This window comes from Shewanella xiamenensis, from assembly GCF_014647135.1.
In the GTDB taxonomy this organism is placed as follows: domain Bacteria; phylum Pseudomonadota; class Gammaproteobacteria; order Enterobacterales; family Shewanellaceae; genus Shewanella; species Shewanella xiamenensis.
Genome location: NZ_BMOP01000003.1, coordinates 230,685 through 287,539, shown reverse-complemented (window position 1 = coordinate 287,539; position 56,855 = coordinate 230,685). Strand labels below are relative to the sequence as shown.

Sequence of the window (56,855 nt, the reverse complement as noted above, 5' to 3'; positions counted from 1 at the left end):
TTTTTTATGATGCTTAATTATTTATATTTAATTTAATGTTGTAATTACATGTTTAGTTGCTTAACAATTAATTTTAAATTAATTAGGTGAATTTATTTCCCATTCTTCTTTGCGCGTTTGATATCTCTTACCCATAGCACTGAGCCGTGGGTTTTACGCATTTCGAAGAGATCGATTGCGGCAAAGAGGTCGCTGAGTTTTTTAAATCCGTAGTTTCGCTGATCGAACGAGCTGTGATTTGAGATATGTGAGCCTATTGGGCCGAGTTGTGCCCAGCCATCTTCCTCTTCGGTTGCTTCTATGGCTTGGCGCAAAAGGTTGATCAGTTTGGTGTCACTTTTTAAATTGCATTTTTGTGGTGTCGCGGTTTTGGGCTGAGCTTGCTCGGTTTTACTAACTGAGTCTGGTGTAGTTGGTGGCGGCTGAGTGACTTCTGATATCACTTCAATTTCTTCTGCGACAACTACAGGTTCTGCGTCGAGGTAGAGGAAGCGAGAGCAGCTATTTACGAAAGCGGCTGGTGCTTTACGTTCACCGAAACCAAAAACGGTTTTACCATCGGCTAAGGCTCTGGTCACAAGGGGAGTAAAGTCGCAATCCGAAGAGATTAAGCAAATGATGTCTATATCCTTTGTGTAAAGAATGTCCATAGCATCAATCACTAAAGCGATATCGCTGGCATTTTTACCCTTAGTTAAATCGAATTGTTGAATAGGCTGAATGGCATATTCATGCAGGATATCTTCCCATGGCTTTAGGTTCGGGCTTTTCCAATTCCCATAGGCCTTTCGAATACTGATGAGACCGTGTTTTGCAAGCTCAGCGAGTACCACATCAAACTTTCTGGCTGGCGCATTATCGGCATCAATAAACACCGCAATTTTTTCTTTATTCTGCATGTGGGTTCCAACGAATGTGGTTGTTTTACTCATTCATAAGCACGCTACCGCCCATGGCACTTGCTACCAGAAAGCACATAGATGATAAATTTTAATAAAAACAATAATAAAGCTATCAGCTTGTGGTTGGTGAAACCTTAAACTGAATCACAATTGGTACTGAGGGGGAGCATCTTTAAGGAGAGGTGTAGAGTGCTTGTCCTTGCCTTGTTCGCTTTGTCGAGCGGATCTTCCCTGACTCATTTTATCGCCATTTTAATCAACGAATTTATCGTTAACACTAAATAGGCATTGATTAAGTAACAGCTTAAGCATTGTTTATTAATCAAAATTTAACTTAGCGTACAGCATATTATGAACAGCGGCAATAGTGACCTGTTGCCAAGGAAAAGTTATCTCTTGGATTTTAAACGAGCCCCGATTGTTAATTTTCTAAAGATATAGAAGGAATCACTCTGCTAGTTTTGCATTAGCCCAAAATGGAACATTCATTTGTTTTTCAGTAAATCGCAGACAACACCAAAGTGACAGAAGTTCACGAGTGTCTGACGCGATAGCATAAGAACGCTTACTCCGTTAGGGGCGTCTTGGAGCATCCAAGGGCGAAGGCCAACGGCCGTTTTGAGCGCGAGATAGGGATATCGAGCTGGTAGTTTAACATGGACGTTTTTGATAGGACGAGCAGTCCTCCTTGGTCGACTCTTGATTAAAAAATCAGGGGGTGAAGCCCCACGACTTTAACTCCCCTTGGCCATAAGGCCATAAACTATCTTCTTTATCTAATCAATGGCTTGAAATTTTACTACTTACTAATACAAGTCACTTCTCTTGAGCTTTTGACTCAATTGTATTGAATGTGAACCTCGATAAGCATTGATGTAACTTAATGTTATCTGAATGGCTACGTTCAATGACAGTCGTCGTGATGAACACTAACTGAAGAGAATAATGGATGTTGCTGCGAGTGATTTATTCGGCGGGTGTGCTGATGCTTTTGTTGCCGGTGGTCACCCACGCCGATGAGAGCAATAAATTATTGAATATGTGCAAGGCCTGCCATGGCAAGTCTGGCATGAGTCGTTTTGAACATATTCCGAATATTGGATGGCAAAACTCGGATTATCTGTTGAAGCAGCTTCGAGCCTTTAAGGCTGGCACGCGCCAAGACCCCACTATGACTAAAGTCGCTCAGTTGTTGAGTGAGGCGGATATGCAGCAGATGGCGGAATACTTTTACCTCGGAAAGGATAAATAACATGGATCTTAATCGTCGAGTTTTTATAAAAGGTGCGGTAGCGACGTCGGTGTTATCCGCGCTGCCGGTTAAGTGGGTATTTGCCGATAAGCTTCCTGCTGGGGTGAGTGCTTTGGATATTTCGGCATTAACGTGGACTAAGGCTGAGGACTTACCGAGTTACTTCAAAGTATTAAACACTAATCCGCTGAATGCCTATCCGCCAGAGCATATGCTAGCGCCAGCGGTGACGCCTGCCGATGTTTCGTTTATCCGCTGGAATGGCATAGTGCCTGACTTTAAAACGCTGGATGCTAAAACCTGGACTTTTACAGTGGATGGCGAGTCGGTTATCACCCCTAAAACCTACACCATTGATGAGTTAAAACGCCGCTTTAAACATCACACCTTACAGCTATTGATTGAATGTGGCGGCAATAGTCGCGCGGGCTTTTTCCCGAGCACTAAGGGCAATCAGTGGAATAACTCAGCGGTATTTTGTTCAGAGTGGACAGGGGTGTTGGTGAGCGATGTGCTTAAGGATTGTGGTGTTAAAGCCGATGCGGTTTACACCGGCCACCATGGGGCTGATGTGCATTTGAGCGGAAAAGGTGAGGCCATTTCCCGCGGTGTTCCTATCAAGGCGGCGCTCGAAGAGCTTGGGCTAATCGCATGGTCGATGAATGGTGAGGATATTCCTTACCTGCATGGTTATCCCCTACGTATCGTATTTGGTGGCCGGCCGGGATCGGTTTCGCAAAAAGCGGCAACGGGGATCAGTGTGCGTAATAAAGTCCACGACGGGCATAAAATGGAAGCGCCAGCGTATCAAGTGCCTAAATATCCGATTGCACCGGGCGAGACGGTTGCTGAAAAAGACTATCGAATAATTGAAGAAATGATCGTGAAGTCTTTGATTACTCAACCACAATCTGGCACTGAACTGGCTCAAGGGCAAAAACTGACGGTTGCGGGCCATGCGTGGGCGGGCGTGCGCGAAGTGGTGAAGGTGGAAGTGAGTTACGATTATGGCACCCGTTGGTTTGTCGCGGAGCTACAAAAACCGAAAAACGCCACCGCATGGCAGCAATGGAGCATTGAGTTGCAGCTGCCAACACAGGGCTATTACGAAATCTGGGCCAAAGCGACCGATAGCGAAGGTGATAGCCAACCGGTTGTACAGCCACAATGGAACCCTAAGGGATATATGTTTAATGGTTGCCACCGTATTGCCGTTAGGGTGGTGTGATGAGAGCGCATGTCAATAAGCTGATCATGTGTGGGCTGCTTTTCACTGGGGCGTCGTTCGCCGCCGAGTATCCCGTGGACCCTCAGTCGGGCCTCATTATGGCACCCGGTTGGGAGTTGGTTAATTATCAATGCAATGCCTGTCACACCAGTATGATTGTTACCCAAAATCGCGGTGATAAAGCCTTTTGGAAAGAAACCTTGCAGTGGATGGTGGATACCCAAGGCTTATGGGATTTGTCGGATACGTGGGAGCCGACGTTGAGCTACCTCAGTACCTATTATGGTCAAGCTGAAATGGATATGACCCTCTTTAGGCGTTTGCCCCTTGACGCAAGCCAGTTACCACCGCCAGCTAAACCTGCCGCTAAGGGATCTCAATGAAAACGTTTATCGTCAGTTTGCTTGTCCTGTGCGGCTTATCCACAGCGGTTTATGCCGAAGGTTATCAAGCCGATATCGATCGGGGTAAGGCGCTGGCCACGGCCCAATGTGAGTCATGCCATGGGCTGGCGATGATCGCCATGGCCAAGCAATTCCCCAATTTAAGGGGGCAAAAACCGGCTTACCTTAATAAGCAGTTAGTCGATTTCAAAGCGGGCTTACGCCTCGATCCGTTAATGCAATCACAGGTCAGTGCGTTGACTGCCGAGCAATTACAGGATGTGGCGCTGTTTTATAGTCAGCAAGAGATCCCCAACCTCAGTGCAAATTAGTGCGGCTAGCCGTTTGCTTGCTGACAAGAGTAAGTTAAGCGGTTAGCATCAAGGCCATCGGCTTATGGCGACGACACGGCTGGAAATGGCGTTGATAGGAATGGCTTTGATAAATCGCAGAAAAATAGCATCTCTTATTGGCGTGCTGGTGTTATTGCCAGCATGGGGATATGCCCAGCAAGCTGAGGTGAGCGAAGCTAATCACTGTCAGCCTGTCAGCGGCTCTGAACAACACTCAGATCAGTGTGAGCATAACGCGGATAATACCGCCTACGATAAATTTGATGGCGTGGTATACCGTGGCGTCATCAATACCAAGCCCGTCACGCTGGAAATTATTGGTCAAGGCAACCGCTATCGAATGACCGTTGATGGCTTGGCAACATTTGGGGAGTTGAATACCGAGCGCGGCTTTGAGCAGGATGAAAACGCTTCGCTCTTTATCCTTAACTGGCAACAGCCTGAAGCAGAACAGATAAAGTTTGTTAAATTATCCAAAGACCATTCAGTACTGGTGCGGGTTGATGCCAATGGCCTGCTCGATAACACCGCAATCCTGCATACGCGATAAAAGCATCCACTGAATCATTGTTGTTGCGAGCGCTTGATTACAAATCAGGGGATGAAACCGCGATTTTGATTGAGTGTATGACTCAGAGAGATTGCTAAACATTCCCCGGTAAACACCGGGGAATGTTTAGCAAGTACAACAGCTTAAATTAAAACTGATAATTCACGCTCAGGTTGAAATAACGCCCAGGTTGGGTGAAATCATCCTTTTGCAAGTTCATGGTGCTATTGAGTAAGAACACGGATTGGCCAGCCACATCGGCGTAGTCAACATATTCCTTATCAAACAGGTTATACACCCCTGCACGCAGATGCAGATTGTCGGTAACGTGCAGGCCCATGGTTAAGTCAAACACGGCGTAACCGGCGGTGTTGTAGACTTCGTTAAAGCTTTCTTTAGGAATACATTGGCCCATCACGCAAATATCATCAATGGTCAGGTTGATATCGTGGGTGCGATCCATCTGATCGGCCCAGCGGACCACTGCGCCAATGTCGGTTTCCATTCCACCGATATCGCTATACCAATTTACCCCTAGGTTGCCTTTTAGCGGGCTAACGCTGTTAAGGTATTGACCGTTTTCATCGGTTCCATGGGTATAGGAGATATTGCCCCATAGCTCGATAGAATCTGTCAGCCAATGGTTGGCTTGGGCTTCAGCGCCGTAGAGTGTCACTTGATCGCGGTTGAAGTACTGGTATTTGAACTCCATGGGCTGCATCACCGGACCAAACACTGGCGGTTTAAAGCTGACATATTGCCAGTCAATAAAGTCGACCGCGTGGGTGTAGAAGGTGGTGAGTTCATATTGAGTATCTGCATGATTGCCACGGATACCCAGTTCCCAGGTGTGGGATTGCTCAGACTTTAAGTCATAGTTGGCTTGAATGATCACATCGGTCATCGAGCCGCCATCGACTTCTAACTCACCCCATTTTTGATCGGGCGTAGGCATTTTATAGCCATAGGCATATTGAGTGTAGGCACTCACTTTGTCGGTAAGTTTATAAACGAGGCCTAGTTTAGGCGACCAAAAGGTGTCGCTCATTACCGCAAAGTCGGCGGGATCTTTACCTGCTTCCATCGCTTGTTGTTGGTCGGGGCTGTTACGGAAATAGTCATAACGTAGGCCGCCAATCAGGTTTAAATCACCATTTAGCAAGGTGATATCGTCCTGCAGAAATAGCCCTAAACGGTTGCTATCGGTATCGGCAAAGGTAAAAGGAGTTTCGGTTTGCCAATCACCGCCGCTGCTGGCGATATTGTTGTTGCGATGACGCATCATTTGGGACCATTCATAGTCCATACCGTAGGTGAGCTGATGGCCGTATCCCTCTGCGCCTATGTATTTGCTGAAGGTGCTGGTTAGGCCCAGTCGCTGATCTTTAAATTCATAGTCGCGATATTCGGTAAGTGGGCGCGCTGTGGTACGCAAATCAAAATAATCGCGGTGTTCGAGTTGCTCCGTTTGGCCAAAATAGGCGGTAACGGTCAAATCATCGTGTAAGTAAGTGGCTTTATCGGAGCGCAGTTGCAGGGCGCCGTTGATCACTTGGGTATCGCGATCGGTATCAATCCGCTCCTGCGGTACTTGGGCACGATTGAGCTTATCTTCCCAGCGTTCTAGCGTTTGCTCTAGATAGTCGAGGGTGAGCTGCACTGTGGTGTGCTCATTAAAGCGGTATTTGCTCTTGAATAGCAGGCTGTCCTGCACGAGATCGCTTTCAGGCTGAGTATCAAAGTAGTTAGGTAACTCTTCGCCTTTGCGGTGCTGGTAGGTGAGCAAATTCTCAAAATCGCTATAGGCCGCGGCGCTGGTAAAACCGCCGGAGTACTCGTTATTGATGCCTGAATAGCCCGCATTGAGCGACACATAATAATCTTCGCCCCGCAGATAGTCGCTGGCATCTTTGGTGCGCATCACGACTACGCCACCGAGAGCATCGGAGCCGTACATAGTGGATGCAGCGGCTTTAACTACTTCAATTTGCTTAAGACTTTGCACTTCGGTTAAACCACGGCCTGTGCCTTCAGCACCTGGGCCTAACGGCGAGGCATACTGGTTATTTACCCGTACGCCGTCTTTCACCATCATCACTCGGTTGCCGCCAATCCCGCGAATAGTCACTGAGGTCGGTTTGCCCGCGCCGCCCTTGATATCGACAGCCGATTCGTTACGGAACAGGCTACCAAAATCATTGCTCATATTGCGTTCGATAGCTTGTTCATCTATCACCAAAATAGATCCAGCCACCTGCTCAATGTTTTGTTCCATACGGGAGCCTGAGACCACAATTACTTCTTGAATAAGTGGTTTAGATTGTTCGTCTGCCCAAGCGGGCAATGCACTTGCGACGGCAAGGGCACATAGACTGAGCGGCAATGGTTTCATCAATCACCTTTTTATAAATGAGAATTGTTCTTACCTTGAATATGCGCGATAGCTTATATGGAATTTACCTTGAGGTCAGGTTTTAATTGCCATAATGTGATCGATGCAAAGCCTGTGAATGATGTTTTTAAAGGGAATTATCTATTGAGCCAGTTAACCTTGTCAGAGTGTAGAGTAAAAGGATTGTCAGATGAACGAAGAGCAATATGAAAAAGGGCTTAAGGTGCGCCGCGCTGTGATGGGTGACAGTTTTGTTGATAAGGCCCTTAGCAGCGCAACGGATTTTACCCAGCCATTACAGGCGTTAGTGACTGCCAATTGTTGGGGTGAAGTGTGGTCCCGCGAGGGATTACCGCTGCAAACGCGCAGTTTAATCACCATCGCAACCTTAGCGGCACTAAAAGCGCCAGCTGAGTTAAAAGGTCATGTTCGCGGTGCCTTGCGCAATGGTTGCACAGTTGCAGAAATACAAGAAGTACTCTTACATTCAACCGTTTATTGCGGTATGCCGTCGGGCATTGAAGCCTTTAGAGCGGCAAAGGAAGTGATTGAAGAGTGGCAAGCTGAGCAGGCCAAGATGTCGGAGCAGTCTTAATGTTAGACCCGTGTGGCATGTATCTTTTGAGCCATCGGATGTGGCACCATCACCTGATGTGTGCGTACTTAGGATACCTTGCCTGAACGAGGGGATGCTACTCGCTCGATGTTCGATGTTCAATAAGTGTGGCCTGAGTTTTTGCCTGTAGCTTGCGGCTCACACTCAGGCCAAGGCTTGTTAGAGTCGTGGATCGGCCGATTGGCTCTCGACTTGGCCGATGACAGTGATATCACTCAAGTTTGATAGTTTGCCCCACTGCTGAATCGTCATCATGCCGGTGATTTCCTGGGCGCTGAAACTTAAGCGTATGCCGTCTTTGCGGTATTCCTGCGGCAGATTTTTAGGCAATATTTTTTGGCCGGTGTCGGCGATAATTCCCCAAAAACCCCCTTCTAAATTGAGATATCTTACAGTGCCTTGCAGCATCATACCTTCTCCTTTAGGTGAAATACTTGGCTTGTTAACACCTTGTTTAGCCGCTTGCTGTTGCTGACTTTCGCGCTTATCCATATTGAGCGGATTGATCTCTGCTGTGCTTGCTTGAGGCGTGCTTGTTTGTGAACTCGTTTGCTCGGCGGGTTTGTCCATACCTTGTGCATGTTGCGCTTGAGTTTGCTTTTGACAACCCAACAACAATAGGGGCAAGAGAAGTGCAAATAGACGAATAGGTGGGCGCATCTTGATTCCTTTCAATCACTTTTGGTTATGATGGCGTGTTGCAACACTCTAGCAAATATTGTCCGCGAGAGGCGATAAGGTTTTTATATCTTTATGTAGCAGTGTGAAAGGGTAGAGATAACAATTTGAATAAAAAGGCAAAGCCAATGCTGCTTTGCCTTTATAAGCCGATTGGCTGGGATAAATTACTTTTGTAGCTGCGCTTTAGCGGCTTCAACCTTGGCGAAATCTAAACCCAGCTCGAGTACCGCTTCTTTAATCACGGCAGGGTTTTGCATTACCAGAGCCATCAGTTGTTGCAGTTTTTCAGGTGGAATACCGAGCTGGCCAATAATGCCCATCGCCATCAGGGGATTATCGGTTAATGCTTGAAAAAGCTCGTTAATTTTTGCATCAGTGACATTGTGTTCTTTTAAGATGGCAATAATCGGATTCATTGCAATACCTTATCAACGTTAACGGAAAACGGCCGCTATGCTATCACAGATAGCTAAACCTTTTGGATGAACAATTTTATACCATAGTCATTCCCTATAAGTTGACTACTAATACAGTATGGATTTCGGTAAGCGGCAACTTTCTTAATGCTTTCATAAATTAACCATCGTTAATCTATTTTCGCGATTCCATTCATCGGTATTAATCGTTTCAATTACTTAGAAGCCTGTCATTAGACTGCAATCTCGGTTGTGTTAACGGCATATGACAATTTTGCCTTGGAGTAACACAACGATAAGGATTGCTGTATGCCGTCAAACAGCAAGCGGATGGCTCATTGTTAATACAAATCAATGGGCCGAACAGGACGAAACTAGGTAACTATCATGAAAATAAACACCCTTCCTACGCTATCGGCGTTAACTTTGGCTATGTCTCTCGCATTGGGGGCGGGAACGGCCACAGCGCAAGAGCAAGTCACAGGTAATCAATTTTGGTGGCCTGAAAAATTAAATCTCAGTCCATTACGTCAAAATGCGATTGAATCCAATCCCTATGGCAGTGATTATCACTATGCCGAAGCCTTTAAAACCTTAGATCTCGATGCGGTAAAAAAAGATATCAAAGCCTTGATGACAGAGTCTCAGGACTGGTGGCCCGCCGATTATGGTCACTATGGGCCTTTCTTTATCCGTATGGCGTGGCATAGCGCGGGCGTATACCGGATTTTTGATGGCCGCGGTGGTGCTGCGGGTGGCCAACAACGTTTTGAACCCTTAAATAGCTGGCCGGATAACGTGAGTTTAGATAAGGCGCGCCGTCTGTTGTGGCCCATCAAGCAAAAATACGGCAGCAAGCTGTCTTGGGGCGACTTGATGGTGCTAACGGGTAACGTGGCATTAGAGTCGATGGGCTTTAAAACCTTTGGTTTTGCGGGTGGTCGTGAAGACGACTGGGAAGCCGAAATGGTCAATTGGGGCTCAGAAAAAGCGTGGCTCGATAGTAAAAGACGCAACGAAAAGGGCGAATTGGCTAAACCTATGGGCGCGACCCAAATGGGCTTAATTTACGTTAACCCAGAAGGCCCGAACGGGGTGCCTGATCCTTTAGCATCGGCAAAGGAAATCCGCGATACCTTTGGCCGTATGGCGATGAATGACGAAGAAACCGTTGCCTTAATCGCCGGTGGTCACACCTTTGGTAAGGCGCATGGCGCGCACGATCCTGCAAAATGCGTGGGGGCCGATCCGGCCGCAGCAGGCATTGAAGAGCAAGGTCTAGGCTGGAAAAACAAATGTGGTAAAGGCCACTCTGAAGACACTGTTACCAGTGGTCTGGAAGGGGCTTGGTCATCCAACCCAACGAAATGGACTATGGAATATTTAACCTGGTTGTATACCTTTGACTGGGTACAAACCAAGAGTCCAGCGGGCCATATCCAATGGACGCCAGCCGATGATAAGGCGGCAAATCTGGTACCTGATGCCCATTTACCGGATAAGCGCCACGCGCCGATTATGTTCACTAGTGATATCGCGTTGAAGGAAGATCCTATTTATCGCGAAATCACCACGCGTTTCCTGAAAAATCCTAAAGAGTTTGAGCTAGCCTTCGCTAAGGCGTGGTTTAAGTTAACTCACCGCGATATGGGGCCAAAAGCGAGATATTTAGGTGCCGATGTGCCAGCAGAAACGCTGATTTGGCAAGATCCTATTCCTGCCCTTGACCATCCGCTTATCGATAACGCCGATATTAAAGCCTTAGGCAATAAGATCTTAGCATCTGGGTTAACAGTTCCTGAGTTGGTGAGAACCGCATGGGCGTCGGCCAGTAGCTTCCGTGATACCGATATGCGTGGCGGGGCAAATGGCGCGCGCATTCGTTTAGAGCCTATGATGAACTGGCAGGCCAACAATCCAAAAGAGTTAGCTAAAGTATTGGCTAAGCTTGAGAAAGTCCAAAAAGACTTTAATGGTTCGCTCAAGGGCGGCAAAAAAGTCTCCTTAGCGGATGTGATTGTGCTGGGTGGTAGCGTCGCGGTTGAGAAAGCCGCGAAAGAGGCGGGAGTGACGGTTTCGGTGCCATTTACCCCAGGGCGAATGGACGCCACACAAGCACAAACCGATGTGAACTCATTTGCTGTGCTTGAACCTGCGGCCGATGGTTTCCGTAACTATTACTCAAAAGACAGCAGTCTTTCTCCCGCTGAGATGCTGATTGAGCGCGCCAATATGCTTAATCTGACCGTGCCCGAAATGACGGTGCTGGTGGGTGGTTTGCGTGCGTTGGATGCCAATAGTGCTGGCGTTAAACACGGTGTATTTACCGATAAGCCTGGCGTGCTGAGCAATGACTTCTTCGTTAACTTACTCGATATGTCGACTAAGTGGAGCAAGTCAGCCAAACAAGAGGGCATTTACGAGGGACAAGACCGTAAGAGCGGTAAGCTTAAGTGGACAGCAACCCCAGTCGATCTTATCTTCGGCTCTCACTCTGAACTGCGCGCCGTGGCTGAAGTGTATGGTGCACAAGATGGCCAAGACAGATTCGTGCAAGACTTTGTGAAAGCGTGGAATAAAGTCATGAACGCTGATCGCTTCGACATCTAAAGTGAGTGGTTAACCTCAAGCCCATCCGCGCGTTTTCGTCGGGGTGGGCTTTTTTATTTTTATGGATAATCAGTGTTTGAGCGATTGCTGACTGGCATTCCATTCTGCTTATTTACTCAGTAGTATCAATGCCATGATAGATTTTACGCATATTCAGTCGAGTCAATGTTAATCGGGTTGAATACCTAAGGAAGTGGGATGGGGAATAGTGCTACGTACTGGGATAAAACGCTTGTTGTAAAAGGGTTGCGCTACGGTCGTGGTAATGAGCAGCTAGTCGTTGAAGATTGGCAGTTAATGCCGATGCAGCATTGGGCCATTTTTGCGACCGATAGCTATAGCGGCTCACTCCTTGGGCGAATATTAGCGGGTGATATACAGCCTGATGAAGGCGAGATATCTGGATTACCGTCGCGAATTGGTTGGGTGTCACTCGGTTTACAGCAGGCATTACTTGAACGTGAGCTAGCAAAGGATGAACTCGACTATGGTTCAACGGTTGAATCCTTAGTGCTGGAATCTTGTCTGCATACTGAACGTTTGAGCGCCTTTTTACAAAAAGTGGAACTCGAACACTTAGCGCAAAGAGGATTTAGACAGTTATCGACTGGTGAGACTCGGCGGGTGATGTTAGTGAGGGCACTGGCAACTGAACCTGAATTATTGATTTTAGATGACCCCTTCGCTGGGTTAGATAGCGAGCATCAACTTAGCCTATCACAGTTGTTAGTTGAAATTGCCGAATATACTCAGTTGCTTATCATCACCTCCCGCCAAGAAGAATTACCGCCGTGCATTAGCCATGTGGCACTGTTTAATAGCGATATGCTCAAATCGGGTCAGCATGTGCATCAACTCAGCGCACCCATGTCGATTGAGCAGTGGCATAGTCACCCTGTGATGGCACACTTAAATGCACTTTCCGCCAGCCGCAGTGCCGAGTTATTGGCGTTAATGGAACGCCAACGCCACAATGCCGAAGCCTTTGATCCCTTAGTTGAGATTAAAAATGGCAAGGTGGAATATGTTAGCGGCTTGATTTTTAAAGATGTGAATTGGCGGATTAGTGCGGGACAACACTGGCAAGTGCGCGGGCCAAATGGTTGCGGTAAGAGTACCTTACTCGGGCTGATTTTGGGCGATCATCCCCAATGCTACAGTAACGATATCACCCTCTTTGGGCGTCCACGAGGCAGTGGTGAGAGTATTTGGCAAATAAAACAACGGATTGGCATAGTATCATCGGCCTTGCATTTGCAATACCGAGTGAGTTGTTCGGCGCTCGATGTCTTGTTATCGGGTTTTTACGATTCTATCGGTCTGTACCATAAACCCACTAAACCTCAGGTCGATTTGGCGAAGGAATGGCTAGCGATACTGCATATGAGTGAGTTTGCCAGCACGGGCTTTAAACAACTGGATTACGGCCAGCAGCGGCTATTGCTTATAGGCAGGGCATTGATTAAACAGCCGTTATTGTTGATTTTGGATGAACCCTACCAAGGGCTCGACTTTATCAATCGCACTTTGGTGATGCGGGCGCTGAATATGATTGCCGAGCACCATCTTAGCCAATTGCTTTATGTCTCCCACCATAGAGAAGATGCCTTGCCAGCCATTAAAAACTTTGTCGATTTTATCAAGCAGGAAGAAGGTTATTCGGTTGAGATTAGTGAGGGTGCCGATGTGTAACTCGACTTAGCTATCGAGCCTAACCTTATCATCATGGTGAGTAAAACTGTGATAACAGCCTCGGTTTAAAAGTGGTAAATGACCATAATAGTTTTTGGCGTACGCCAAAAACTATTCAAAGGGAGCATCAATGCTCGATTGCTTTCTAACATTTGCCCTTGAGGTACCATCATAGATGCCAAGACCCAAAAAATGCCGTCAATTATCGAGTTGTGTGCCCTGTAGCCTGTTTAAACCTAATGGCATACCAGCGGCCAACTTATCCCAGATCCTTTTAGCTGCCGACGAGTTTGAAGCCTTAGAGCTTGGTGATGTGCAGCGCTTAAGCCAGCTTGAGGCCGCAGCGCAAATGGGGATCTCGCGGCAAACCTTTGGTTATCTCCTCGCCAGTGCTCGCCAAAAAGTGGCGACCGCTATTACTCAAGGGTTAGTGCTGAAATTACCGACTCGAAACGATAAGGACCCAATATGATTATCGCCCTGCCTATTAGCCGTGGACGGCTTGCCAGTCATTTTACTAAGGCGCAGCAAGTCCATTTTTATGATGAAAATCATCAACTTTTACTTTCTATCCCGAACCCCGCCCTTGGCGGCAATTGCCAAGATAAAAAAGCCTTGTTAGATGTCATTCGTGCCCAGCACACCAGCATTGTGGTGGTGCAACATATTGGTGAGCGTATGCTTGGTAAGCTGCTCGATGCAGGGATCAGTGTGAGCCGAGGGGATAATCAATTATCGATTGCCACGCTGCTCGCCCAGAGTAAAGAGGTGAATTTGCGTTTAACCCAAGCATCACAGGGGCGTGCATCCCTAAAACATTTAGCCAAGGGCGGATGCTGTGGTGCTAAAAGAAGTTGTGGCTGCGGCGGTAAGGCAAAGACAACTCAAACCTTGTTGAGCCTGACTCAAGCGCAGCCAAGCTTAACCTTAGCTAAACCCATCGCATACAGTGGTTTTAGATTATCAAAATAGTCATGGCGTTATTGTAGGAGCGGAATAAAGTTTGTACTAAACAATCAATTACCCCTGCGAGTACCGTTTTAGATTAAACATGACCCAAAATAAAGATTCATACTAAGTGCTACTACTCAGTCCGAATCGAGCTACAACCGAGTATTAAAGTATCATACCCGTTGTAGCTCACTTCGGGACCAAAGCTAAATAGCCTTTTATCTACTCAGGAAGTTTATTGCCATTGTTTCCACAGTGACACGCCGCCTCTTTATTTAACATGAAGTATCCCTATAGGCTCGACGGCGACATCTGCGGTACAGGATGTACTAATGCAGCGATCACATGGATGTGAATGAGCTGCCATGTCGCCAACGGTCACTGGTGCCCCAATGCCAATTTTAACTAACCATTTGCAATATGTACGTAAAAAGCAAAGGGACAAAAAGCGTGCTATGTTTTGCGCGAAATTACCTCCATTTCGGATAAAAAAATAATCCTAAACGCTGAGTCGTGAGCAACTTAAGGATGTAACGCTTGGCTTGAGGCTTTACCTTTACACCATTTTCCGCTGTTATGCTGCTTTTTAAATGCACACATGCTATCCCATCGACCACTTATGCCACTGTATTGACGACGAAACTCTTTGGCTGATGTGAGCCACGCATCGGGCGCAATACCTAATTCATGGAGCAGCTTAGGTCTCTGGTTATCGATATAGCCTTTCTTATCAAGGCGAATGGCGCGGCCTGTCCAATCAATCAGTTCAAGATAATCGGCAAAGTGAAATGGAATGCCCACTTGCTGATTCTGGTGAGCTGCGCCATCGAATTGGACGAGATACTTGTGAAGAATATGAGCTTGATTGGTTGCGGAGTCAGTTTGTGGCGTTGAGATAGCTAATGGGCGCTTGGGTGAATCTAGCGAGTTAATTCGCTCCTGAATCGATGTAAAATCAGAGGATTGCAAAGAATCGGCAATGCCTGCTCTGATTGGATTTAAATCCACATACATCATACAGGCCAGTAGTGCTTGCTCATCTAACAGTGCTTGCGATTTAAAACGACCTTCCCAAAAGGCGCCTTTACACTCATCTTCTCGATTGGCTTTACGGGCAATTTCTTCATTTAAACAACGCATAAACCAAGAAATACTGCTTAATCGTTCATGCCACTCAGTAATTAAGCCATCGAGTAACATGCGTTCTCCTTCGATTAAAGCATCACCATTCATATACTTAGTAGCAATTGCATGGCCTTTAGTGATTTGGCACCAACGGCTGATAATGTCTTTTTGCGTTAACGATTTGGCCTTATCGACATCTATTTTAAGCACTAAGTGGTAATGGTTACTCATCACCGCGTAGGCGCAAATATCGATACAAAATATCGTAGACAAGGCTTTGATTTTATCAACAATCCAGCCACGTCGATGCTCGTAACTACGTCCAGAGAGCTTATCCTCACCACACAAAAAAGCCCTTCTGACACAGCGATTTATCACATGATAGAAGGGCGTTGCATTAGCATCAATTAGCTGTCTTCTGGCCGAAGTCATAGCAAACTCCACACAGACAAAATCAGGATAATTTAAAGCCTAGTTGAAGGTGCTGAAAAACACAAAAAGATATGGCTGTCCCCGATATCCTATCCCGCGAGTAACTGTCATCACCACATAAAAATGCCCGCCGCACCACGCGGCTACAGCAATGGTAATAGGGCGTGTCTTCAAGACTTATCTGAGTTCTGCGAGGGCGCGGCATACAAACCTCCTTGTTCAATGCTTAACCAAAGCATAGTCGGAGGTTAGCTACCTCGCTATTAAGGTTGGGTGTCCATGTTTTGTCCATGTTTTGATGAAAAATGGAGTGCTAAATTGCTTTGGGGCATAAATGTTTTAGAAAAGGCTGTACACCGATGTGTTAGCTGCCATTTCAGTATGATTCTTTATTATTTGGTGACAGTTATTCTGCATTCAGTAATTCATAGGGGCGGGCAATCGCCTCTTTAAGATCGCTAAGGGAAAACACCTTCGAAAAGCGCGCAAAGCTTTTGCCATAAAATATTGTTTCTACCACGGGCAGACTAAAGACATTGTATCTCGCGGCAAGCTCTAGGTGAGCCTCACAGTCGATATAGACTAGCTGCATTTTGGGTAAATCTTTGGCTAGCATAGCGGCGATTTGCGGTTTAAGTGCTTGGCACACGCCACAACTTGGTGCACCAAATAGCAGTAATACCGCTGGATATTGTTTTAGTATGGCATCCAGTTGCTCAGGTGTTTCAAGGGGGAGGATAACCGTATTATGCATGGGTAATCCTATCGAATTTGGGGTTTGACAGGCAGAGTATCACGGAATTAATCCCCATTTTACGGCACTGCTGCCGATAAATGAGCCTACGAAAAATAGACCCACCGTCAGTATGATAATGCCGAATACTATTAGTCCTGCTATTTGTGTTCCGCTGAGCTTATCGATCCAATGCGAAAGCGTATTTATCATTTTTGTTTTACCTCGTTACAACATGGATGAGCTGCACCATTGGCTTTCACAGGGAATACCATCGCCATCACCATCCATTTGCGTGTTGGGACAATTTTGAATGTAAAAGGTCGCTTCGGCACAGGAGCGCATATGGCTGCAATGGGTTTTACCTGCTTCACAGTGAAATTGAGGTTCGACTGTTCTTTGTGGCTGTTCGGAATAAGTGGCTGGTTTTTCCTCAATAATAGTTTCTTGCCTTTGTTGAAATGCCTTATAGCCAATTCCCGCTATGGCAACAAGTAATAATATTGAAATCAAACGGTTGAGTGAGGTCTGGGGTCTCTTGGTATTGGCGCTTTTGTTGCCTCGATTGACCAGTGGCGTTCGGCTTGCGGATGATGATGTGGGGTTTGCTGCCAGTACCGCAACGCCCTCTATTGAAGCGATTACAGCTTTAATTTTGCCGCCATTCTGGACTTCTGTTTGGTATAAAATGCTATCGCCGACTTTCGGTTTTCGCGCCATCTTCTTAAGCACTGAGATATGGATAAACACATCGCGATCACCACTTTTATCAGGCTGAATAAAACCAAATCCCTTTTCATCGTTCCAGCGTACTAAAACGCCTCTCTCCATGAGCATTGATAGTTTCCTTATGAGTTGATTCTGTGCCTAATTGGATTTACTTGCATAAAAGGCTGCCAGCTAAGTTACTCAAGTTACAGCCTTTTGGCAATTTGTATCTGGGTGGCATCGCGATTGATGCTCTTTGCTTTGTGCGGGCGATGGCCTCAGTACCTTGTGGTTTATTTGATTTGAAAAACAACTCACCAAACCGTTTTGACTAAATTTTGCGCTAAAAACTTGCCATATTACTGTGTGTCGCATAGTATTTGCTGTGTGCCGCATAGTATGTACGGCACAGTGTTAATTATAGGAATTGAGTATGACAAGTTCACAGCTAGTCAAAATGCGGCTCGAGTTACGCCGTGGCGTATTAGTGTTGGCGGTATTGGGATTGTTAAAACAACCCCATTATGGTTATTCGCTTCGCAAACAGTTGCAGGACGGCGGTATCGATATCGACGAGGGAACGCTGTATCCCTTAGTGCGCCGTTTAGCCGAGCAGGGATTGTTAGAAAGTGAGTGGCGACAGGCCGAAGGGCGCGAACGCCGTTACTATCAATTGTCATCATCGGGGGCTGAGCTACTTAGCCAACTAACCGAGGAATGGCAGCAACTTAATGGTGCCTTGGCATTTTTGCTAGGGCAGGTTACCGATGAGAATACTGAGGAAAACTGATATGGAATTAGTTGACCGTTATATTGCCGCTGTGCAACGGGAATTGCCCGAAGATAAACGTCAGGAAATTAGTCGTGAACTCAAAGCCAATATCTGTGATCAATTGGATGCCCTTGCTGAACAAGGTGAGCTGTCGGAATCACAAATCGCCGCAGTGTTAAAGCAAATGGGACATCCGGCACAGGTCGCCTGGCAATTTGTGCCACCAAGCCCCATAGTGGCTAATGAAGATATCTCTTTGTTTAAGTACACCTTGTATATGGTGCTGGGCGTCTTATTTGTATTGCAGGTGATTGGTGGGGCGACCCAATGGCTTGGTGCGACTGAAGGGAGTTTATTAGGATTTCTGCTGCATATTGTCCATGGCTTTATCGGTGATGCTTGCTTTGCATTTACGGTAATTGTGTTGTCATTTTGGAGTTTTTCAATTCAGGGAAAATCAATTTCCGCTGGCTGTAGTAAAGACTGGCAACCGCAACAACTGCCCAAAGTGGCGCCTTCTTGGCAGCATATCCGCTTTAGTGACGTATTTTCTGATCTAGCGACTTATCTTTTTTTGCTCTTGGTAATTTGGAGTAGTATCTGGATGAGTGCCGAGCAACTAGCGGCACGTTCAGTTATCTTCAGTGTTAATGTGCAGCAATTGCTGCAATGGTTTAGCCCCATTATTTTGCTGTCTATTTTGAATAGTTTTTGGCAACTGCGCCGTCAGGTGTGGACGGCAACATTATTGCTAACGAATATGGGGATTAATCTAGCCTATGCGTTATTTCTTGTTTTTCTGGCCTTTAACTCGCCATTGTTACAGGTTCAAGGATCTGACTTAAATGGTCTTTTTACAGTGCAACAGTTAGATAAATGGTTAAGTCATGCCCTGTTGGTTACCGCATTATTCCCCAGTTACGAATGTATTCGTGATCTGTTGAGGTGGCGTAAGTTAATCGCAAGCTAGAGGCTTAAATCGTGGCGTGATTCGTGGTGAGTGATTATTTGTTTTGCTTACTGCTAATACTTGCTTGCGCTTGTTGCTTGTAAAGTTCAAATAAACCCTGCTGCTTCATTTTTTTGAGTTGTGCAGCAAGGTTTATAGCCAGTTGGCTATGGCGCTCGTTTAAATAACCATAGCTTGTGACTGCCTCCAAGGTCGCTATCGGTTTTATCAGGCCATCTTTAAACTCAGGAGTTTGCTGAAGGAGTTGTGAACTTATTTCTGAATCGATGTAGATATCAATCCGGCCGTGAAGTAATTTTCGAAATGAGTTAATGGGTGAAGATGATTCACTAAGCCGTGCTTCTGGGATAAGCGCTTTAAGGATTTGTTCTACTCGCAATATGCCTCGGTAATATTCAACCTTATAGTCTGCTGCGGTTAGTGATTGCCAATCAGTAAGCTTGATATTGGGATTATTACTAAAGGCGATTAAATGTGTTTCGATAATGGGTTCTTCAACCCTAATCACATGTTGTACTTTATCGCCATAGTTGAACACTCTACCGGGTTCGCCATCGACTTTACCCGACTCCAGCATTTTGCTGGCTCGAATTGCGGGTACGAGTTCATAACTAAATTGATAACCCAGTTGCTCTAATGCATGGCTATAAATGAGTTCGGCCCATTTAAAGTAAAAGCTATGTTCAGGATCCTCATAAAACGCCATAGTAAATATGGGCTTATCCGTTACAGTTGTCCCTGTTGGTGACGGTGTGGTTTCACTCGCTTGGGCGCTTAAGCAAAAGATAATTCCAATTAACATATTGGATATACTGGCAAGGTTCCTAAGCGGCATACTCACTCCCTTTAATATGGAATATATAACACGCCCTAGTGTCGAAAAATCTAAACTCAACAAACTAAATAAATGCTATAAATGATTATTTTGAAAAGAAAAATTTTTTCTGACTGAATGCGCAGATTTTTGCGCATATCAAGGCACTCTGTCGTACGCATAGTGAGCTCTGGTTATATAGAGTATAGCCATCCTAATTCACTGGCTTAGCTTTATTCTCCCTTGTTCTTCGAACGGTGAAAAACCTCAATATCGGCAACAAAATGTGATCTGATGGCGGACAAATTGTCCTTTTGTTGATAAAAATGTGCGACTCAGCACATAAATTTGACAGATAAATGTCGTTGGCGATTTTTCTCTCACTGGAGTTTGAGCTAGATCCGCTTTTGTGCTGTGAAGACCGTGTTAAATCCGCGTCATCAACTCGTTGACTCGGGAAACACTCAATGAAACTAAAACAACACGTTTTAAAAACACGGTCAGCTAAAGCCTATTTAACTGGCCTATGTTTATTGCCACTTAGCGGCTTATCGGCCACAGCACTTGCTGATGATCTGGATAAAATCGAGCGTTTAGAAGTGCGTGGCAGGCAAATTAATACCTTAGGCCATAGTACTTCGGCGTCTGAAGGGATTGTGGGGGCGGCGGAAATCGAAAGTCGCCCGCTACTGCGCACAGGGGAGATCCTTGAGTTTGTCCCCGGGATGATAGTCACTCAGCACAGTGGTTCGGGTAAGGCGAATCAGTATTTTCTGCGAGGTTTTAACTTAGACCATGGCACAGATTTTAATACCCGTGTCGAAGGTATGCCGGTCAATATGCGGACTCACGGGCATGGGCAAGGGTATACGGATCTTAACTTTTTAATCCCCGAGCTGTTAGGGGAAATCCGTTACGCCAAAGGAGCATATTATCCTGAAGTGGCAGACTTTTCCGGCGCGGGTGCGGCGCAAATTCTGCTCGCCGATGAACTCGCTTATCGCCAAGTTGGGGTGACCTTAGGGGAATACGGTTATCAACGGCTGGTGGCGACTCAGGATATGAAGACCGAGGCCGGCCGATTTATTTTAGGAACAGAATTACAGGCTTACGATGGTCCTTGGAGTGATATTAAGGAAGATGTCAGCAAGGTCAATGTGGTAGGCCGCTATCTTACCAAGCTTAATGGCGGGGACTTTAGCCTCACTATGATGGCCTACGACAATAGCTGGAATTCGGCGGATCAAATTCCGGCGCGGGCGGTGGAGTCTGGGCTGATTGATTTTTACGGTTCACTCGACACTGATGTGGGCGGTGAGGCCAGTCGTTATAGCATTTCGGCGAATTATGACGCTGGCAACTGGCAGGCCAATGCCTATGCCATCCGCTCAACCATGGATCTGTTTTCAAACTTTACCTACTTCTTAAACGATCCCATCAATGGCGATGAATTTGAGCAGGTCGATGAGCGCACCATTTGGGGCGGCGATATTAAACGCGACTGGCAAATGAGTCTGGCGGGGACACAAATCAATTACAGTCTAGGTGCCGATGTGCGCTACGACGATATTGGTGCCGTGGGTTTATATAACACCAAAGCACGGGAACGCCTCAGCACTGTGAGACTCGATGAAGTGCAGGAACTCTCTACGGGATTGTTTGGCAAGCTGGAGTGGTTGCCTGCTGACCAATGGCGTTTGAATTTAGGCTTGAGATACGACTATTTCGATGTGCAGGTCGATAGTGATAATCCCCTCAACAGCGGTGATGCTTCCGATGGTATGTTGAGCTTAAAGGCGGGCGCTTCCTACCTAGTGAACGATAATCTGGAACTCTATATGAATGCGGGGCAAGGATTGCATTCTAACGATGCCCGCGGCGCAACCATTAAGGTCGACCCAGTCACGGGCGATCCGGTTGAAAAGGTCGATTTGTTAGTGCGCTCCAATGGTGGCGAGTTTGGCGTCAAATACTATGATCGCGACTTTATTAACTTCTCCGCCGCGCTTTGGTATTTGGAACTCGACTCTGAACTACTCTTCGTTGGCGATGCGGGCAATACCGAACCAAGCCGCGCCTCTGAGCGTTACGGCGTTGAAGTCACAGCCTATTATTGGCTTAACGATGATTTGAGTTTGGATATGGAACTGGCCTGGACCCGTGCCCGTTTTACCGAAAATGAACTCGATGAAGGCAAATATGTGGATGGCGCAGTGCCCTTTGTTGGCAGTGCGGGCATTACCTACCGTCCCGATGCCGATGGTTGGTATACCAGTGTCAGGCTGAGATATTTAGGTGAGCGAATTCTCGATAGTTTTGATGAGCATAAAGCCGATGACACTACCTTAGTGAACCTTGCCCTGGGTTATCAGTTATCTGGCTTCGATACTAAGCTCGAGCTATTGAATATATTTGATAGCAAAGACCACGATATCGATTATTTCTACGAGTCTCGCCTAGCGGGTGAGCCAGCAGAAGGCGTGGAAGACTTGCATTATCATCCTGTTGAGCCGCGCATGGTGCGGGTGAGTGTCAGTTATCGTTTCTAACTTGAGTGACCGAGTGACCATTGCTAGCGCCAACCGATACGCTAAGTTTGTTCCGCACCTAGGATAAACTTAGCGTTTCTATTCTGTTTAACATCATCATTTCGACATCTAGCTCAAATAAAATATTTTTAAAATCAAGATAGTTAGTCATGTTAGACATTGAGGATGTCAGTGCCCTTTAAGTGGATACCCTCAAACACTCAATACTAAAATTGGTGATGAATATTAAACGGATCGCTGCCGTTATCTCCTGAAGTTTAATCACGGCATTAGCCACTCCCGTTACCGCTTCTTCTACCAACTAGGTGAATGCCCAATGTGCAACGTTTAAGGCAAGCCACTTAACAGCCAATACCAAGTGAACAATGCTAATAAGGAGCAACGCTGGCAGATGACACTACTCAGAGTTATTTAAAGGGATAACACCACCTTTGAACAATAGGCTCCCAATGGCGAGTATTTGCATTATTTCTCCGTTGAAAGTGCTCTGTCACTTAGCGCAAGGGTGACTTTCGGGCGTTAAACATCAAGCACGATCGTGAGCCGTTATACCATGTGATCTCACTGGCATTACCCGCTGATATAACTAACATTGAACTAAAACAACTACTTTATTGAACTAACACAATTACTTTGCTTTGTGGTTTAAAGCGTTATCGAACACGGTCGCAGTGGCTTCTATAATAGCGAAGGCCATGCCATTGAGGCGTAAGACGGCCACGGCAGTCATTCGCACTCATCCGCCATTTGGCATTTTTTGGGGAGGGCGCTGCAATAATTTACTATTCGAGCCAAGATCTCGGCGGCTAGAATGAGTAATATCTAAAGTTGTCTTTGCCCTGTGAGATTAAGCTTGTCCTATGAGCCGTGTGACTCCCGTTGAAAATATCAATTACTGGCGCCATCCCAGCCTTTCGGGCATTGAACTGAGTCAGGCGGAATTTACGCATTTCAGTTTTGATAAACACGTGCATCTGGATTACCACTTAGGCGTGGTGACTCAAGGGGTGCAGCAATTTATCAATAAAGGCAGCCGTTATCAGTTAGGGCAACACGGCTTATCGACCCTTAATCCCGATGAAACCCATGATGGGCAAAGCCATGATGCCGAAGGGTATCGGGTTAAAGTAATGTCGATCCCGGTGGAATATATGCATGGCATCAGCCAAGAGTTAGGGCTGAAGGCACATTTTTTTAGTACACCCATGGTGGATGATCCTGCTTTATATCAATACTTTATCCAGCTGCATGATGTGCTTATCCAAGGTCAATGCTCTGAGCTTGCGGCCGAGTCGCATCTGCTGAACTTTATGCAGTTGTTATTAACGCGCCATCCGGCAGGAGTACTTAAGCTGGAGCAGGATCGGGGGCTATCATGGCAGCAGTTAAATCGTATCAAACAGAAAATTCACGATGAGCCGTGGCAAAACACTCAACTTGAGGCGTTGGCCGATGAGGTTAACCTGAGTAAGTTTCAGTTTTTACGCCAATTTAAACTGGCGACGGGGATGACACCCCATGCCTATCTAAAGCGGGTGCGATTAGAGTTAGCGAAAAAGTCCTTAACCCATGGCGCACTGGTGGCAGATGTGGCGCAGCAGTTAGGCTTTTTCGACCAGAGTCATCTAAATAAGGCGTTTAAGCAGGCCTTTTTACTCTCTCCCGTCCAATTCCAGCGCCGTATGCTTTAATAAGATTGGTATAATTTGTCTCGGTAAATTAACCGCGTGCAATTTCTTACAATGCAGGTGCTACAGGCTTGGGCATACTGACGTTCTTATCTGTTTTTGCGGAGCCCTATTGATGGATGTATCCCTGTTAGTCACCTTAGCTGTTATTCATTGTGTAGCCTTAGTCAGCCCAGGGCCGGATTTCGCCATTATGGTGAAGATTGCCACGTCGCAGTCGCGAAACACCGCAATTGCCACGGCGGCGGGAATATCGGTGGCAATTTTAGCCCATACCATTTTGAGTTTAACTGGCGTCAGCTTAGTGATTAAAAGCTCCCATACCTTGTATCTGTTAGTGCAATTGCTGGGCGCTTCGTATTTGGCGTGGATGGGATTTGGCGCGCTTAAGGCAGTGGTGGCTTTTTTCAGTAAACCCAAAACCGCATTGAACGGTGAGGGTGGCTATTCCTCTGGGTTTGCAACAACCTCAGAACACAGCATTGATATGCCCATGGCGGGCACTGTCAACGTTTTAACTCCTAAACAGAGTTTTATGAGGGGGCTTTATACCAATTTATTGAATCCCAAAGCTTTAGTGTTTTTTATCACCTTGTTCTCCGCCCTGATCACCCCGAGCGTGACACCTGTGACTAAATTTGCTGCCGCGTTGATGTTATTTGTGTTGTCACTGCTCTGGTTTGGCTTTTTGGCGCTGATGCTCTCAAAAGTCAAGGTGCAGCAAAAGCTGCAACGACTCACGCCTATCATCGATGGGATAATTGGGGTGATCTTTATGTCGGTGGCGGTAGCGATAGTCTCTAGTTTGCTGTTGGCTTAAGATACTGGGAGCGAGGCTGTAATTAGGCTTTTAACACATAGGCTTGGGTGGGATTGTTTATGTTTATCCCACCTTAGCTATGCTATCCTTGCCAAGTCTTAATTTGGATGTTTTTGACGTTAAAGGAATAAGCCATGCCTCATGCTCTGTCTTCTCGAACATATTCAGGTATTCATCGACTTTCGCGCTTAGGGCTTTTTGCAGGCTTGCTGCTGGGGAGTCTAAGCCTTGCGCCACAGGCTTTGGCCGCACTAGAAGCGGAATATGTGCCGCAGGTGCAAGCTTTGATTGATGCGGCCAAGGCGGGTGATCGTCAGGCGATTGCCAAGCAGATTGCTTATCCTCTCAAGCGGGAATATCCGCTCCCCGATATACAAAATCCACAGCAAATGCTGACGAGATTCCAGCAAGTCTTTGATAGCAAGTTGCTGAGTCAAATTGCCAATTCGACCACAGAGAACAACTGGGAGACTATGGGCTGGCGCGGCATTATGCTCGATCACGGCAGTGTCTGGTTGGACTTTGATGGCAAAATCTCGGGCATTAATTATCAAAGCCCAAAGGAAGCCAAATTAAGAGACGAGCTAATCGCGCAGCAAAAATTGATGCTACACGAGAGTGTGCGCGAATTTGCTAGCCCAGTACTCGCGTGGGAAACCGCGCGATTTACCATACGTGTCGATGCCATCGATAATAACCAATACCGTTATGCCGCTTGGGCAAAGGGTAAATCCCTAAGCGAGAAACCTGATTTAGTCCTCAAAAAGGGTCAATTGGTGCGCGAGGGAACTGGCGGTAATCATTCCTTCCAGTTTAAAAGTGGTCCCTATCGCTATGTTTGCGATGTGATAGTGCTCAGCGCCGAAGAGAGTCCTGTGGGTAGACTTTATGTCTACAAAAACGATCAATTGCTGGTACAGGAGCCTGTGATTAAGGCGTTATAGCTTTATTGGTCATTCGCTTAAGGCAATTCCCTGATGCGAATGCCATTAAGGTTGCCTGTAGCTGTCTTTTATCAACACTGGATTTAGGTTTGTTGTGATGATTAATCCCGCCAAAATTGCCGTTTTCGGCACAGCCATAGTGCTGTTGTTTTTACTCACTGAATGTCGCCAAAAAGAGCAAATTCCCCTGTGCGGCCATGTCGAAGGTACGCCAATCGATACTAGCTTTGATGGCGGCTTAGACAATAATGACCGCACTCTGGCATCAGCCAACTGCTTAAAAATCAAAGCACTTTACGATAAAAGTGATCGCCAAACTAAATGGTTTAGCAGTTCGCCTTCTATCGCGGTGATGAACGCCTTGGGTTACTTAAAACAAGATGATGCCGACAACAGTGGCGATTCCTATGCGATGACATTTAATGTACAGGAGGAATTTGTGTTTGGCCCAAGCCGAGGAGAATATGCGCAGTTTCGTCAGGACGGTAAGGGCGTTATCTTACCCGGCACCGAAGCGGCCAAGGGCAATGAGGCCAAGGTTGGTGTTAACGGTCAGTTTGACCGCTGGTGCCAAAAATTGGCCTCAATCGAGTTTGCTGGTAAAGACAATTGGCGCAGGCCAACGGAGCAGGAGTTAAATACCCTCTATGGGGATGGCGAGAGTCGTGCAGCCTACCAACGTGCGCAGTGGAGCTCGACAATCCCTTCTTGGTCCAGCACAGTGTATGAGACCGAATTCGAGGTCGGCATTATCTCGGTCGCCTCCAGCGGTTATAGCTTTCGCAGTTATGCCAATAGTGCCAAATTTGCTGTTTGTGTCGCCGCGTTTTGACCCGCTAAAGAGAGCTTGAACAAGCTCTCTTCTCGTCTTATTTAATCAACTTAATCAGCGCTTTAAATCGATCGCCTTGGGCCTCGTGTTGCAGTTCAAATAACAGTGACTCCACATTGGTCAACGTGGCTCCCTTGGCGGTCATCATTTGAATGCCCAGTTGTTTATTGTCAACGCTGCGGGAAGAAACGGCATCGGCGACGACATGCACTGAGTAGTGCTGATCGAGCAGATCTCGGCAAGTCTGGTATACGCAAACATGGGTTTCTATCCCCGCGAGCAACACCTGTTTCCGCCGAGTTTGGGTTAACGCATTAGCAAATTCATCACAATACCAACCACTAAAGTGTTGCTTGGCAATGGGCGAGCCCGTTTTTTCGAGTAAGGTTTTTAACTCTTCAGTGGTCGAGCCTAGTTTGGCGGGTAATTGTTCGAGCCAAAGGATAGGAATTTCAAACAGCTGCGCGCCTTGGATTAGTGTACTCAACTGCTGATGAAGCTTGGCTGAGTTATCCATGATCTGAGCGAGCTTTCCCTGCACATCGACGATAACGAGTACACATTCTTCGGGTTTTAACATCGGGTATTCCTTCTGCGCGGGTGGAATAAAGGCATCGTTTAGCGTTTGCTCTGCTTATTTTGTGAATTGTGTGTTTTTACACTGTTAGTAAACCCTAATTGAGCAGCCTCACCAATAGGGCAAAAGTCGAATATGCCGTGCACTTAAATTGCTCACTAAAAGAGTGCGCTGCCTCAACGCTTGCACAAGTCTGGTGCATTTTTAATCGGCTAACTCAAGTGTATTCTTTATTATTTCTTTTAAATCAATAAATTAAAATTCTGGCCTAATGATTGAATCATCTTGGCTACAAGTTAATAACAATCGCGTTTTTTTGGAGGTCAGGATGAAACTAGTCAGCGCTATCATCAAGCCATTTAAATTGGATGATGTCCGTGAAGCTATCGCCGGAATTGGTATTGAGGGGATGACGGTGACCGAGGTTAAAGGTTTTGGCCGTCAAAAGGGGCACACAGAGTTGTACCGTGGCGCTGAGTATCAGGTGGATTTTTTGCCAAAAGTAAAACTAGAAATTGCCACTAAAGCAGAAAATCTCGACATGCTGATAGAGGCGATTACCACTGCGGCTCATACGGGAAAAATTGGTGACGGCAAGATTTTCGTTATCGACTTAGAACATGCCATCCGTATTCGTACGGGTGAACTCGACACTGAAGCGCTATAGGGGGCGGAAGATGGAAGAACTAACAAAATTAGGCGTGACAGTCTCTGAACTGCGCTTTGCACTCGACACCTTTTATTTTTTGATTTCTGGCGCCTTAGTTATGTGGATGGCAGCGGGTTTTGCCATGCTCGAAGCCGGCCTAGTACGCTCTAAAAATACCACCGAAATTTTAACTAAAAACGTGGTGTTATATGCGATTGCCTGTGTGATGTACCTATTGGTTGGCTACAACATTATGTACGTCGACAATGCTGAAGGTGGCTGGTTGCCTTCACTCGGTACGCTGATTGGCTCACAAGCTAGCGATGCAAACCATGCCTTAGAATCAGACTTCTTCTTCCAAGTGGTGTTTGTGGCAACGGCGATGTCGATTGTCTCTGGCGCCGTCGCTGAACGGATGAAGTTATGGGCTTTCCTGTTCTTCTCCGTGGTGATGACAGGCATTATCTATCCTGTTGAAGGCTACTGGACTTGGGGTAAAGGCTTTATCTCTAGCTTGGGCTTTGTTGACTTTGCAGGTAGCGGGATTGTGCACATGACAGGTGCTGCGGCGGCTATCGCTGGGGTGTTACTGCTCGGTGCTCGTAAGGGCAAATATGGCCCTAACGGCCAAGTCAACCCAATCCCAGGCTCTAACCTGCCAATGGCGACCTTAGGGATGTTTATTCTGTGGATGGGCTGGTTTGGTTTCAACGGTGGCTCACAATTAATGGTCTCAGATGCGGCTAACGCTAGCTCTGTCGCTAAAGTCTTTGTGAACACCAACACCGCGGCCGCTTTTGGTGCTATTTCTGCCCTCGTTGTGTGCAAAATGATTTGGGGTAAAGCAGATTTGACCATGATCCTCAACGGTATTCTGGCGGGCTTAGTGGCAATTACCGCCGATCCGCTGTCGCCTTCACTGCTGATGGCGGGTGTGATTGGCCTAGTTGCTGGTGGCTTAGTGGTGTTCTCTATCGTGGGTTTGGACAGAATTAAGATTGATGACCCAGTCGGCGCAATCTCTGTACACGGCGTAGCGGGTTTCCTCGGTTTAATGTGTGTGCCGTTATCAAATGCCGACGCTACTATCACGGCGCAATTAACGGGTGCAGCGATTATCTTCGCATGGGTATTTAGCGCGTCGTTTGCGGTGTGGTTTGTACTGAAGATGACCATGGGTATCCGTGTTTCTGAGGAAGAAGAATATAACGGTATGGATGCATCTGACTGTGGTATCGATGCTTACCCAGAGTTTGTAACTGTAAAAAGTGCGGGCTAACTCGCGCTGATAGACTTGATGCCTCTAAGGGATAAGAGGATAGTAAAGCAGAGCCAAGTGCTCTGCTTTTTTTATGGGTCTTCGATTCTACTTGCACCGCAACAAGGAGCTAACGATGCGCTTAATCTCGGATCTCACCGCACCACTTAGACGTACCTGTTTGCTCGGGAGTATGCTGAGTGCTCTCTTAGCCTTGCCCACTTTTGCGGGGCAAGTTGTGGTGACTCGCTCGGATAAGCCTTTCGATGCTTTTGCTGTTCGCGACCAAGTCCTGAAAGATTATGAATGGCAGGAGTCTTTGAGAAGACAGGAGCAAATTCAAATTCTGCAAGCCTTGCCCCTTGGGTGTATCGTGCAGATGCAGCCATACCGTTACTTTCGCTGTGGCCAAGATAACTATCGTCCTTACCGTTATCAGCAGCAGGATGTGTATATCAAGGTTGACCCTCCGGCGCAGCGTTAACTCTCAAACTGCCGCAATCCTATGCGACAGGTCGTTATTTTTTGTAACCATTTAATGACGTCTTTTTGGCCAAGTGTAATAAGCTCAAATAGGAGCCTTATGGTCTGGGGGACGTATCATGATACAACTGCGCACCATCTCTAGCGGTATATTCTACTCATTATTACTTTTACTATTATTGGGTTGCAGCTCGACAGCTCCCAAACCTAGTGATAATGAGATAGATGCCCTGTTTGCCGATTCGTTGTTTACACCGGTTAATAATATTCCTAGCGTCGAGGATATTTTTAGTCTTCCGCCCTCTGTGGTAGCCGATGTCCGGCGTGCCTACGATCGCTATAGCTTCTCGACGAAAAATCCCCTTGCGGTGCACGAATGGTTAGCCAGTTATATCAATGCTAACCAAGATGGTGGCCACAGCGACTTTCACTATCAAGATAATCTGACTCAAACCGCCAGCGAAACCTACGCCCAGCGTGCGGGGAATTGTATGTCGTTGGTGGTCATGACATCGGCGCTAGCGGATATTTTTAAGATTGGCACTGAGTTTCAGGATATTGCGATTGAACCCGTTTGGGACAAACAGGGCGAGTTTTATCTGATCAATGGCCATGTCAATCTGCGCTTGCTACCCACTTCAAGCGTGCATGCGGTTTATGTGTCGACCCATGCCATTTTGGTTGACTTTATGCCCGAGCGCGCCCTGCGAGGCTACAACAAAGTGCAAATCAATCGCCAGACCTTAACGACTATGTTTTACAACAATATGGCCGCCGAATCTTTAGTCGAAGGCGATTTAGACCGCGCCTATGCGCTGATTAAAGCGGGTTTAAAATCTGGACACTTTATCCCTGCACTCAACACCTTAGCCGTGATTTATCGCCACAAGGGCGATGAGCAACGTGCAGAGCAAGTTTATCGCTACGCCCTTAAGTTTGATGCTAGCGATATGACGACCCTCTATAACTTAGCGGTGATCTTAGGTGAACAGGGGCGTTTAGATGAGTGGGCACAGATCCATAAAGTGCTTGAATTAGCGCGCATTCGTAACCCTTATTACTACTATGATATGGGCGAGCAGGCCTACGATGAGCATCAATACCGTGAGGCGCTCGCTTGGTATCAAAGGGCGGTCGATAAGGCCGATTATCGCCATGAGTTTTTCTTTGGTCTGTCACGCACCTATTGGGCGCTGGGTGATGAAAAACGCGCTAAACAGAATATGGAAAAGGCGGTGGCACTTAGCCACGAAGCCACAGATAAGCATCGTTATCAGGCCAAGTTACAGGCCATGCAGCAACACTAAATTCTTAACTCAACCTCCTTTGTTTGTGCTTAATACCTGATAAAGGAGGTTTTTTATTTCCGCTTTCATCACCGCTTGCTTCCAACCCCAACACTTACTTGGCTTTAGTTTGCATATCACATTGAAATATTTGGATTTGTATTTTTTAAAAATATGTTAAAACAAGATGTTATAGCTGATTTTTTGAAATGGAGACAACTTGGTTGCATTAGCGGCGCAGACTGGATAAATTGAATTCAGTATTGCAGTCGAGATCCCTATTGCAGCGATAAAAATAGCCTAAACACGAGAGTTGGAGCAGTAAATTATGTATTACCAAAATGATGACGTTCGCATTAATGAAGTCAAAGAGTTACTTCCACCGATTGCGATTCTTGAACGATTTCCTGCTTCCGAAAACGCTGCTGCAACTGTGTTTAACGCCCGCCAAAGCATCCATAACATTCTCGCTCGTCAAGATGATCGTTTATTAGTCGTTATTGGCCCTTGCTCTATTCATGATCCTAAAGCCGCATTGGAATATGGCCAGCGACTGGTTGCGCTAAGAGAACGTTATCAAGATCAGCTCGAAGTGGTGATGCGTGTGTATTTTGAAAAACCGCGTACCACAGTGGGTTGGAAGGGGCTCATCAACGATCCTTATATGGATAACAGCTTCAAACTGAACGATGGTTTGCGTACTGCGCGTAAACTTTTAGTCGATTTGAATGACTCTGGCATGCCGACCGCGGGTGAGTTTCTCGATATGATTACCCCGCAGTATGTGGCGGATATGATGTGTTGGGGCGCTATTGGTGCACGCACTACGGAATCACAAGTACATCGTGAGTTGGCCTCGGGGTTATCTTGTCCAGTAGGCTTTAAAAATGGTACCGACGGCACGATTAAGGTGGCGATTGATGCCATTGGCGCCGCGAATGCGCCGCACCACTTTTTATCGGTAACTAAATTTGGCCATTCGGCGATTGTGTCGACCAAAGGTAATCCTGATTGTCATATCATTTTGCGTGGCGGCCGTGAGCCAAATTATAGCGCAGGCCATGTGGCGCAAATCAGCGAGCAGTTGAAAAAGGCTAAGCTAGTCGACAATATCATGATCGACTTTAGCCACGCCAACAGCAGTAAACAATATCAACGTCAAATGCAGGTTGCGAACGAGGTTGCTGAGCAAATAGCGGCGGGTAATAAGGCAATTTTCGGTGTGATGGTTGAAAGTCACTTAGTCGAGGGACGCCAAGATCTGATCGAAGGTCAAGCCTTATGTTATGGTCAGAGTGTCACCGATGCTTGTATTGGCTGGGAAGATACGGAACGTTTGTTAGCGGTGTTAAATCAGAGTGTAACTGAGCGTCGTCAACGCGATTAATACGCATAAAGATCAAAAACAAAGGCGCTATCCCAGCGCCTTTATTTTTATTATTTTTTGCTCATTTCGGCTAAATATTCGTTCGCTTTGGCTAAGCTACCAAAAGCGGCAATCAGGTTATTTCGGCCTTTGTCCTGAATTTCTGGATTCCCTGACTCGATCATCATCCACACCCAAGTTTGGATCAGTGGTAACGGCGGGTATTGAACTTTGGCTGAATCCAACATAAAGCATCCTTCGATCTTGATTTATTTGAGTTATCTTAGTGTTATCGCAAAACGAGTACAGAGCATATTGCTTCGCTCGCTGCTGCGGCCAGAGGTTTGCAAATCCTGCTGCTAGTGAACTTAAGTCCATGGGGCATTTTGGGTAAAACCGACAAAATAATCAACACTCCAATCCATGTTATCGCAGCCTATTTTAGCGTTCATTATTCGGATAAAACCTTGCAACTATGGCATTTCTTATCGTTAATAAGCCCTTAGTGATTTCTCCTAGGGTAAGTCGTTAGTGTGACATTTTTATATCGAGGCACTTCTATGCGGATATCTAATTAAAGACGTCTCATTACTTCAGTACCGGCAGCTGGTATAAGTGGTAATTGTGCCAAGTGATAAGTGGTTTGTCTGTCAGAAAAATCTGATTGATTTTATTAAAACTTTATCCTTTGATTCACTTTATTATTCGCCATGCTGTTACAATTGACCGACTTAGGCAAAGGTTTAGATATATGCGTCCAACACTGTACTTTGAAGGTCCCATCGATAAGCTCAATTGGCATGTGATTAAATTGCTCTGGCCCTATTTGCTTGAATATAAGGGGCGGGTGGCATTGGCTATGTCTTGCCTTATTGTTGCTAAGCTTGCTAGTGTCGGTTTGCCGTTTATTCTCAAAGATATAGTCGATACTTTAGATGTTAATAAAACAGCGCAGGCCTTGAGTGTGCCTATCGGCTTAGTATTGGCCTATGGCGCAGTACGACTGTTAACCGCCATTACGGGGGAAATCCGCGATACCTTGTTTGGTCGCGTAACTGAGCGGGCTATTCGGCGTTTAGGCCTTGCGGTGTTTGATCACCTACATCGACTCGATTTGGATTTTCACCTAGAGCGACGCACGGGCGGTTTATCGCGAGACATTGAACGTGGCACCAGTGGCGTGAGCTTTTTGATGCGTTTTATGGTGTTTAACATAGTGCCGACGCTGTTAGAAATTGCCATGGTCATTGGCATTTTCTTTTTTAATTATGGACTTGCCTTTGCTGCGATCACTTTTACCTCCGTGATGGCCTACATTTGGTTTTCGGTCATTGCTACCGAGTGGCGTACCGAATATGTGCGCGATGCCGCCAAGGCCGACTCCCTCTCGAATACCCGCGCTATCGACAGCCTGCTGAATTATGAAACCGTGAAGTATTTTAATAACGAGAAATATGAATCGGATAGATACGATCAGGCCCTAGAACAATGGGAAGTCGCTAAGCGTAAGAATCGTTTATCGCTTTTTGCCCTCAACGGCGGGCAGGCGCTGATTATTGCCTTAGCGATGACGGCGATGATGGTGTTAGCGGCTTATAAAGTGACCAACAATGAAATGACCATAGGTGACTTTGTGTTGATCAATGCTTTTATGATGCAGCTTTTTATGCCGCTAAACTTCTTGGGATTTGTCTACCGTGAAATCCGTGGCGCTTTAGCCAATATCGAGCGGATGTTCAGTTTGCTGGATAAACACCCTAGTATTATAGATAAACCCGATGCATTAGATTTTCACCCTTCCCGTGGCGAGCTCAGTTTTGAGCAGGTCAGTTTTAACTATGATGACAGACCCATACTGCGTAATGTTAGTTTTAAGGTTGCAGCGGGTAAAAAGGTCGCTGTGGTTGGGGATAGCGGTGCGGGAAAATCCACATTAATCAAACTATTGTTCCGCTTTTACGATGTAGAGCAAGGACGTATTTTGATTGATGGACACGACATTCGCCAGTTAACACAAGATGCGCTTCGCAGAGCGATTGCGATAGTGCCACAAGATACAGTGTTATTTAATGATTCTTTAGTTGAGAACATTCGTTATGGTCGCCCTGATGCGAGTGATGACGAAGTGCGCGATGCTATTAAACTCGCTCATTTAGAAGATTTTATTGCTTCACTTTCACAGGGTTGGGATACCAAAGTGGGTGAGCGGGGATTAAAACTTTCAGGTGGCGAGAAACAACGAGTTGCGATTGCTCGCGCGATCTTAAAAGGATCGCCAGTGTTAGTATTTGATGAGGCGACTTCATCCCTCGATAGTCGCTCCGAGCAGGCTATTTTAACGGCCCTTCGCGAGGTGGCCAAAGGACACACCAGCTTAGTGGTTGCACATCGATTATCGACGATTGTTGATGCTGATCAGATTGTTGTTTTAAGCAAAGGCGAAATTGTTGAGCAGGGACATCATACAGCATTATTAGCCCAGGACGGCCTTTACGCTAAGTTGTGGCGGATACAAAATGAACAACAACAGCTCTTGGTGTAATTATCAAAAGCGTTTGCTGTAAGTCTAATAGCGTTGCGACAATTCAGTTTTTATTCAGCTAAGGCTCTCTATACTCGAATCCAAGCAAATAATCATAAGAGGTGCTTGGCATGGAAAATATGGCATTAAGAGTCAATATTGAAGGCAGAGAAGAGAAAGTCAGCACAGACTGGTTTGCGATTATGGCAACGCTTCAAAAGCGCGGTGTAGATTATGATTCGCTACAACGAATTCATGCTGAGCTCAATGCAGGTCTGAAAGTGACAACAAGACGGTTAACGCTGGCCAAACTGAATCTAGATATGGGACTGGCTGGGATTATTCGTGGAACGAATGAATATAACGCTGATATTCATGGTGTTTGTTAAGCAGAATAATAGGATATATAAAATTATATCCCCTTGGGTTTTCCAGCCTTCCAACCTTCACACAGCAGATTGAATTTATTGGTCGAGTCGTCAATTCGTTTCAGACGAATGACTTGACCTTCACGAAAACACAACAGCTCGCCTTCGATCTCTGTTAAGCGATTGCAGCTCTTACAGCTTGTGCTGGCAGTTTTGCTGTCAGACATTTGGCTTACAAAGCTAGATTTCACAGTGTTTCCTTAACAATAAATATGAAATGGTTTAATTCAATGCGTGTATCACGGATTTTACTCCTTTTGTGATACACATTCAAATTAGTTATTGCTGAATTAACTTTAGATGAAAGTCGTATGTTATGCACTGGAAATTTATTAATTATTGATTGATATGGGAATAATATTTATCCAGTGAAACCGACAAGCCACTTTCAAGTACAATCCGTACATGGGAAGGTTTGAGCTGTCTTGGTTCTGTTACCCCACATGCATGGGCTATTAGCGCCAAGTCGTGGTGTAGATTATGGTTATAATTGGCAACTCGGTTAGATTTATCTTTCGGATCAAGTCCTTGCTGAAGTTTTTTATTGTGTGTGGTAATTCCAGTGGGACAAGTATCCTTGTTGCATTGCAATGCTTGAATACAGCCTAAGGCGAACATATTCCCACGGGCTGAGGCGATAAAGTCAGTGCCTAAGGCGAGCGCCCAAGCGACCCGTGAAGGGACGATGAGTTTACCAGAGGCGATCACTTTGATACGTTTACGCAGTCCACGTTGAATCAATACATTAACCAAAATAGGTAGACTTTCTTTTAGCGGTAGGCCAACACAATCCATTAAAGGTTGCGGCGCGGCACCTGTTCCACCATCGGCGCTATCTAAGGTGAAAAAGTCTGGAGCATATGCTTCTCCACGACGTTCAATTTCATCGCAAAAATCTTCAAGCCATGTTACGTCGCCGAGTACGGCTTTTATTCCTGTGGGTTTACCCGTTACTTCGCGCACTCTGGCAATCATATCCAGAATATCGCCAACATTTTTAAACTCGATATGACCGTTGGGACTGATGGAATCTTGTCCCTGTGGAATACCGCGAATATGGGCGATTTCCTCTGTCACTTTTACGCCAGGTAGGATGCCACCTTTACCGGGTTTTGCACCTTGACTCATTTTGATTTCAAACATTTTGACTTGAGGGTGCGCTGCAATTGTTTTGAGTTTGTTTTCGTCTAAATGGCCGTGCTCGTTACGAACGCCATATTTGGCGGTGCCGATTTGAAAGACTAAATCACAGCCGCCCTTTAAATGATAAGGGCTTAAACCGCCTTCACCTGTATTTAACCAACAACCTGCCTGCGCCGCACCGTGGGATAAGGCGGTGATAGCGGGGCGGGACAGAGCGCCAAAGCTCATGGCAGAGATGTGGCAAATGGTATTAGTGGTGTAAGGTTCGCGGCAATCGGCGCCAATAGTTAGCGGATGAATGGGTGTAATGTCCTCATCTTGGGTCGGAAAGGCGGTATTCATAAACATAATCGTACCTGTCGTGTCCAAGGGCCGGGTCGAGCCAAATGCTATCGTTCTATCGACATTTTTAGCCGCTCTATATACCCAGCTTCGTTCTGCGCGGTTAAAGGGGAGTTCTTCCCTGTCCTGGGCAAAAAAGTATTGTCTGAAAAATTCACCTTGTTTCTCAAATAAATATCTAAAACGACCAATCACAGGATAGTTATGGCGTACTGCCTGTTTGGTTTGCAATTTGTCAGCAAAGTACATGTAGACAATGGCTAGAGCGCCAAAACCGATAATGATTAAAAACAGCCCAGATAAGAGATCTAGTCCCCACATAAACCAATTCAATTCGTGCATCTTGTTATCCTCTATTCATTGCCGTAGCGGGTGGAGATCAAGCTGGCAGGTTGTCCATCATTAATGGAAAGTAAAAACAACTGGCTGTAATCATCTTCACTGATGTTGGTAATTTCAGGGCCACCGAGAGCCTTGATGATAAGTGGCACGGTGTTGGAGTGCCCTGCAATTAAGCTGTTACCTTTAACCGCATGTACTTGTTCAACAATATGTTGGATATGGGTTTCGAGAGGTTTTTTTGCCTCGAGCACAGTAATCGGTAAATGCCGCTCCGTTGAAATCGGTAATAAGGTTTGCTGAGTCCTTTGATATTGAGTCGCAATCAGCTGCGAAATGGGGGTACGTTTTAAGGCGCTGATAAGCGCCTGAGCACGTATATTGCCACTGGCTGAAAGGGGAGGATCGCCTGCGGGCTCATCAGCTTTTTCTGCATGTCTTACGAGAATGATTAATCGATTATCGGCAATAGCTTGATTGATCGGACTAAGTCCAATGCTGGCGAAGAATAGCAGACTTATCAGTAATGATTGTATTAGCGTTCCTGAATTGAAACCGATTCTTCGATTATGCCGCAAAAAACCATGTAAATATTGGGCGATTGCCATGCCTTATATCCTTATTTTATGGGCGAGTATTAAGAGGGGGTTAGGATGGTATTGAACAAACAAACCTATTCTCTATTTGTATCATTGCATTAAGTATGAATGGTACTGCAATTTATAAAATTGCTAAAGTTGCTCAAATTTTGGTCGATAATTAAGTCTCCCCAAGTTGAGTGGACTAGCATCATGGAAATCAATAACCCTGCACAGGTACAGAGCACTTCTTCGACCCACAGTAAATATGCTGAAAACGCGGCAAATAGTGATAAGACGAAAAATGTGGATGCCACCTCTAAACAGACGGCGCAGCAAACTAGTAAGCAGTTAATGAATCAAGCAATTCTATCGGCGCAGGAAGATGTAAGCCTAAAGTCGGGTGATCAATCTATGACCTTGCTTTATCGCGCAGCAATCGAAGCGATAAACAAAGAGTTAGCTCCTTCTATGGGCGAGAACGCAATTCAAACCGCCTATGATAACGGTGTCGATACGTCCCCCGAGGCCACTGCCGATCGTATTGTGAGTTTCGCGACGCAATTTTTTAGTGTTCATCAGCAGCAAAATTCGAATATGAGTTTTGACGAACAGCTCGACAGCTTTATGACCATCATTGGTGGCGCTATCGATAATGGCTTTAAAGAGGCGAGGGATATTTTATCTGGTCTTAAAGTGCTGCAGGGCGATATTGCCGATGGTGTGGATAAAACCTATGGGCTCGTTCAAGAAGGATTACAGGCCTTTAGAGACAGTTTTAATAAAAAATCAAATGAGACTCAAGCGACTAACACTTAATTTAACCTTGCATATCTTAACTCTTAAGCCCCTTACAATAAGGGGTTTTTGTTGTGTGAATAACCGTCTATGCTAGGAGCCTATTTAACGTTTTGCTTGAGGGCGAGTTATGTGGACTAGGGGACGCGTTATTGAACGTATTGATTGGAACGACAAGTTATTTTCACTGCGGATAGCGGCCGAGTTAGCTCCCTTTATTCCCGGTCAATTTATTAAACTCAGTCAACTGCAAGATGATAAGCGTATCGCTAGAGCTTATTCCCTTGTTAATTCTCCCGATAAACCCTATGCCGAGATTTTGGCTGTTGCTGTAGAGGATGGCCAGTTATCCCCACAATTACAGAATCTTACCATCGGTGATGAAATAGAAATCACTCCAACGGCAACGGGTTTTATGACCTTAGATGAGATCCCAAAGGGAGAATTACAAGGTCGGCATTTATGGTTTTTAGCCACAGGTACGGCCATCGGGCCATTCTTATCCATGCTGGATACCGCCGAACCTTGGCAGCGTTTTGAGAAAATTGTGCTTGTCTATGGTGTGCGCGAAGCTAAAGATTTAGCCTACCTCGATAAACTAAAGGCTTATTCGATGCAATATCCAGATCAGTTTATCCTGTGTTTAACTGTGACCCGTGAAAAGCTTGATGACGCATTGCAATGTCGTATCCCCGATGGCTTAGTCTCGGGTGAAATCGAGCGGAAAGTCGGATTAACCTTAAGTGCGGCGGATTCCCAGGTGATGATTTGCGGTAATCCTGGGATGATTAGCGGCGCCCAAGCGGCATTGCTTGATAAGGGGCTCTCGAAAAATTTACGCCGTGCTCCTGGGCAAATTACCGTAGAAAAATATTGGTAATAATGCGAGTGTTTAGCATCCGTTACCAAAGTATTCGTTGCTTTATAGTTATCGTTTAGAAGGATTTTTTGATGAAGTTGCTCTGCTCCCTTGCGTCACCCTATGCTCGCTGTGTTCGTAGCTTAATCCGTTATTTAGGGATTAAAGATATTGAAGAAGTCCTCGTTAATCCAATGGAAAATACGGCACAGTTGCTTGATGTTAATCCGTTAGGTCAAATTCCCTGTCTGATCACGAATGATGGCGTGCCTATTTTCGATAGCGAAGTGATTATGCGTTATCTGGACGCAGAATTAGGTTCACAGGAAATGTTTGGCGGTCAACCTTATAACTGGGTATTGCAGTGCCAGTACTCGATGATCAAGGGATTAATTGATAGCGCGGTGAAGTTGCGCCAAGAGCAAATGCGTGAAGATGAGGGGGTGAGATCAGCTTTTTGGACATCACGTTTTGAGCAGGCTCTGCTGCGTGGGTTGATGCAGATGGAGCATCAGAGCGTGATTACTCAAGCAACCATACAAGCGCCACAGTTAGCGTTAATCTGTTTGTTGGATTATGTGGATTTCAGACACCCTGAACTCGATTGGCGTAAAGTTGCTCCAGCGACTGCGATCTGGTTTAGCGAAATGCGTGATTTACCTGCGTTTGTAGATACTCGCCCACAATAAATATTGTCAATGGTCGGTTAAGCGCCGGCCTTTAGGCTTATCTCGGCGATTATGTTCACCAAATGCGCCGAAGAGCTCTTTAGTCATGCCGTAGTCAACTCGGCGATCGTTACCAGCTTGGCGCCTATCGTCATAGTGTTTATAGTGGCACTGACATTGGCTTTGGGTGCAGCCTTTCATTGGAATTTCAGGCGCTTCTTTTGACAGGAAGCGTTTTCCTTTAATTGCATCGACCTGTTTGCAGCAATTAGCTTCATTTTCAATACTCACGCAGTGGAAGGCATTCAATATCGTCGTTCCGTGCTTTGCTCGTTTTGCCAAACTCGTGGTTTTGGCAAACGACTTGTGCTGCTTTTGACTATTTTGGTAGGTCATAAATATCGCTAGTCCAAGAATAGTAATGAAGAGTAGTAGCATGCTAAACATAATACCTCCCAACTATTTTTAAAAATTAAGATTCAGTTTAGTTTGGTTTGAGATAATTCGCCTTTTTATATCTTAATTTCATTAAAAACAAAAAGTTATACTAACTATTGCTCTCCTTAAGTCGATCAATTACTCTTGCGAAACTGATAACTATTATCATTTTTAATCTAAGAACGACTCACGTTTGACGTCATCATTTTGAGGAGAAATCGCGAATGAAATGGGTAACTTGTGCCGCTTTAATTGGGTTGATATCGGTTGCACAGTCTGCACATGCGGATGAAAAATTAACGGTTTATTCCTATCGTCAAGCGTTTTTGATTGAGCCCATCTTGAAGCGCTTTACTGAAGAAACAGGCATTGGCGTGAATGTGGTGTTTGCCAAAGACGGGATTGCCGAACGTATTGCCCGTGAAGGTCGCTTATCGCCCGCCGATTTAGTGTTAACTTCAGATTTTTCTCGTTTGGTCGAATTAGTCGAAAAAGATCTGACTTCTCCCGTGAAAAGTGAGCAGCTCAATAGCAATATTCCTGCGCAATACCGCGATCCGGATGGGCAATGGTATGCCTTGACGATGCGTGTTCGAAACCTCTATACGGCAAAAGATCGCTTAGGCCCACAAGCGATTAGTTATGAAGAACTCGCCGATCCTAAATACAAAGGTAAGATTTGTACTCGCAGCGGTAAGCATCCTTACAACATCGCCTTGGTGGCTTCGATGATTGCTCATCACGGTGAGGCGGACACGAAAACGTGGCTACAGGGCGTGAAAACTAACTTAGCCCGCAAGCCTCAAGGTAACGATCGCGGACAGGTTCAAGCGGTAAAAGAAGGCCTATGTGATATCGCGATTGGTAACAGCTACTACTATGGCAATATGCTGCAAGATCCGGAGCAAAAGAGCTGGGCTGAAGCCGTGGTGATTAATTTCCCGAATCAGGCTGACCGCGGTGCCCATGTCAACGTTTCAGGTATGGTGCTCACTCGCCACGCGCCGAATAAAGACAATGCTATCAAGTTGATGGAATTCCTCTCTGGCGATGTGGCGCAAAAAGCCTATGCCGAAGTGAATATGGAATATCCAGTAAAAGCCGATGTTGCACCTTCAACCTTAGTGGCCTCTTGGGGCGAGTTTAAATCTGATAAGTTGCCGATTTTCAAGCTGGCGGAATACCACCAAGCGGCGGTGAAATTGTTAGATGAAGTGCAGTTTGACCTCTAGTTAGGCAGTTAAATCGATAAGTGCGCCATTAATTGGCGCACTTGTTTAAAGGAGCCACATGATTTTAGGATTAGCCAGAAGCTGGTCGCTTACTGGTTATGCCATAGCTGTGCTACTGGTGTTACCCCTCGTTGCGTTACTTCTTCAAGCGGCTCAGCCCGATGAGGCCGTTTTTGGTCATCTACTTTCTACTGTATTACCGACATACATCACTAATAGCTTATGGTTGATTCTGTGGGTGAGTATTGGCTCACTGTTGCTGGCGTTGCCCTGCGCTTGGTTAATGGCGCGCTGTGAATTTGTCGGTAGACGGTATTTGCAATGGGCTTTGTTATTGCCCTTGGCCATGCCAGCCTACATTGTTGCCTACGTGTATACGGATTTATTTGATTACGCCGGCCCAGTACAAAGGAGTTTGCGCGCGCTCTTTGGTTGGAGCTCACCGCAGGATTACTTTTTCCCTGATATTCGCACCTTAGGTGGTGCAGCGTGTGTGTTATCGCTGGTGTTATTTCCCTATATTTATCTGTTAGCGCGTACCGCGTTTATGGAGCAATCCTTAAGTTTGGCGCATGCATCAAGGATCATGGGCTGCTCGCCTTGGCAGAGTTTTTGGCGTTTATCTTTGCCAATGGCAAGGCCCGCCTTGGCCATGGGTGTGGCATTAGTGGCGATGGAAACCGCAGCGGATTTTGCCACAGTTAACTACTTTGCCGTGCCAACCTTAACGACAGCCGTATATGACACTTGGTTGGGCTATGGCAATTTAACCGCCGCGGCAAAGCTCTCGGCCATTATCCTGCTGGTGGTGTTTAGCTTGATTGGCGTTGAGCGTTTTGCCCGCCGTAAGCAGCAGTTATTCCAAAAACAGTCCCGCATTCAAGCGAGCGATTTATATCGGCTCTCACCAATGCAAACCCTGTTTGCCCTCGGTTATTGCATCACCTTGTTACTGCTGGCCTTTGTGCTGCCAAGCGGAATTTTACTCTCCTACGCTATCGGTTATTTTGAGCAGAGCTGGGATTCGATTTTCTGGCAATTGAGCGTGAATAGCTTGAGCCTCGCGCTCATTACTAGCCTAGTGTGCTGCGCGATTGCATTGATATTGATGTTTATTCGCCGTGTGAGCCCAAGGACGAGTGATGCATTGCCATCGCGCTTGGCTTCAACTGGCTATGCTTTACCCGGAACGGTACTTGCCATTGGTGTCTTGGTGCCATTAACCCTGCTCGACTTTGCGATTAACGACGTCGCCGATTGGTTGGGCATGGCAGGCCCTGGGCTCTTGCTCACTGGCAGTACGGTTGCGCTGGTTTTTGCTTTTTGTGTGCGCTTTGTGGCCATTGCGATTGGCAGTGTTGAGACTAGCTATAAACGCATCTCGCCTTCACTGGATATGGTCAGTCTAACTCTTGGGCAAAGCCCAAGACGACTGCTACAAAGAGTGCATCTGCCGCTGCTCACTAAGGGGTTATTTGCCGGGGCGCTGCTGGTGTTTATCGAAAGCATGAAAGAATTACCGGCGGCATTGTTGCTGCGTCCCATAGGTTTTGAGAATCTCGCGACCTATGTCTTCCAGTTTGTCTCTGACGAAAAGCTTGAACATGGCGCCTTGCCTGCCATTGTGATTGTGCTCGTGGGCTTGGTCCCGCTGATTTATTTAAACCGTTCTTTGGAGCAAGATAGCCGATGACCAGTACGCTCAATCTTCATCAAGTCCATAGTGATTATCAGGGCCAACAGATACTCAAAGGCTTAGATTTGACGCTGGCACAGGGGGAAATTCTTGCGCTGCTCGGCCCAAGCGGTTGTGGCAAAACCACCTTGCTCAGGGCGGTGGCAGGCTTGCAGGCCATCAGCCAAGGTGAAATTCAAATTAATGGCAAGATTGTAAGCGGCGCAGTGCAATTTGTGCCGAGTGAGCAACGGGGCATAGGGATGATTTTCCAAGACTATGCTTTGTTCCCCCATTTGACCGTCGCCGAGAATATTCTCTTTGGTGTGGCAAAATTAACGCCAGCGCAGCGCAAGGCACGGTTAGATGACATGCTCGCCCTGGTAAAACTTGAAGGCTTAGCCAAGCGTTATCCCCATGAGTTGTCAGGTGGTCAGCAGCAGCGGGTGTCGATTGCCCGCGCATTAGCCTATGAGCCGCAATTACTGTTACTCGACGAGCCTTTTTCGAATATCGATGCACAGGTGCGCCACAGCATGATGGCGGAGATCCGCAGCATTCTAAAGCAGCGTAATGTTAGTGCGGTTTTTGTTACCCATAGCAAAGATGAGGCCTTTGTGTTTGCCGATACCTTGGCCATTTTTAATCAAGGTGTGATAGTACAACATGGCCGAGCGGAAGACTTATATGCCGCACCAAATAGCCGCTATGTGGCTGATTTTCTGGGAAGTGGCAACTATTTACCCGCCGAGGTTGTTGATGGCCACCGTGTTGTCACTCCCATTGGTGAGCTGCGCAGCCTCACGCCCTTGTCAAAGTCTAATGCATTTAATGGCCAAGTGTTTTTGCGGCCACAGCAATTGGCGCTCAGTGCCGATGATGCGGGCGTAGGGACAATTACCGAGCGGCGCTTCCTCGGCGCATTTTGCCATTATTGGGTAAAAGTCGAGGCGGCATCCCACGCCCATTACGTCGAAGTGCGTAGCCAAATTATGCAGTTCAATGTTGGTCAGCGAGTGGGCTTAAATACTGAGCCACATTCCCTAGTGCTATTTGAGTCTTAATGCCTAGACCGCACTCGATATGCCAGTGTCTCAGCAGAAAGCATGACATTTTTGCTTACGTTTAACTTGGGTAAAAAACACCTAGATTGCTGATATTTTCAGCCTTCCTTGTTACCTTAATTCCTCCAGAGTGGGAGGAATTATGATAAAAACAATAAAATCAATTTGTACCTTAGTCACAGTGGCGACAGCAATGTCGTCATCGGGAGTGTTAGCCATGGATAGGATCACGGGTAAAGCCTTTGCGACGCGCTCAGAAGTGTATGCCACCCACGGAATGGCGGCGACCAGTCAACCGCTGGCGACACAGGTCGCGATTGATGTATTAAAACAGGGCGGCAGCGCCGTGGATGCAGCCATTGCAGCGAATGCCATGCTGGGCTTAGTCGAGCCGACTGGCTCGGGTGTTGGTGGTGATTTATTTGCCATCGTCTGGAGTGCTAAAGATAAAAAGCTTTATGGCCTTAATGCCTCCGGTCGCAGCCCCAAATCCTTAACGCTAGAGAAGCTAAAATCCCTCGGATTAGACTACTTGCCTCCTTTGGGGCCGCTACCCGTATCGGTTCCTGGTGCGGTGGATGGATGGTTCGAACTGCACGATAAGTTCGGCAAGTTACCAATGGCCGATAACTTAGCGCCAGCGATTCGTTATGCCCGCGAAGGTTTCCCTGTCTCCGAGTTGATTGCCTATTACCTTGAGGGCAGCGGTAAAAAACTCGCTCAATTCCCCGGTTTTAAAGAAACCTATATGCCCAATGGCAAAATGCCTGCGGTAGGGGAAATCTTCAAAAATCCTGCACTGGCAAACACCTATGAGAAAATTGCTAAAGGCGGCCGCGATGCCTTTTACAAGGGGGACATTGCCAAAAGTATTGATAAATACATCAAGGCTCAAGGTGGCTATTTAAGTTATGAAGACTTAGCCAGCCATACCAGTGACTGGATTGAACCCGTATCGGTCAACTACCGTGGTTACGATGTGTGGGAGTTGCCGCCCAATGGGCAGGGGATTGCCGCGCTACAGATCTTAAAGACCATGGAGCCCTTCGATGTCGCCGCCATGGGCTTTAATAGTCCCGAATATTTGCACTTATTTGTAGAGGCCAAAAAACTCGCCTTTGCCGATCGCGCGAAATTTTATGCCGATATGGCCTTTAACAAGGTGCCTGTAAAAGAGTTGATCTCGCAGCAGTATAATTACGATCGCGCCAAGTTAATTGATTTAAACAAGGCGGCTAAGAGTGTCGATGCGGGCAATCCTGCGCTGCAACATGGGGATACTGTGTATCTCACTACCGCGGATAAAGACGGCAACATGGTGTCGCTGATCCAGAGTAACTACCGCGGCATGGGCTCAGGTATGACGCCGCCGGATCTCGGCTTTGTGCTGCAAGATCGCGGGCAGATGTTCGATCTCACCGAAGGTCGATTTAACACCTATGCGCCGGGTAAGCGGCCCTTCCATACCATTATTCCCGCCTTTGTGACCAAAGACGGTAAACCTTGGCTCAGTTTTGGGGTGATGGGCGGTGCAACACAGCCGCAAATGCATGCGCAGATTATTATCAATCTGATTGATTTTAAAATGAACTTGCAAGAAGCAGGTGATGCCCCCAGAATTTTACACTCAGGTTCGACTGAGCCTACGGGGGAGATAATGAATGACGGTGGCTATGTGAGCCTTGAATCAGGCTTCCCCGTCGAAACTCGCCGTGAGCTGATGAAGAAAGGCCATGTGCTTCGCGATGTTCTCGGTGATTTCGGTGGCTATCAAGCCATTGGCTTTAATGCTGAAACTGGCGTTTACCGCGGTGCATCCGAAAGCCGAAAGGATGGTTATGCTGCAGGATATTAACGCATCACTCGTTTTGCTCTACTGAAGCGAATGCAGAATAGACAACATTGACGAGGCGTAATGGCCTCGTCAATTTTTATATTTCAGCCTCAAAAGGCCTTTACATCACAAAGACGGACAAACTGTGCGTTACTTAATGTCATTTTCAGGTAAAGTTGCGGATAATATTGCCGAAAATGAATCGACAACAGGGTGATAACCAGATGGATATTCAAAATATGCCGCGTGAACAGTTAGGTGTGTGTGCAGAGGGAAACTTACATAGCGTCTATTTGATGTTTAATGCGAGCGACAACGATAACGTTGAATCGCAATTGCGTCCCTGTATTGCCAACGTTGCGCAGTATATTTATGAGTTGACGGATCAGTATTCCGATAGTGCATTTAATGGTTTTGTGGCCATAGGCGCCAACTATTGGGACAGTCTCTATCCCGATGCTCGCCCCGAAATGCTTAAGCCTTTCCCAGCGATGCAGGCGGGTAACCGCGAGGCGCCTGCGATCGAATACGATCTGTTTGTGCATCTTCGTTGCGATCGTTACGACATTTTGCATTTAGTCGCCAACGAAATCAGCCAAATGTTTGAAGACTTAGTCGAGTTAGTGGAAGAAGAGCGCGGCTTTAGATTTATGGATAGTCGCGACTTAACGGGCTTTGTCGATGGCACCGAAAACCCGAAAGGGCGTCATCGCCAAGAGGTCGCCTTGGTTGGGGATGAAGACCCTGAATTTAAGGGCGGCAGCTATATTCACGTACAAAAGTACGCCCACAACTTGAGTAAGTGGCATAGATTACCGCTTAAAAAGCAAGAAGATATTATCGGTCGTACCAAGCAAGACAACATCGAATACGAGTCGGAAGATAAGCCATTAACCAGCCATATCAAGCGGGTAAACCTCAAGGATGAAAACGGCAAGTCCATCGAGATTTTGCGCCAGAGCATGCCTTACGGCTCGCTCAAAGAACAAGGTTTGATGTTTATTTCAACCTGCCGCACACCGGATCACTTCGAGAAGATGCTCCATAGCATGGTGTTTGGTGATGGTGCGGGTAATCACGATCACTTGATGCACTTTACCAGTGCGTTAACTGGCTCGTCGTTTTTCGCCCCAAGCTTAGATTTTTTGATGCAATTCGATAATTAACCCTTAGCAAATCGCGACTAAACGCACTGAGCCTTAAGCCTCAGTGCGTTTTTGTTTGTGGGCTTAACTCGCCGCTGTCCACTTATTGATATCGAGCCGCCATTGCTGAGCGGTAAAATCGATAAAGGCGCGCACTAGCGCTTGTTGGTAGCTGCGAGATAAGTACACGGCCCAGAGGGTTTGGCCTGGTGCCGTGTATTCGGGGAGCACTTCTTGCAGTTGACCGCTGGCCAGATATTGATTAGCTAAGTCACAGGGCAAGTAGGCAATGCCATGCCCGCGCAACGCGGCGCTGACCAGCACTCCCATTTCATTGGCCATCAGATTCCCCATAGGTTTTATCAGCTCACTCTGTTGCTCCTTGAGTAGCTGCCAATGTTGCTGCGAGCTATGGATAAGGCAATTATGGTTGAGCAGATCGTTAGGGACGGTTAACGGCTCGGCTTGAGCCAAGTAACTGGGCGCGGCGCACAGCACAGCATCTATGCTCATCAATTTACGGGCAATCAAATTCTCATCGGGCTGCTCGGTATAGCGCAGTGCCACGTCCACCCGCTCATCCACTAATTGAGCAAAACTGTCCGACATTAACAGCTGAATATTGACCTTAGAGTGCAATTTTATAAAGCGATCGACCACATCAAACAGACTGTGCTGCCCAAGTCCGACGGGTGTGGCAATACGAATACTGCCGACTAATTCAGTGTTATGACTATGGGCGCGGCTTTCCATTGCGGCGACTTCACTCAGCACCCGCTGACAATATTGTAGGGCTTCTTCACCCTGTAAGGTCAGGCTAACGCTGCGGGTGGTGCGGTGTAGCAGGCGTAAACTGAGCCACTGCTCAATTTCTTGAATATGGCGAGAAACCTGTAAACGACTGAGATCGAGGTGTTCTGCGGCCTTAGTAAAGCTGCCACAGTTAGCCACTTCGATAAAGCTACGCATGGCGGCGATTTTATCCATATATAATTACACCCATTAGTATCTCAATCTGAAACAATCCTGCTCATTTATCGATATTTATCACGCTAAGTATCGCAAGTAAACTGGTCTCAATTTAAATCAGCAGTGAGACTTATCAAATGAAAATTGCAGTATTAGGTGCATCAGGTTGGATTGGCGGAACCATTTTAAATGAAGCCTTAAGCCGTGGTCATGACGTCGTTGCCTTAGTGCGTGACCCAAGCAAGCTTGGTGAAACGGCGGCAGAAGTGCGTAGTGTTGACCTGACTCAGCCATTAACCGCTGAAACCTTTGCAGGCGTGGATGTGTTAATTGCTTCAGTGGGCGGCCGCGCCGAGCAGAATCACGGCTTAGTGGCGAAAACAGTTAATAATCTATTAGCCGTATTGCCACAGGCTAAAGTGCCACGTTTATTGTGGGTCGGTGGGGCAGGTAGTCTAGAAGTGGCACCGGGAGTAACCTTGGTTTCAAGCCCAGATTTCCCGTCTGCCTATAAGGATGAAGCTCTGGCTCAAGGTGAAGCATTAAAGGCATTTCGCGCCGCCAACACCACTGTTAACTGGACTTTTGTCAGCCCAGCGGCAGAGATCTACCCTGGTGCAAGCGAAGGCTCTTACCGTTTAGGTGGCGATAGCTTCTTTACCGATGCAAATGGCCGCAGCCGGATTTCGGTGAGTGATTACGCCAAAGCCATGCTCGATGAAGCAGAAAAAGCGGTGCATCCCAATCAAAGGATCAGTGTGGCTTACTAAAGCTGAGGAGATTCGGCTAAATACTGTAACGTAAGCGGGACACAAGCCCTGAAATTAGGCTAATGCTGGACTGAAAAGCATACAGTGGAAATAGAACAGGTCAGCAAGCTGACCTGTTTTTTTATTCTGCGTAGTTGAATAAAGATTTGATGGTTTCCAAGGTATCGGCGATATCTTGAATGCTAGATGGACAAATAAAGATCGTATCGTCACCCGCAATGGTTCCCAAAATCCCTTCAGGTTTACCGATGGAGTCTAACAAACGAGCAATTAATTGTGCGGCGCCTGGGCTAGTGCGGACAACAATCATCGCTTGGTTATGGTCAACATCGAGTACTAAATTCTTTAACGGGCTGCCCGCAGTGGGCACGCCTAATTCGGCAGGTAAGCAATAAACCATCTCCTGCTTAGCGTTGCGAGTGCGCACGGCACCGAACTTGCTGAGCATACGAGACACTTTAGATTGGTTTATATTAGTAAAGCCTTCTGCTTGCAAGGCGGTGACGATTTCACTCTGGGAGCCAAAGCGCTCCTCTTTTAAAATCGCCTTAAAAATTCTAACAAGGTCATCCTGATTCTTGGTCGTTTGCATAGTCTTATTCTTTATTCAAAAAAACAGGCTTATTCTGAATAGTTTTGGTTAAACTGTCAACAAATAACCATAATGACTGAATAAAAATGCAATTAACTCACTTTGTGCTAATACATTTATAAATGTATTTGTTGAACTAGAGTAAATATTCAACATTGCAACGCGCTGTTTTAGTAAATCTTTGAATCAACGACTAAGGGATAATTGAAATTAGCGTGACATTCCAGTAATGTGACGCCAACGCAAAATAGATCCATGTCACAATATCCGAGAAATAACGGAGATAACTATGAAAGTTGCTGTACTTGGTGCTGCTGGTGGTATCGGCCAGGCTCTTGCCCTACTGTTAAAAACTCAATTACCTGCGGGTTCTCAACTGTCTCTATACGATATCGCACCGGTAACTCCGGGTGTTGCGGTTGACTTGAGCCATATCCCAACTGCGGTTGAAATCAAAGGTTTTGCTGGTGAAGATCCAACGCCTGCCCTCGTGGGTGCTGACGTTGTGCTTATCTCTGCTGGTGTTGCACGTAAGCCTGGTATGGATCGTTCAGATCTGTTCAATATCAACGCAGGTATCGTTCGCAACCTGATCGAGAAAGTGGCTGTGACTTGCCCTAAAGCGCTCGTGGGTATTATCACTAACCCAGTAAACACTACAGTTGCTATTGCTGCTGAAGTGCTGAAAAAAGCAGGTGTTTACGATAAGAACCGTTTATTCGGCGTGACCACTCTGGACGTTATCCGTTCTGAGACTTTCATCGCTGAATTAAAAGGCTTAAACGTTGCTGACGTTAAAATCAACGTGATCGGCGGCCACAGTGGCGTGACTATTCTGCCATTACTGTCTCAAGTTGAAGGCGTGACTTTCTCTGATGAAGAAGTGGCTTCTTTAACTAAACGTATCCAAAACGCGGGTACTGAAGTGGTTGAAGCTAAAGCCGGTGGCGGCAGCGCGACGCTGTCTATGGGTCAAGCGGCATGCCGTTTCGGTATGTCTCTGGTTCGTGGTCTGCAAGGCGAAGCTAACATCGTTGAATGTGCTTACGTTGACGGCGGCAGCGAGCACGCTGAATTCTTCGCTCAACCAGTGCTGTTAGGCAAAAACGGTATCGAAAAAGTACTGCCTTACGGTGAAGTGAGCGCATTCGAAGCTAACGCCCGTGATTCTATGTTAGATACGCTGAAAGGCGATATCAAACTAGGCGTTGATTTCGTTAAGTAATCTATCTGGATTATGAGAGAACGGAGCCTAATGGCTCCGTTTTTTTATGCGCTAAAATTGAGTCCTTACTTGAGGCTAATACCAATCACATTAAATATCTAATCAGTTCAGAGCCTCACAGGCATTTCAATCCAAGGCGCATTGACGCAGAAATGGTCATTCCCTTTTAAGTCAATGCAACACCGGAGTGGGATGCCTGTGAGGCTCCCGAAGGGCGGCTGATGTTCACTGCATGGCAACGCGCTTTATACTGCGTTTAAGGCTTTCGACAGAGCACCACTATGCCTTCAAGCCTTCGCCTTGTCTAAAGCGCGTTGAACTCCCGCTGAATGAACAGATATTTAATACGGTTGGTATAACTACTTAGGCAGTTGGCATTGATTGTCGCAGCGCGCCTTGCCCGTTAATAAATAAGAGATGCGGTATCTGTGCTTGGCAAATCTCAGGTAGCACCAATCCGCGATAGGTTTGATAAGCGGTAAGCGTAGCACTTGCACCCAAGGGCGCGTACCCGTTAATCCCCAAGCTTTGCAGGTGACATCTAGCCCTAGCAGCACTTGGCCAGAGGCGGTTTCGCCATGGAGAATGGTATTGGCGTAGTCTTTATCGATATAGCTGAATCTTGAGCTGAAGTTTTCAGCATTAAGATCCACCAGTTCAATTCGGTCGTGGGGATCGCGCGCTTTAAGCTGACGCATTTCAGCGCTACATAAAGGGCAATTGCCGTCGTAAAAAATCCGCAGTTCCATTAGGTCTACCTCTTACTGTGTGTCCCTGAGTATACGCAGTTGCCAGGCATTTAGATCGACATGTTTACGGTTTTAATTGTTATACACTCTTGGCTAGAGGCATTAAGCTATTGCGATGAGTGACGTGATTGTGTGATTAACAATCTGCTAAATGCGTTTGCTTTTAATCAGTGCTTGGCAAATAACAGGATGGATATGACAGCTCCCATTATTATCACTGGCGTGGGTAAACGTATTGGTTACGCCCTCGCGAAACACTTGCTCGCCCAAGGGCACAAGGTGATTGGCACTTACCGCAGCCATTATCCCAGCATCGATGAGTTGCAGTCTTTGGGCGCGACCTTAATCCAATGCGATTTTTACGATAATGCGCAGCTCCAAACCCTGATTGAGCAATTGAGCCAATACCCCAAAATCCGCGCTATTATCCATAATGCCTCTGACTGGTTGCCAGACAACAGCCCAAGCCTTGCCCCCCATGAGGTGATGCAGCGCATGATGCAGGTGCATGTGAGCGTACCCTATCAAATAAACCTAGCCTTAGCCTCGCAATTACGTGCGGGAGCCGAGGGTGAGATTGGCGCCAGCGATATTATCCATTTCACCGACTATGTGGTCGAAAAGGGCAGTGCCAAGCACATGGCTTATGCGGCCAGTAAAGCGGCGCTAGATAATTTAACTTTATCCTTTGCGGCTAAATTAGCGCCCGAGGTCAAAGTGAATGCGATTGCGCCGGCGATGATCCTTTTTAATCCAAGTGATGATGAAGCCTATCGACAAAAGACCTTAGTCAAGGCCATCTTGCCAAAAGAAGCTGGAAATCAAGAGATTATCGCCTTGGTGGATTATCTATTGGCGAGCCGCTATGTCACTGGGCGTAGCCACAATGTCGATGGTGGGCGGCATTTAAGGTAAAAAAGAATCTAGATTTTAGGTTTTAGGTTTTAGGTTCTAGGTTCTAGGTCCTAGGTCCTAGAATCTAGTTATCTAGCACCTTCTTAATTCAAAACTCCCATACTCGACTTGGGGTGATGATACTGGGCAAGGGCACATCCCAATGCTCGCATGGCAGGCTCGGTACTTGTTGGCAATCATGGGCGTAACCCATGGGCAGAGGTTTACCTTTGCTATGCCAATTGGCTAGCGTTCTGTCGTAATAGCCACCGCCCATGCCCATGCGATTGCCTTTGATATCAAAGGCAACCAGCGGGGTGATCACCACATCCAGTCGCTCAATCGGCATCACGGCACGCACATCCAACTTAGGCTCTAAAATGCCAAATTGATTCGGCAGCATTGGCGAGTCGGCGTGGTAATGCAAAAACAATAATTGCCCTGCATTAAAAGGGTGCAGCCGTGGCAGATAGGTGTGAATCCCCTGCTGCCAAAGCGCTTTGATAAGCGGAGCGGTTGCCAGTTCGCCATCGTGGGTGAGGTAAAGCGCGACATGCTGGGCCTTCAGCGCGCTGAGTTTTTCGAGCATTCGCTGACATGCGGCAAGGCTTGCCTCGGTTTGCACCTCTGTCGAAAGCGAGCGGCGGGCTAAACGGATTTGTTTGCGTACTTCGGCGCGGCTTAGATTTGGGCTTAGCGACTTGGTGTCAATTTCAGGCTGAGTGCCATGTGGCCCATTGACTGTTGAGGCCGAAGAGTTCGAGACAGGTGAAGTGATAGACATAAATAAGATGCTCCCCAGAATGCCGCTACCGGTGTAGCCCTTGAACCGTAGGTTCAAGGCGGGTAAATGATTACCTCCTAAGGCTTCTCGGTACGAGCCGAGCATGCTCAATGTCAGTAAAGCATTCACCCTGAGATCAAAATTATCGGCACAGGGACATTACCAGTTGGCCTGCATCCCAGGGAGCAAAAACGGTATTGAATCGCTAATCGTTTGGCTTAAAAAAGTATAGGCCAGCTAGCCATTCACTGTGCAACTCTTCTCAGATAGATGGTGCTTGGCACCGAGTGCACAGTCTAAAACTATTTGGTTGAACGCTCAACTAAGGCGTTTTCCAAGGTTGACTGCAACAGGCTGATGCGGTCATCCATTTGTTTCATATAATGCTTATTCTTTTGCTTTTCTTGGTACAACTCGTGGCCAATATTCAGCGCCGCCATAATGGCAATTTCTTCGCGGCTTAAGCTATTCGTGCGATTTTTTAGGGTGGTGAGTTGCTGCTCAACCCCTTGAGCCACAATGCGTAGGGCATCTTCCTGACCTTTCGGACAGGCGATAGAGTAGGTGCGCCCCAGCAGGGTGATTTCAACTGCACTGTTACTCATTCGAAGATGATCCTTTCGTTGGCATCGATAGGGCGGACTATATAGGGCTGATATTAAAAGTGCAAGGTAAGCCGCCAATGGATTGCACATTCGCCCTTTTGTTTGCTGCTTGTGTGAGCAGTTGCCGGAATTTTTATCTTCAACCCCAAGAATACCGGATCAGAGTTGGTTCAAGTCTTTAACTCTGCTAGCATTGCTGCTGGAAAATTCTGATTGGAATCTGATATGGCGACCCCTCCTTCGTTACGTATCGAAAGCTTAAAAATAGCCCTCGATGCGGCTGAAATTGGTCAGCATCCCGTGGAAGTTCACGGTGCTCTTGTGGGTTTAATCTGCGGCGGTGTAGATCAAACTGGTGATTTGTGGATTAAACCGTTATTTGACCTGATGAACGATGGTCAGCCTTTGCCTGCACCTTTACATCAATTGGTGTGTGAGTTGTTCCAAGACTCGGTTGCTCGTTTGAGTGACTTTGATTTTGGTTTTATGCCATTGCTTCCCGAAGAGGAAGAATCCCTCAGTCACCGAGTTGAGGCGCTATCGCTTTGGACGCAAAGCTTTTTAACGGGCATTGCGATTATCCAGCCTAAGCTCAATAAAGCCTCCGCCGAAGTGCGTGAAGTGATTAAAGATCTGGCCGATATCGCCCAAGTGGAATTCGATGTGACCGACGATGAAGAGTCGGAAACCGCCTATATTGAATTGCTGGAATTTGTGCGCATTGCTGCGATTTTGTGTTACTCCGAGTTTGGCCCAGAGCCGAGCCACGAAGAGAGTGACGATGCCGCGGTGATCCATTAATCCCTAAAAGAGAAAGGCGGAGCGATTCCGCCTTTTATTGTTTTTCAAATCTAACATCCTGATGGCGAAACGCTTTTAGCCATGCCATAGCTTGAATGAGAACCCCATGACGGTAGCAGAGCACATGGATAATTCAGTTCAAAATGTCGATATCGCCATTGTTGGTGGCGCCATGGCGGGTGCGACCCTCGCATTAGCTTTGGCTCGTTTGTCTGGTACTGAAAAACCGTTATCAATTGCCTTAATTGAGGCGCATCTTCCCGATAACAATCACCCCGGTTTTGACGCCCGTTCTATCGCCATTGCCCATGGTTCTATCTTCGAGTTATCCCGTTTAGGTTTATGGCCAAAATTGGCGCATTTAGGCACGGCAATCAAAGATATCCATGTGTCCGATCGCGGCCATTTTGGCATGACGGAACTCAACGCCAGTCAGTTTCATTTAGATGCGCTGGGGCACGTTGTTGAACTGGAAAGGGTCGGCCAAGTGCTGTTTAGCGAGCTTCATAAAACCCAAGTTAAACTGTATTGCCCTGCCAAACTATCAGAGTTAATTCCGGCTAACGAGAGTCACACCCTAGTGCTCGATTCCGGCGAGCGGATTTGCGCCAAGCTGGTGGTCGCGGCCGATGGCTTGCAGTCCAAGGTGCGCAGCAGTTTTAATCTGCCCATCACCCAAGTGGCGTTTGAGCAAACCGCGATTATCGCTAATCTGCAAACCGATAAGCCGCATCAGCACTGGGCTTATGAACGCTTTACCGAGACGGGCCCACTGGCGTTATTGCCGATGGCAGATAGCCAAGGCCAGCCGCGTTTATCCCTCGTCTGGGCACTCGATAATCACCGCGCCCAAACGATGCTCAATGCCCCAAAAGCCGAATTTTTAGCTGAGTTGCAGCAAGCCTTTGGTTATCGCGCCGGCCAGTTTATCGATGTCAGCGAGCGCCATGCTTATCCGCTAAATCTGTCCTACATGCCAAGGCCAATCCACCATAGATGCGTGTTTATCGGCAATGCGGCGCAGACGCTACACCCGATTGCGGGGCAGGGATTTAACTTAGGCCTTCGGGATGTGGTCAGCCTGCTTGAAGTGCTCAACACTGCGCGAGAGCAGGGTGAGGATATCGGCGGTGTCGCCGTCACCCATGGCTATTTGCAGGCCCGTGAGGCGGATAGAAACAGCACTATTCGCAATATTGAATTTTTAGTCCGTGGCTTCTCTAACCAATATTGGCCCCTGGCCCTTGGGCGTAATCTAGGATTGCGGCTGTTGTCTTGGTTCCCGCCACTGAAAACCCCCGTCGCTCAAAAAGCGATGGGCTGGAAATAATCATTACTGGTATCGCAACGCGAAAAGGATGTACCCATGTTAAGTTCACAAGCCTATGACATTGCCATTGTGGGTGGCGGCATGGTGGGACTCGCCACCGCGATAGGATTGGCGCAGGCCGATCTTAATGTTGTCGTTATCGATGCGGGCCACACAGAGGCCGTGAGCGGTGAGCCAAGGTTGCGTGTCAGTGCAATCAACAAGGCGAGCCAACGTTTGCTGGAGCACCTTGGCGCTTGGCACTATGTCGATGCCAGCCGCGCGACGCCCTATAAAAAAATGGCGGTATGGGATAAAGACGGCTTTGGCAAAATCGCCTTCGATGCCAGTAGCATCAGTGAGCCTAGCCTTGGTGCCATTATCGAAAATGACGCCATCAGCTACGCCCTCGCCAAGCGTGCCAGTGAATTTGACAATATCACCCATATCGAAAACCAACGCTTAGAGCGTATCGCCTTTGGCGAGCGTGAAGCTTGGTTGACTCTCGCCAATGGTGCTGAAATAGAAAGTGTGAGCGCCGCACTTGTGATTGCCGCCGATGGTGCCAATTCTTGGGTGCGCGAACAATGTAAGATCCCGTTAACCTTCTGGGATTATGGCCACCATGCGATCGTGGCGACCATTCGCAGTGAAATGCCACACCTCGCCACCGCTCGCCAAGTGTTTTTGCAGGACGGCCCGCTGGCCTTCTTGCCGTTATATGAAGAAAACCTCTGCTCCATCGTCTGGTCAGTGCCGCCCGAGCGCGCCACTGAATTACTGGCAATGGACAAAGTGCAATTTGAGCGCAATCTCACCGCCGCCTTCGACGGTCGCCTTGGGATTTGCAAGCTTGAGAGTGAACGCCAAGCCTTCCCGCTGCGGATGCGCTACGCCCGCCATTTTGCTCGCCACCGTTTAGTGCTCGCGGGGGACGCGGCTCACACCATCCATCCATTAGCGGGCCAAGGGGTAAACCTAGGCTTCCTCGATGCCGCCAGCATTATCGAAGTGATTAGCGAATTGCAGCAAGCGGGTAAGGATATCGGTGATTATGCCGA

The 56,855-nt window shown here is 46.8% G+C and carries 57 protein-coding genes and 1 other RNA gene (1 of these 58 only partly in view); 38 read left to right on the top strand and 20 right to left on the bottom strand.

What is annotated here, in order from left to right; genetic code table 11:
• Positions 1-92: 92 nt before the first annotated feature.
• Entirely contained in the window at positions 93-899 is an 807-nt protein-coding gene (locus tag IEY09_RS04485; protein ID WP_188870023.1) for an NYN domain-containing protein, read from the bottom strand.
• A gap of 952 nt (positions 900-1,851) precedes the next feature.
• Between IEY09_RS04485 and IEY09_RS04480 the strand changes: the two genes are divergently transcribed.
• From IEY09_RS04480 to IEY09_RS04460, 5 genes are all read left to right on the top strand, one after another.
• Entirely contained in the window at positions 1,852-2,154 is a 303-nt protein-coding gene (locus IEY09_RS04480; RefSeq protein ID WP_055646732.1) for a c-type cytochrome, read from the top strand.
• 1 nt (position 2,155) lies between these two features.
• Positions 2,156-3,382, top strand: a complete 1,227-nt coding sequence (locus tag IEY09_RS04475; RefSeq protein WP_037429995.1) for a sulfite oxidase — start codon at positions 2,156-2,158, stop codon at positions 3,380-3,382.
• The gene (locus tag IEY09_RS04470) at positions 3,382-3,765 is read left to right on the top strand and encodes a cytochrome C (RefSeq protein ID WP_133179633.1); all 384 of its coding nucleotides are present in this window, start codon (positions 3,382-3,384) and stop codon (positions 3,763-3,765) included. The genes IEY09_RS04475 and IEY09_RS04470 overlap by 1 nt, the downstream gene beginning before the upstream one ends.
• Entirely contained in the window at positions 3,762-4,097 is a 336-nt protein-coding gene (locus IEY09_RS04465) for a c-type cytochrome (protein ID WP_188870021.1), read from the top strand. Before IEY09_RS04470 ends, IEY09_RS04465 begins: the two co-directional genes overlap by 4 nt.
• 64 nt (positions 4,098-4,161) lie before the next feature.
• Positions 4,162-4,668, top strand: coding sequence for a hypothetical protein (locus IEY09_RS04460; protein ID WP_229777688.1), 507 nt, complete (start codon positions 4,162-4,164; stop codon positions 4,666-4,668).
• Between the two features lie 148 nt (positions 4,669-4,816).
• On the opposite strand, the gene IEY09_RS04455 is transcribed toward IEY09_RS04460, so the two are convergent.
• Positions 4,817-7,060 (bottom strand): TonB-dependent hemoglobin/transferrin/lactoferrin family receptor, encoded by a 2,244-nt coding sequence (locus IEY09_RS04455; RefSeq protein ID WP_188870019.1) that lies wholly within the window; start codon positions 7,058-7,060, stop codon positions 4,817-4,819.
• Between the two features lie 190 nt (positions 7,061-7,250).
• On the opposite strand from IEY09_RS04455, the gene IEY09_RS04450 reads away from it, so the two are divergent.
• A complete protein-coding gene (locus IEY09_RS04450) occupies positions 7,251-7,655 on the top strand; it encodes a carboxymuconolactone decarboxylase family protein (RefSeq protein WP_188870017.1) in 405 nt (134 codons plus the stop codon).
• A 180-nt stretch (positions 7,656-7,835) separates the two neighbouring features.
• Here the strand turns inward: IEY09_RS04450 and IEY09_RS04445 are convergent, their stop codons facing one another.
• A complete protein-coding gene (locus IEY09_RS04445; protein ID WP_188870015.1) occupies positions 7,836-8,336 on the bottom strand; it encodes a hypothetical protein in 501 nt (166 codons plus the stop codon).
• A gap of 185 nt (positions 8,337-8,521) precedes the next feature.
• Positions 8,522-8,773, bottom strand: a complete 252-nt coding sequence (locus tag IEY09_RS04440; protein WP_037414210.1) for a DUF2999 family protein — start codon at positions 8,771-8,773, stop codon at positions 8,522-8,524.
• A gap of 387 nt (positions 8,774-9,160) precedes the next feature.
• Between IEY09_RS04440 and katG the strand changes: the two genes are divergently transcribed.
• From katG to IEY09_RS04420, 4 genes are all read left to right on the top strand, one after another.
• Positions 9,161-11,383, top strand: coding sequence for a catalase/peroxidase HPI (katG, locus tag IEY09_RS04435; RefSeq protein WP_037414206.1), 2,223 nt, complete (start codon positions 9,161-9,163; stop codon positions 11,381-11,383).
• Positions 11,384-11,581: 198 nt separating this feature from the next.
• Positions 11,582-13,075: an ATP-binding cassette domain-containing protein gene (locus IEY09_RS04430; RefSeq protein ID WP_188870013.1), complete on the top strand. Its 1,494-nt coding sequence runs from the start codon at positions 11,582-11,584 to the stop codon at positions 13,073-13,075.
• 175 nt (positions 13,076-13,250) lie between these two features.
• Positions 13,251-13,547: a DUF134 domain-containing protein gene (locus IEY09_RS04425; RefSeq protein WP_188870011.1), complete on the top strand. Its 297-nt coding sequence runs from the start codon at positions 13,251-13,253 to the stop codon at positions 13,545-13,547.
• Positions 13,544-14,047, top strand: coding sequence for a NifB/NifX family molybdenum-iron cluster-binding protein (locus IEY09_RS04420; protein WP_037414203.1), 504 nt, complete (start codon positions 13,544-13,546; stop codon positions 14,045-14,047). The genes IEY09_RS04425 and IEY09_RS04420 overlap by 4 nt, the downstream gene beginning before the upstream one ends.
• A 501-nt stretch (positions 14,048-14,548) precedes the next feature.
• Here IEY09_RS04420 and IEY09_RS04415 read toward each other — a convergent pair.
• The 3 genes from IEY09_RS04415 to IEY09_RS04400 all read right to left on the bottom strand — a co-directional run bounded on the left by IEY09_RS04415 (position 14,549) and on the right by IEY09_RS04400 (position 17,153).
• Positions 14,549-15,583 (bottom strand): transposase, encoded by a 1,035-nt coding sequence (locus tag IEY09_RS04415; protein ID WP_188870009.1) that lies wholly within the window; start codon positions 15,581-15,583, stop codon positions 14,549-14,551.
• 406 nt (positions 15,584-15,989) lie between these two features.
• Positions 15,990-16,337 carry a thioredoxin family protein gene (locus IEY09_RS04405; RefSeq protein ID WP_188870007.1) on the bottom strand — a complete coding sequence of 116 codons (348 nt, stop codon included), beginning with the start codon at positions 16,335-16,337 and terminating at the stop codon, positions 15,990-15,992.
• Positions 16,338-16,544: 207 nt separating this feature from the next.
• Positions 16,545-17,153, bottom strand: a complete 609-nt coding sequence (locus IEY09_RS04400) for an excalibur calcium-binding domain-containing protein (protein WP_188870005.1) — start codon at positions 17,151-17,153, stop codon at positions 16,545-16,547.
• A gap of 304 nt (positions 17,154-17,457) precedes the next feature.
• Between IEY09_RS04400 and IEY09_RS04395 the strand changes: the two genes are divergently transcribed.
• On the top strand, positions 17,458-17,814 hold the full coding sequence (locus IEY09_RS04395; protein WP_037414271.1) for a PadR family transcriptional regulator: 357 nt from the start codon (positions 17,458-17,460) through the stop codon (positions 17,812-17,814).
• Position 17,815: 1 nt separating this feature from the next.
• Positions 17,816-18,766: an HAAS signaling domain-containing protein gene (locus tag IEY09_RS04390; protein ID WP_172587277.1), complete on the top strand. Its 951-nt coding sequence runs from the start codon at positions 17,816-17,818 to the stop codon at positions 18,764-18,766.
• A gap of 34 nt (positions 18,767-18,800) precedes the next feature.
• Here the strand turns inward: IEY09_RS04390 and IEY09_RS04385 are convergent, their stop codons facing one another.
• On the bottom strand, positions 18,801-19,601 hold the full coding sequence (locus tag IEY09_RS04385) for a substrate-binding periplasmic protein (RefSeq protein ID WP_188870003.1): 801 nt from the start codon (positions 19,599-19,601) through the stop codon (positions 18,801-18,803).
• Between the two features lie 446 nt (positions 19,602-20,047).
• Between IEY09_RS04385 and IEY09_RS04380 the strand changes: the two genes are divergently transcribed.
• The 5 genes from IEY09_RS04380 to IEY09_RS04360 all read left to right on the top strand — a co-directional run bounded on the left by IEY09_RS04380 (position 20,048) and on the right by IEY09_RS04360 (position 26,413).
• Complete coding sequence (locus IEY09_RS04380; RefSeq protein ID WP_188870001.1) at positions 20,048-22,129, top strand: TonB-dependent receptor; 2,082 nt, start codon at positions 20,048-20,050, stop codon at positions 22,127-22,129.
• Positions 22,130-22,989: 860 nt separating this feature from the next.
• A complete protein-coding gene (locus IEY09_RS04375; RefSeq protein WP_188869999.1) occupies positions 22,990-23,820 on the top strand; it encodes a helix-turn-helix transcriptional regulator in 831 nt (276 codons plus the stop codon).
• 112 nt (positions 23,821-23,932) lie between these two features.
• Positions 23,933-24,637: a LysE family transporter gene (locus IEY09_RS04370; protein WP_188869997.1), complete on the top strand. Its 705-nt coding sequence runs from the start codon at positions 23,933-23,935 to the stop codon at positions 24,635-24,637.
• 134 nt (positions 24,638-24,771) lie between these two features.
• The gene (locus IEY09_RS04365) at positions 24,772-25,581 is read left to right on the top strand and encodes a hypothetical protein (RefSeq protein ID WP_188869995.1); all 810 of its coding nucleotides are present in this window, start codon (positions 24,772-24,774) and stop codon (positions 25,579-25,581) included.
• Positions 25,582-25,678: 97 nt separating this feature from the next.
• Positions 25,679-26,413, top strand: coding sequence for an Lcl C-terminal domain-containing protein (locus IEY09_RS04360; protein WP_188869993.1), 735 nt, complete (start codon positions 25,679-25,681; stop codon positions 26,411-26,413).
• A 37-nt stretch (positions 26,414-26,450) separates the two neighbouring features.
• Here the strand turns inward: IEY09_RS04360 and IEY09_RS04355 are convergent, their stop codons facing one another.
• Positions 26,451-26,993, bottom strand: coding sequence for a hydrolase (locus IEY09_RS04355; protein WP_037414286.1), 543 nt, complete (start codon positions 26,991-26,993; stop codon positions 26,451-26,453).
• Positions 26,994-27,318: 325 nt separating this feature from the next.
• Here IEY09_RS04355 and IEY09_RS04350 point away from each other — a divergent pair, with 325 nt between their 5' ends.
• The 5 genes from IEY09_RS04350 (at position 27,319) to aroG (ending at position 32,053) form a co-directional block, all read left to right on the top strand.
• Positions 27,319-27,657 (top strand): P-II family nitrogen regulator, encoded by a 339-nt coding sequence (locus tag IEY09_RS04350; RefSeq protein WP_011071066.1) that lies wholly within the window; start codon positions 27,319-27,321, stop codon positions 27,655-27,657.
• Positions 27,658-27,667: 10 nt separating this feature from the next.
• Positions 27,668-28,918 carry an ammonium transporter AmtB gene (gene amtB / locus IEY09_RS04345; RefSeq protein ID WP_037414289.1) on the top strand — a complete coding sequence of 417 codons (1,251 nt, stop codon included), beginning with the start codon at positions 27,668-27,670 and terminating at the stop codon, positions 28,916-28,918.
• Positions 28,919-29,033: 115 nt separating this feature from the next.
• Positions 29,034-29,381, top strand: coding sequence for a hypothetical protein (locus tag IEY09_RS04340; RefSeq protein ID WP_169548396.1), 348 nt, complete (start codon positions 29,034-29,036; stop codon positions 29,379-29,381).
• 118 nt (positions 29,382-29,499) lie between these two features.
• Positions 29,500-30,687, top strand: a complete 1,188-nt coding sequence (locus tag IEY09_RS04335; RefSeq protein WP_188869991.1) for a tetratricopeptide repeat protein — start codon at positions 29,500-29,502, stop codon at positions 30,685-30,687.
• Positions 30,688-30,994: 307 nt separating this feature from the next.
• Positions 30,995-32,053: a 3-deoxy-7-phosphoheptulonate synthase AroG gene (aroG, locus tag IEY09_RS04330; RefSeq protein WP_144376345.1), complete on the top strand. Its 1,059-nt coding sequence runs from the start codon at positions 30,995-30,997 to the stop codon at positions 32,051-32,053.
• Between the two features lie 50 nt (positions 32,054-32,103).
• Here the strand turns inward: aroG and IEY09_RS04325 are convergent, their stop codons facing one another.
• Positions 32,104-32,280, bottom strand: coding sequence for a hypothetical protein (locus tag IEY09_RS04325; RefSeq protein WP_011624090.1), 177 nt, complete (start codon positions 32,278-32,280; stop codon positions 32,104-32,106).
• 503 nt (positions 32,281-32,783) lie between these two features.
• On the opposite strand from IEY09_RS04325, the gene IEY09_RS04320 reads away from it, so the two are divergent.
• Complete coding sequence (locus tag IEY09_RS04320; RefSeq protein ID WP_047538821.1) at positions 32,784-34,574, top strand: ABCB family ABC transporter ATP-binding protein/permease; 1,791 nt, start codon at positions 32,784-32,786, stop codon at positions 34,572-34,574.
• A gap of 110 nt (positions 34,575-34,684) precedes the next feature.
• Entirely contained in the window at positions 34,685-34,942 is a 258-nt protein-coding gene (locus IEY09_RS04315) for a hypothetical protein (RefSeq protein WP_037414299.1), read from the top strand.
• 23 nt (positions 34,943-34,965) lie between these two features.
• Here the strand turns inward: IEY09_RS04315 and IEY09_RS04310 are convergent, their stop codons facing one another.
• From IEY09_RS04310 to IEY09_RS04300, 3 genes are all read right to left on the bottom strand, one after another.
• Positions 34,966-35,172: a hypothetical protein gene (locus IEY09_RS04310; protein ID WP_037414301.1), complete on the bottom strand. Its 207-nt coding sequence runs from the start codon at positions 35,170-35,172 to the stop codon at positions 34,966-34,968.
• Between the two features lie 145 nt (positions 35,173-35,317).
• Positions 35,318-36,808, bottom strand: a complete 1,491-nt coding sequence (locus IEY09_RS04305) for an FMN-binding glutamate synthase family protein (RefSeq protein WP_188869989.1) — start codon at positions 36,806-36,808, stop codon at positions 35,318-35,320.
• Between the two features lie 11 nt (positions 36,809-36,819).
• A complete protein-coding gene (locus IEY09_RS04300; protein ID WP_069453575.1) occupies positions 36,820-37,413 on the bottom strand; it encodes a histidine phosphatase family protein in 594 nt (197 codons plus the stop codon).
• A gap of 183 nt (positions 37,414-37,596) precedes the next feature.
• On the opposite strand from IEY09_RS04300, the gene IEY09_RS04295 reads away from it, so the two are divergent.
• From IEY09_RS04295 to IEY09_RS04285, 3 genes are all read left to right on the top strand, one after another.
• Positions 37,597-38,202 carry a DUF5610 domain-containing protein gene (locus IEY09_RS04295; protein ID WP_037414307.1) on the top strand — a complete coding sequence of 202 codons (606 nt, stop codon included), beginning with the start codon at positions 37,597-37,599 and terminating at the stop codon, positions 38,200-38,202.
• Between the two features lie 109 nt (positions 38,203-38,311).
• Positions 38,312-39,061 (top strand): ferredoxin--NADP reductase, encoded by a 750-nt coding sequence (locus tag IEY09_RS04290; RefSeq protein ID WP_144345375.1) that lies wholly within the window; start codon positions 38,312-38,314, stop codon positions 39,059-39,061.
• Between the two features lie 71 nt (positions 39,062-39,132).
• Positions 39,133-39,729 (top strand): glutathione S-transferase N-terminal domain-containing protein, encoded by a 597-nt coding sequence (locus IEY09_RS04285; protein WP_037414311.1) that lies wholly within the window; start codon positions 39,133-39,135, stop codon positions 39,727-39,729.
• A 6-nt stretch (positions 39,730-39,735) separates the two neighbouring features.
• Here the strand turns inward: IEY09_RS04285 and IEY09_RS04280 are convergent, their stop codons facing one another.
• Positions 39,736-40,155, bottom strand: coding sequence for a hypothetical protein (locus tag IEY09_RS04280; protein WP_047538809.1), 420 nt, complete (start codon positions 40,153-40,155; stop codon positions 39,736-39,738).
• A 215-nt stretch (positions 40,156-40,370) separates the two neighbouring features.
• Between IEY09_RS04280 and IEY09_RS04275 the strand changes: the two genes are divergently transcribed.
• The 5 genes from IEY09_RS04275 to IEY09_RS04255 all read left to right on the top strand — a co-directional run bounded on the left by IEY09_RS04275 (position 40,371) and on the right by IEY09_RS04255 (position 47,117).
• Positions 40,371-41,378: a Fe(3+) ABC transporter substrate-binding protein gene (locus IEY09_RS04275; RefSeq protein WP_037414315.1), complete on the top strand. Its 1,008-nt coding sequence runs from the start codon at positions 40,371-40,373 to the stop codon at positions 41,376-41,378.
• A 58-nt stretch (positions 41,379-41,436) separates the two neighbouring features.
• Positions 41,437-43,071: an ABC transporter permease gene (locus IEY09_RS04270; protein ID WP_188869987.1), complete on the top strand. Its 1,635-nt coding sequence runs from the start codon at positions 41,437-41,439 to the stop codon at positions 43,069-43,071.
• Positions 43,068-44,117, top strand: a complete 1,050-nt coding sequence (locus tag IEY09_RS04265) for an ABC transporter ATP-binding protein (protein ID WP_188869985.1) — start codon at positions 43,068-43,070, stop codon at positions 44,115-44,117. The genes IEY09_RS04270 and IEY09_RS04265 overlap by 4 nt, the downstream gene beginning before the upstream one ends.
• 142 nt (positions 44,118-44,259) lie before the next feature.
• Entirely contained in the window at positions 44,260-45,972 is a 1,713-nt protein-coding gene (gene ggt / locus IEY09_RS04260; RefSeq protein WP_188869983.1) for a gamma-glutamyltransferase, read from the top strand.
• Positions 45,973-46,175: 203 nt separating this feature from the next.
• Complete coding sequence (locus IEY09_RS04255; RefSeq protein WP_037414323.1) at positions 46,176-47,117, top strand: Dyp-type peroxidase; 942 nt, start codon at positions 46,176-46,178, stop codon at positions 47,115-47,117.
• A gap of 63 nt (positions 47,118-47,180) precedes the next feature.
• Here the strand turns inward: IEY09_RS04255 and IEY09_RS04250 are convergent, their stop codons facing one another.
• Positions 47,181-48,083: a LysR family transcriptional regulator gene (locus IEY09_RS04250; protein ID WP_099457007.1), complete on the bottom strand. Its 903-nt coding sequence runs from the start codon at positions 48,081-48,083 to the stop codon at positions 47,181-47,183.
• Between the two features lie 119 nt (positions 48,084-48,202).
• Between IEY09_RS04250 and IEY09_RS04245 the strand changes: the two genes are divergently transcribed.
• Positions 48,203-48,835: an NAD(P)-dependent oxidoreductase gene (locus IEY09_RS04245; protein WP_188869981.1), complete on the top strand. Its 633-nt coding sequence runs from the start codon at positions 48,203-48,205 to the stop codon at positions 48,833-48,835.
• Positions 48,836-48,956: 121 nt separating this feature from the next.
• On the opposite strand, the gene argR is transcribed toward IEY09_RS04245, so the two are convergent.
• A complete protein-coding gene (gene argR / locus IEY09_RS04240; protein WP_011071072.1) occupies positions 48,957-49,427 on the bottom strand; it encodes a transcriptional regulator ArgR in 471 nt (156 codons plus the stop codon).
• Positions 49,428-49,716: 289 nt separating this feature from the next.
• Between argR and mdh the strand changes: the two genes are divergently transcribed.
• Complete coding sequence (gene mdh, locus IEY09_RS04235; RefSeq protein WP_037414331.1) at positions 49,717-50,652, top strand: malate dehydrogenase; 936 nt, start codon at positions 49,717-49,719, stop codon at positions 50,650-50,652.
• Between the two features lie 359 nt (positions 50,653-51,011).
• Here mdh and IEY09_RS04230 read toward each other — a convergent pair whose 3' ends face one another.
• The gene (locus IEY09_RS04230; RefSeq protein ID WP_188869980.1) at positions 51,012-51,401 is read right to left on the bottom strand and encodes a thiol-disulfide oxidoreductase DCC family protein; all 390 of its coding nucleotides are present in this window, start codon (positions 51,399-51,401) and stop codon (positions 51,012-51,014) included.
• Between the two features lie 195 nt (positions 51,402-51,596).
• On the opposite strand from IEY09_RS04230, the gene folM reads away from it, so the two are divergent.
• Positions 51,597-52,316, top strand: a complete 720-nt coding sequence (folM, locus tag IEY09_RS04225) for a dihydromonapterin reductase (RefSeq protein WP_188869978.1) — start codon at positions 51,597-51,599, stop codon at positions 52,314-52,316.
• A gap of 88 nt (positions 52,317-52,404) precedes the next feature.
• Here folM and IEY09_RS04220 read toward each other — a convergent pair whose 3' ends face one another.
• The 3 genes from IEY09_RS04220 to IEY09_RS04210 form a co-directional block, all read right to left on the bottom strand.
• The gene (locus IEY09_RS04220) at positions 52,405-53,079 is read right to left on the bottom strand and encodes a 5-formyltetrahydrofolate cyclo-ligase (RefSeq protein ID WP_188869976.1); all 675 of its coding nucleotides are present in this window, start codon (positions 53,077-53,079) and stop codon (positions 52,405-52,407) included.
• Positions 53,080-53,086: 7 nt separating this feature from the next.
• Positions 53,087-53,267, bottom strand: a non-coding RNA gene (gene ssrS, locus IEY09_RS04215) — 6S RNA.
• Positions 53,268-53,381: 114 nt separating this feature from the next.
• Positions 53,382-53,684, bottom strand: coding sequence for a cell division protein ZapA (locus tag IEY09_RS04210; RefSeq protein ID WP_037414335.1), 303 nt, complete (start codon positions 53,682-53,684; stop codon positions 53,382-53,384).
• A 225-nt stretch (positions 53,685-53,909) separates the two neighbouring features.
• Here IEY09_RS04210 and IEY09_RS04205 point away from each other — a divergent pair, with 225 nt between their 5' ends.
• The 3 genes from IEY09_RS04205 to IEY09_RS04195 all read left to right on the top strand — a co-directional run.
• Positions 53,910-54,485 (top strand): UPF0149 family protein, encoded by a 576-nt coding sequence (locus tag IEY09_RS04205; protein WP_037414338.1) that lies wholly within the window; start codon positions 53,910-53,912, stop codon positions 54,483-54,485.
• A 106-nt stretch (positions 54,486-54,591) separates the two neighbouring features.
• Positions 54,592-55,815, top strand: coding sequence for a 2-octaprenyl-6-methoxyphenyl hydroxylase (gene ubiH / locus IEY09_RS04200; protein WP_188869974.1), 1,224 nt, complete (start codon positions 54,592-54,594; stop codon positions 55,813-55,815).
• A 36-nt stretch (positions 55,816-55,851) separates the two neighbouring features.
• Positions 55,852-56,855 carry the 5' portion of an FAD-dependent monooxygenase gene (locus IEY09_RS04195; RefSeq protein ID WP_188869972.1) on the top strand. The gene runs 214 nt beyond the window's last position, so the window shows 1,004 of its 1,218 coding nt (coding positions 1-1,004); the start codon lies at positions 55,852-55,854; its stop codon lies off the right edge, out of view.

Coding starts and splice junctions, on each gene's coding strand:
- IEY09_RS04355 (WP_037414286.1), bottom strand. CDS start 26,993: ATGTTAAAACCCGAAGAATGTGTACTCGTTATCGTCGATGTGCAGGGA.
- IEY09_RS04325 (WP_011624090.1), bottom strand. CDS start 32,280: ATGTTGGATTCAGCCAAAGTTCAATACCCGCCGTTACCACTGATCCAA.
- IEY09_RS04270 (WP_188869987.1), top strand. CDS start 41,437: ATGATTTTAGGATTAGCCAGAAGCTGGTCGCTTACTGGTTATGCCATA.
- IEY09_RS04405 (WP_188870007.1), bottom strand. CDS start 16,337: ATGCATAATACGGTTATCCTCCCCCTTGAAACACCTGAGCAACTGGAT.
- IEY09_RS04275 (WP_037414315.1), top strand. CDS start 40,371: ATGAAATGGGTAACTTGTGCCGCTTTAATTGGGTTGATATCGGTTGCA.
- IEY09_RS04470 (WP_133179633.1), top strand. CDS start 3,382: ATGAGAGCGCATGTCAATAAGCTGATCATGTGTGGGCTGCTTTTCACT.
- IEY09_RS04295 (WP_037414307.1), top strand. CDS start 37,597: ATGGAAATCAATAACCCTGCACAGGTACAGAGCACTTCTTCGACCCAC.
- katG (WP_037414206.1), top strand. CDS start 9,161: ATGAAAATAAACACCCTTCCTACGCTATCGGCGTTAACTTTGGCTATG.
- IEY09_RS04450 (WP_188870017.1), top strand. CDS start 7,251: ATGAACGAAGAGCAATATGAAAAAGGGCTTAAGGTGCGCCGCGCTGTG.
- IEY09_RS04230 (WP_188869980.1), bottom strand. CDS start 51,401: ATGGAACTGCGGATTTTTTACGACGGCAATTGCCCTTTATGTAGCGCT.
- IEY09_RS04210 (WP_037414335.1), bottom strand. CDS start 53,684: ATGAGTAACAGTGCAGTTGAAATCACCCTGCTGGGGCGCACCTACTCT.
- IEY09_RS04430 (WP_188870013.1), top strand. CDS start 11,582: ATGGGGAATAGTGCTACGTACTGGGATAAAACGCTTGTTGTAAAAGGG.
- IEY09_RS04420 (WP_037414203.1), top strand. CDS start 13,544: ATGATTATCGCCCTGCCTATTAGCCGTGGACGGCTTGCCAGTCATTTT.
- IEY09_RS04360 (WP_188869993.1), top strand. CDS start 25,679: ATGATTAATCCCGCCAAAATTGCCGTTTTCGGCACAGCCATAGTGCTG.
- IEY09_RS04265 (WP_188869985.1), top strand. CDS start 43,068: ATGACCAGTACGCTCAATCTTCATCAAGTCCATAGTGATTATCAGGGC.
- IEY09_RS04320 (WP_047538821.1), top strand. CDS start 32,784: ATGCGTCCAACACTGTACTTTGAAGGTCCCATCGATAAGCTCAATTGG.
- IEY09_RS04440 (WP_037414210.1), bottom strand. CDS start 8,773: ATGAATCCGATTATTGCCATCTTAAAAGAACACAATGTCACTGATGCA.
- IEY09_RS04400 (WP_188870005.1), bottom strand. CDS start 17,153: ATGCTCATGGAGAGAGGCGTTTTAGTACGCTGGAACGATGAAAAGGGA.
- IEY09_RS04205 (WP_037414338.1), top strand. CDS start 53,910: ATGGCGACCCCTCCTTCGTTACGTATCGAAAGCTTAAAAATAGCCCTC.
- IEY09_RS04285 (WP_037414311.1), top strand. CDS start 39,133: ATGAAGTTGCTCTGCTCCCTTGCGTCACCCTATGCTCGCTGTGTTCGT.
- mdh (WP_037414331.1), top strand. CDS start 49,717: ATGAAAGTTGCTGTACTTGGTGCTGCTGGTGGTATCGGCCAGGCTCTT.
- IEY09_RS04425 (WP_188870011.1), top strand. CDS start 13,251: ATGCCAAGACCCAAAAAATGCCGTCAATTATCGAGTTGTGTGCCCTGT.
- IEY09_RS04300 (WP_069453575.1), bottom strand. CDS start 37,413: ATGGCAATCGCCCAATATTTACATGGTTTTTTGCGGCATAATCGAAGA.
- IEY09_RS04415 (WP_188870009.1), bottom strand. CDS start 15,583: ATGACTTCGGCCAGAAGACAGCTAATTGATGCTAATGCAACGCCCTTC.
- folM (WP_188869978.1), top strand. CDS start 51,597: ATGACAGCTCCCATTATTATCACTGGCGTGGGTAAACGTATTGGTTAC.
- IEY09_RS04315 (WP_037414299.1), top strand. CDS start 34,685: ATGGAAAATATGGCATTAAGAGTCAATATTGAAGGCAGAGAAGAGAAA.
- IEY09_RS04390 (WP_172587277.1), top strand. CDS start 17,816: ATGGAATTAGTTGACCGTTATATTGCCGCTGTGCAACGGGAATTGCCC.
- IEY09_RS04280 (WP_047538809.1), bottom strand. CDS start 40,155: ATGTTTAGCATGCTACTACTCTTCATTACTATTCTTGGACTAGCGATA.
- IEY09_RS04465 (WP_188870021.1), top strand. CDS start 3,762: ATGAAAACGTTTATCGTCAGTTTGCTTGTCCTGTGCGGCTTATCCACA.
- IEY09_RS04370 (WP_188869997.1), top strand. CDS start 23,933: ATGGATGTATCCCTGTTAGTCACCTTAGCTGTTATTCATTGTGTAGCC.
- ggt (WP_188869983.1), top strand. CDS start 44,260: ATGATAAAAACAATAAAATCAATTTGTACCTTAGTCACAGTGGCGACA.
- IEY09_RS04290 (WP_144345375.1), top strand. CDS start 38,312: ATGTGGACTAGGGGACGCGTTATTGAACGTATTGATTGGAACGACAAG.
- IEY09_RS04245 (WP_188869981.1), top strand. CDS start 48,203: ATGAAAATTGCAGTATTAGGTGCATCAGGTTGGATTGGCGGAACCATT.
- IEY09_RS04305 (WP_188869989.1), bottom strand. CDS start 36,808: ATGCACGAATTGAATTGGTTTATGTGGGGACTAGATCTCTTATCTGGG.
- IEY09_RS04475 (WP_037429995.1), top strand. CDS start 2,156: ATGGATCTTAATCGTCGAGTTTTTATAAAAGGTGCGGTAGCGACGTCG.
- IEY09_RS04350 (WP_011071066.1), top strand. CDS start 27,319: ATGAAACTAGTCAGCGCTATCATCAAGCCATTTAAATTGGATGATGTC.
- amtB (WP_037414289.1), top strand. CDS start 27,668: ATGGAAGAACTAACAAAATTAGGCGTGACAGTCTCTGAACTGCGCTTT.
- IEY09_RS04445 (WP_188870015.1), bottom strand. CDS start 8,336: ATGCGCCCACCTATTCGTCTATTTGCACTTCTCTTGCCCCTATTGTTG.
- IEY09_RS04340 (WP_169548396.1), top strand. CDS start 29,034: ATGCGCTTAATCTCGGATCTCACCGCACCACTTAGACGTACCTGTTTG.
- IEY09_RS04250 (WP_099457007.1), bottom strand. CDS start 48,083: ATGGATAAAATCGCCGCCATGCGTAGCTTTATCGAAGTGGCTAACTGT.
- IEY09_RS04255 (WP_037414323.1), top strand. CDS start 46,176: ATGGATATTCAAAATATGCCGCGTGAACAGTTAGGTGTGTGTGCAGAG.
- IEY09_RS04480 (WP_055646732.1), top strand. CDS start 1,852: ATGTTGCTGCGAGTGATTTATTCGGCGGGTGTGCTGATGCTTTTGTTG.
- IEY09_RS04385 (WP_188870003.1), bottom strand. CDS start 19,601: ATGCCGCTTAGGAACCTTGCCAGTATATCCAATATGTTAATTGGAATT.
- argR (WP_011071072.1), bottom strand. CDS start 49,427: ATGCAAACGACCAAGAATCAGGATGACCTTGTTAGAATTTTTAAGGCG.
- IEY09_RS04375 (WP_188869999.1), top strand. CDS start 22,990: ATGAGCCGTGTGACTCCCGTTGAAAATATCAATTACTGGCGCCATCCC.
- ubiH (WP_188869974.1), top strand. CDS start 54,592: ATGACGGTAGCAGAGCACATGGATAATTCAGTTCAAAATGTCGATATC.
- aroG (WP_144376345.1), top strand. CDS start 30,995: ATGTATTACCAAAATGATGACGTTCGCATTAATGAAGTCAAAGAGTTA.
- IEY09_RS04365 (WP_188869995.1), top strand. CDS start 24,772: ATGCCTCATGCTCTGTCTTCTCGAACATATTCAGGTATTCATCGACTT.
- IEY09_RS04220 (WP_188869976.1), bottom strand. CDS start 53,079: ATGTCTATCACTTCACCTGTCTCGAACTCTTCGGCCTCAACAGTCAAT.
- IEY09_RS04380 (WP_188870001.1), top strand. CDS start 20,048: ATGAAACTAAAACAACACGTTTTAAAAACACGGTCAGCTAAAGCCTAT.
- IEY09_RS04335 (WP_188869991.1), top strand. CDS start 29,500: ATGATACAACTGCGCACCATCTCTAGCGGTATATTCTACTCATTATTA.
- IEY09_RS04455 (WP_188870019.1), bottom strand. CDS start 7,060: ATGAAACCATTGCCGCTCAGTCTATGTGCCCTTGCCGTCGCAAGTGCA.
- IEY09_RS04485 (WP_188870023.1), bottom strand. CDS start 899: ATGCAGAATAAAGAAAAAATTGCGGTGTTTATTGATGCCGATAATGCG.
- IEY09_RS04460 (WP_229777688.1), top strand. CDS start 4,162: ATGGCGACGACACGGCTGGAAATGGCGTTGATAGGAATGGCTTTGATA.
- IEY09_RS04395 (WP_037414271.1), top strand. CDS start 17,458: ATGACAAGTTCACAGCTAGTCAAAATGCGGCTCGAGTTACGCCGTGGC.